Origin of the sequence: Bacteroides sp. AM23-12 (genome assembly GCF_003434395.1) — a bacterium.
Taxonomy (GTDB): Bacteria; Bacteroidota; Bacteroidia; order Bacteroidales; family Bacteroidaceae; genus Bacteroides; species Bacteroides thetaiotaomicron.
In genome coordinates, this window is record NZ_QTLF01000004.1 from 223,923 (window position 1) to 281,593 (window position 57,671).

At 42.6% G+C, this 57,671-nt stretch carries 47 protein-coding genes (2 of these 47 cut by a window edge); 37 read left to right on the forward strand and 10 right to left on the reverse strand.

All coding sequences use genetic code 11. The features are described 5' to 3' along the window. A protein-coding gene (gene asnB, locus DW640_RS06240; protein WP_117577633.1) for an asparagine synthase B crosses the window boundary here: on the forward strand, nt 1–1,236 show its 3' portion. 444 nt of this gene lie to the left of the window's left edge; the window shows 1,236 of its 1,680 coding nt (coding positions 445–1,680); the start codon falls outside the window, past its left edge; it ends in the stop codon at nt 1,234–1,236. A 223-nt stretch (nt 1,237–1,459) separates the two neighbouring features. After that, nucleotides 1,460–2,197: a glycerophosphodiester phosphodiesterase gene (locus tag DW640_RS06245; protein ID WP_008765064.1), complete on the forward strand. Its 738-nt coding sequence runs from the start codon at nt 1,460–1,462 to the stop codon at nt 2,195–2,197. 125 nt (nt 2,198–2,322) lie between these two features. On the opposite strand, the gene DW640_RS06250 is transcribed toward DW640_RS06245, so the two are convergent. Continuing rightward, nucleotides 2,323–2,619, reverse strand: coding sequence for a thioredoxin family protein (locus DW640_RS06250; protein WP_008763130.1), 297 nt, complete (start codon nt 2,617–2,619; stop codon nt 2,323–2,325). 409 nt (nt 2,620–3,028) lie between these two features. On the opposite strand from DW640_RS06250, the gene dapF reads away from it, so the two are divergent. The 6 genes from dapF (at nt 3,029) to DW640_RS06280 (ending at nt 10,213) form a co-directional block, all read left to right on the forward strand. Continuing rightward, nucleotides 3,029–3,832 carry a diaminopimelate epimerase gene (dapF, locus tag DW640_RS06255; RefSeq protein ID WP_048692539.1) on the forward strand — a complete coding sequence of 268 codons (804 nt, stop codon included), beginning with the start codon at nt 3,029–3,031 and terminating at the stop codon, nt 3,830–3,832. Between the two features lie 57 nt (nt 3,833–3,889). Then, complete coding sequence (locus DW640_RS06260) at nt 3,890–5,122, forward strand: LL-diaminopimelate aminotransferase (RefSeq protein WP_117577635.1); 1,233 nt, start codon at nt 3,890–3,892, stop codon at nt 5,120–5,122. 74 nt (nt 5,123–5,196) lie between these two features. Continuing rightward, complete coding sequence (locus DW640_RS06265; RefSeq protein WP_008763127.1) at nt 5,197–5,922, forward strand: hypothetical protein; 726 nt, start codon at nt 5,197–5,199, stop codon at nt 5,920–5,922. Nucleotides 5,923–6,071: 149 nt separating this feature from the next. Further along, nucleotides 6,072–6,428 (forward strand): P-II family nitrogen regulator, encoded by a 357-nt coding sequence (locus DW640_RS06270; protein WP_008763126.1) that lies wholly within the window; start codon nt 6,072–6,074, stop codon nt 6,426–6,428. An 82-nt stretch (nt 6,429–6,510) separates the two neighbouring features. Further along, nucleotides 6,511–7,968 (forward strand): ammonium transporter, encoded by a 1,458-nt coding sequence (locus DW640_RS06275; protein ID WP_055218364.1) that lies wholly within the window; start codon nt 6,511–6,513, stop codon nt 7,966–7,968. Nucleotides 7,969–8,023: 55 nt separating this feature from the next. After that, on the forward strand, nt 8,024–10,213 hold the full coding sequence (locus tag DW640_RS06280) for a glutamine synthetase III (RefSeq protein ID WP_016267308.1): 2,190 nt from the start codon (nt 8,024–8,026) through the stop codon (nt 10,211–10,213). 113 nt (nt 10,214–10,326) lie between these two features. Here the strand turns inward: DW640_RS06280 and DW640_RS06285 are convergent, their stop codons facing one another. Then, entirely contained in the window at nt 10,327–10,905 is a 579-nt protein-coding gene (locus DW640_RS06285) for an HdeD family acid-resistance protein (protein ID WP_117577637.1), read from the reverse strand. 172 nt (nt 10,906–11,077) lie between these two features. Here DW640_RS06285 and DW640_RS06290 point away from each other — a divergent pair, with 172 nt between their 5' ends. After that, nucleotides 11,078–13,195: an RNA degradosome polyphosphate kinase gene (locus DW640_RS06290; protein WP_117577639.1), complete on the forward strand. Its 2,118-nt coding sequence runs from the start codon at nt 11,078–11,080 to the stop codon at nt 13,193–13,195. Then, nucleotides 13,192–14,118 carry an exopolyphosphatase gene (locus DW640_RS06295; protein WP_008763100.1) on the forward strand — a complete coding sequence of 309 codons (927 nt, stop codon included), beginning with the start codon at nt 13,192–13,194 and terminating at the stop codon, nt 14,116–14,118. Before DW640_RS06290 ends, DW640_RS06295 begins: the two co-directional genes overlap by 4 nt. 757 nt (nt 14,119–14,875) lie before the next feature. Here the strand turns inward: DW640_RS06295 and DW640_RS06300 are convergent. Next, entirely contained in the window at nt 14,876–16,735 is a 1,860-nt protein-coding gene (locus tag DW640_RS06300) for an SLC13 family permease (RefSeq protein ID WP_016267304.1), read from the reverse strand. A 345-nt stretch (nt 16,736–17,080) separates the two neighbouring features. On the opposite strand from DW640_RS06300, the gene DW640_RS06310 reads away from it, so the two are divergent. Then, a complete protein-coding gene (locus DW640_RS06310; RefSeq protein ID WP_048692523.1) occupies nt 17,081–18,703 on the forward strand; it encodes an ATP-binding protein in 1,623 nt (540 codons plus the stop codon). Nucleotides 18,704–18,875: 172 nt separating this feature from the next. Here DW640_RS06310 and DW640_RS06315 read toward each other — a convergent pair whose 3' ends face one another. Together DW640_RS06315 and DW640_RS23685 are read right to left on the reverse strand one after the other, a co-directional pair. After that, nucleotides 18,876–20,021, reverse strand: a complete 1,146-nt coding sequence (locus DW640_RS06315; RefSeq protein ID WP_008763097.1) for an iron-containing alcohol dehydrogenase — start codon at nt 20,019–20,021, stop codon at nt 18,876–18,878. Nucleotides 20,022–20,098: 77 nt separating this feature from the next. Then, nucleotides 20,099–20,239, reverse strand: a complete 141-nt coding sequence (locus tag DW640_RS23685) for a hypothetical protein (protein ID WP_008765050.1) — start codon at nt 20,237–20,239, stop codon at nt 20,099–20,101. Nucleotides 20,240–20,597: 358 nt separating this feature from the next. Between DW640_RS23685 and trpB the strand changes: the two genes are divergently transcribed. The 13 genes from trpB (at nt 20,598) to DW640_RS06390 (ending at nt 34,474) form a co-directional block, all read left to right on the forward strand. Next, the gene (gene trpB / locus DW640_RS06330; RefSeq protein WP_022471460.1) at nt 20,598–21,782 is read left to right on the forward strand and encodes a tryptophan synthase subunit beta; all 1,185 of its coding nucleotides are present in this window, start codon (nt 20,598–20,600) and stop codon (nt 21,780–21,782) included. A gap of 44 nt (nt 21,783–21,826) precedes the next feature. Next, on the forward strand, nt 21,827–23,233 hold the full coding sequence (locus DW640_RS06335) for an anthranilate synthase component I family protein (protein WP_008763095.1): 1,407 nt from the start codon (nt 21,827–21,829) through the stop codon (nt 23,231–23,233). 68 nt (nt 23,234–23,301) lie between these two features. Further along, entirely contained in the window at nt 23,302–23,868 is a 567-nt protein-coding gene (locus DW640_RS06340) for an aminodeoxychorismate/anthranilate synthase component II (RefSeq protein ID WP_008763094.1), read from the forward strand. Nucleotides 23,869–23,872: 4 nt separating this feature from the next. Next, nucleotides 23,873–24,871, forward strand: a complete 999-nt coding sequence (gene trpD, locus DW640_RS06345) for an anthranilate phosphoribosyltransferase (RefSeq protein WP_008763093.1) — start codon at nt 23,873–23,875, stop codon at nt 24,869–24,871. Between the two features lie 78 nt (nt 24,872–24,949). Beyond that, entirely contained in the window at nt 24,950–25,732 is a 783-nt protein-coding gene (trpC, locus tag DW640_RS06350) for an indole-3-glycerol phosphate synthase TrpC (RefSeq protein WP_072066302.1), read from the forward strand. 30 nt (nt 25,733–25,762) lie between these two features. Further along, nucleotides 25,763–26,386 carry a phosphoribosylanthranilate isomerase gene (locus DW640_RS06355; RefSeq protein WP_117577641.1) on the forward strand — a complete coding sequence of 208 codons (624 nt, stop codon included), beginning with the start codon at nt 25,763–25,765 and terminating at the stop codon, nt 26,384–26,386. Between the two features lie 18 nt (nt 26,387–26,404). Next, complete coding sequence (trpA, locus tag DW640_RS06360; protein WP_008763090.1) at nt 26,405–27,175, forward strand: tryptophan synthase subunit alpha; 771 nt, start codon at nt 26,405–26,407, stop codon at nt 27,173–27,175. 265 nt (nt 27,176–27,440) lie between these two features. Continuing rightward, a complete protein-coding gene (locus DW640_RS06365; RefSeq protein ID WP_016267298.1) occupies nt 27,441–28,481 on the forward strand; it encodes an asparaginase in 1,041 nt (346 codons plus the stop codon). A gap of 217 nt (nt 28,482–28,698) precedes the next feature. Next, a complete protein-coding gene (locus DW640_RS06370; RefSeq protein ID WP_370448816.1) occupies nt 28,699–31,158 on the forward strand; it encodes an LruC domain-containing protein in 2,460 nt (819 codons plus the stop codon). Between the two features lie 242 nt (nt 31,159–31,400). Next, complete coding sequence (locus DW640_RS06375) at nt 31,401–31,766, forward strand: PleD family two-component system response regulator (RefSeq protein ID WP_008763087.1); 366 nt, start codon at nt 31,401–31,403, stop codon at nt 31,764–31,766. A 12-nt stretch (nt 31,767–31,778) separates the two neighbouring features. After that, nucleotides 31,779–32,939: a sugar transferase gene (locus tag DW640_RS06380; RefSeq protein ID WP_016267296.1), complete on the forward strand. Its 1,161-nt coding sequence runs from the start codon at nt 31,779–31,781 to the stop codon at nt 32,937–32,939. A gap of 15 nt (nt 32,940–32,954) precedes the next feature. Next, nucleotides 32,955–33,869: a glycosyltransferase family 2 protein gene (locus DW640_RS06385; protein ID WP_008763085.1), complete on the forward strand. Its 915-nt coding sequence runs from the start codon at nt 32,955–32,957 to the stop codon at nt 33,867–33,869. Continuing rightward, nucleotides 33,851–34,474 (forward strand): DapH/DapD/GlmU-related protein, encoded by a 624-nt coding sequence (locus tag DW640_RS06390; protein ID WP_008763084.1) that lies wholly within the window; start codon nt 33,851–33,853, stop codon nt 34,472–34,474. The genes DW640_RS06385 and DW640_RS06390 overlap by 19 nt, the downstream gene beginning before the upstream one ends. Nucleotides 34,475–35,057: 583 nt before the next feature. Here the strand turns inward: DW640_RS06390 and DW640_RS06395 are convergent. Both DW640_RS06395 and DW640_RS06400 read right to left on the reverse strand, forming a co-directional pair. After that, nucleotides 35,058–35,669, reverse strand: a complete 612-nt coding sequence (locus DW640_RS06395) for a response regulator transcription factor (RefSeq protein ID WP_048698733.1) — start codon at nt 35,667–35,669, stop codon at nt 35,058–35,060. Beyond that, nucleotides 35,659–36,363, reverse strand: a complete 705-nt coding sequence (locus DW640_RS06400) for a hemerythrin domain-containing protein (protein ID WP_008763082.1) — start codon at nt 36,361–36,363, stop codon at nt 35,659–35,661. The genes DW640_RS06395 and DW640_RS06400 overlap by 11 nt, the downstream gene beginning before the upstream one ends. 203 nt (nt 36,364–36,566) lie before the next feature. Between DW640_RS06400 and DW640_RS06405 the strand changes: the two genes are divergently transcribed. After that, nucleotides 36,567–37,742 carry a phosphoribosylaminoimidazolecarboxamide formyltransferase gene (locus tag DW640_RS06405; protein WP_117577644.1) on the forward strand — a complete coding sequence of 392 codons (1,176 nt, stop codon included), beginning with the start codon at nt 36,567–36,569 and terminating at the stop codon, nt 37,740–37,742. 132 nt (nt 37,743–37,874) lie between these two features. On the opposite strand, the gene DW640_RS06410 is transcribed toward DW640_RS06405, so the two are convergent. Next, nucleotides 37,875–39,917: an LruC domain-containing protein gene (locus DW640_RS06410; protein ID WP_187323686.1), complete on the reverse strand. Its 2,043-nt coding sequence runs from the start codon at nt 39,915–39,917 to the stop codon at nt 37,875–37,877. A 206-nt stretch (nt 39,918–40,123) separates the two neighbouring features. Between DW640_RS06410 and fldA the strand changes: the two genes are divergently transcribed. From fldA to DW640_RS06470, 12 genes are all read left to right on the forward strand, one after another. After that, on the forward strand, nt 40,124–40,630 hold the full coding sequence (gene fldA, locus DW640_RS06415) for a flavodoxin FldA (RefSeq protein WP_048698724.1): 507 nt from the start codon (nt 40,124–40,126) through the stop codon (nt 40,628–40,630). 33 nt (nt 40,631–40,663) lie between these two features. Beyond that, nucleotides 40,664–41,026, forward strand: coding sequence for a DUF2023 family protein (locus DW640_RS06420; protein WP_008763079.1), 363 nt, complete (start codon nt 40,664–40,666; stop codon nt 41,024–41,026). Nucleotides 41,027–41,179: 153 nt separating this feature from the next. Continuing rightward, the gene (locus DW640_RS06425) at nt 41,180–42,205 is read left to right on the forward strand and encodes a TQO small subunit DoxD (protein WP_048698720.1); all 1,026 of its coding nucleotides are present in this window, start codon (nt 41,180–41,182) and stop codon (nt 42,203–42,205) included. 226 nt (nt 42,206–42,431) lie between these two features. Beyond that, nucleotides 42,432–43,760 (forward strand): hypothetical protein, encoded by a 1,329-nt coding sequence (locus DW640_RS06430; protein WP_048698717.1) that lies wholly within the window; start codon nt 42,432–42,434, stop codon nt 43,758–43,760. A gap of 29 nt (nt 43,761–43,789) precedes the next feature. Further along, nucleotides 43,790–44,920 (forward strand): imelysin family protein, encoded by a 1,131-nt coding sequence (locus DW640_RS06435; RefSeq protein WP_048698740.1) that lies wholly within the window; start codon nt 43,790–43,792, stop codon nt 44,918–44,920. Nucleotides 44,921–45,026: 106 nt separating this feature from the next. Continuing rightward, nucleotides 45,027–46,457: a di-heme oxidoredictase family protein gene (locus tag DW640_RS06440; RefSeq protein ID WP_117577648.1), complete on the forward strand. Its 1,431-nt coding sequence runs from the start codon at nt 45,027–45,029 to the stop codon at nt 46,455–46,457. 26 nt (nt 46,458–46,483) lie between these two features. Further along, the gene (locus tag DW640_RS06445) at nt 46,484–47,695 is read left to right on the forward strand and encodes a porin (protein ID WP_048698711.1); all 1,212 of its coding nucleotides are present in this window, start codon (nt 46,484–46,486) and stop codon (nt 47,693–47,695) included. Between the two features lie 23 nt (nt 47,696–47,718). After that, nucleotides 47,719–48,438 carry a hypothetical protein gene (locus DW640_RS06450; protein ID WP_048698707.1) on the forward strand — a complete coding sequence of 240 codons (720 nt, stop codon included), beginning with the start codon at nt 47,719–47,721 and terminating at the stop codon, nt 48,436–48,438. 31 nt (nt 48,439–48,469) lie between these two features. After that, on the forward strand, nt 48,470–49,624 hold the full coding sequence (locus DW640_RS06455) for a Rid family hydrolase (protein WP_055229453.1): 1,155 nt from the start codon (nt 48,470–48,472) through the stop codon (nt 49,622–49,624). Between the two features lie 21 nt (nt 49,625–49,645). Continuing rightward, nucleotides 49,646–51,766, forward strand: coding sequence for a cytochrome c biogenesis protein CcsA (gene ccsA / locus DW640_RS06460; RefSeq protein WP_055229454.1), 2,121 nt, complete (start codon nt 49,646–49,648; stop codon nt 51,764–51,766). 897 nt (nt 51,767–52,663) lie between these two features. Continuing rightward, the gene (locus DW640_RS06465; protein WP_055229456.1) at nt 52,664–53,116 is read left to right on the forward strand and encodes a radical SAM-associated putative lipoprotein; all 453 of its coding nucleotides are present in this window, start codon (nt 52,664–52,666) and stop codon (nt 53,114–53,116) included. Continuing rightward, entirely contained in the window at nt 53,113–54,213 is a 1,101-nt protein-coding gene (locus DW640_RS06470) for a TIGR04133 family radical SAM/SPASM protein (RefSeq protein ID WP_008765031.1), read from the forward strand. Before DW640_RS06465 ends, DW640_RS06470 begins: the two co-directional genes overlap by 4 nt. A 321-nt stretch (nt 54,214–54,534) precedes the next feature. Here DW640_RS06470 and DW640_RS06475 read toward each other — a convergent pair whose 3' ends face one another. Both DW640_RS06475 and DW640_RS06480 read right to left on the reverse strand, forming a co-directional pair. Then, nucleotides 54,535–56,265: an ABC transporter ATP-binding protein gene (locus tag DW640_RS06475; protein ID WP_011107304.1), complete on the reverse strand. Its 1,731-nt coding sequence runs from the start codon at nt 56,263–56,265 to the stop codon at nt 54,535–54,537. Beyond that, nucleotides 56,262–57,671, reverse strand: partial view of an ABC transporter ATP-binding protein gene (locus tag DW640_RS06480; RefSeq protein ID WP_022471466.1) — the 3' portion only. It continues 411 nt past the right edge of the window; the window shows 1,410 of its 1,821 coding nt (coding positions 412–1,821); its start codon lies beyond the right edge, outside the window; the stop codon is at nt 56,262–56,264. The genes DW640_RS06475 and DW640_RS06480 overlap by 4 nt, the downstream gene beginning before the upstream one ends.

A 57,671-nucleotide genomic window follows, 5' to 3' on the forward strand; every position in this document is an offset into this window, starting at 1 on the left:
GGAAAAGACAAGGATGGCAAAATCTACTTCGGCAGTGAACTGAAAGCACTCGAAGGATTCTGTAATGAGTACGAACCATTTCTTCCGGGACATTACTTTTACAGTAAAGAAGGCAAAATGAAGCGTTGGTATACACGCGAATGGACAGACTATGAGTCTGTAAAAGACAATGATGCCAAAGTCAGTGATGTAAAAGAAGCATTGGAAGATGCCGTTCATCGCCAGCTGATGAGTGACGTTCCCTATGGAGTACTTCTTTCAGGTGGTCTGGACAGTTCTGTGATTTCAGCTATCGCCAAAAAATATGCAGCAAAACGTATTGAAACAGACGGAGCAAGTGACGCCTGGTGGCCTCAACTACATTCTTTTGCCATCGGTCTGAAGGGGGCGCCCGATTTGATAAAGGCACGTGAAGTGGCAGAATATATCGGTACGGTTCATCATGAAATCAATTATACGGTTCAGGAAGGGCTGGATGCTATTCGGGATGTTATCTATTTTATCGAGACGTATGATGTGACTACGGTACGTGCCTCCACTCCCATGTATTTACTGGCACGTGTGATCAAATCGATGGGGATCAAAATGGTATTGAGTGGTGAAGGTGCCGATGAAGTTTTCGGCGGTTATCTTTACTTTCACAAAGCTCCCACTCCGAAAGATTTCCATGAGGAAACGGTACGTAAGTTATCAAAACTGCATATGTATGATTGCCTTCGTGCCAATAAGAGTTTATCAGCCTGGGGTGTAGAGGGACGTGTCCCATTTCTGGACAAGGAATTTCTGGATGTAGCGATGGCGTTGAATCCAAAAGCTAAAATGTGCCCCGGAAAGGAGATTGAGAAACGAATTGTACGTGAAGCTTTTGCCGATATGCTACCGGAAAGCGTAGCATGGAGACAAAAAGAGCAGTTCAGTGATGGTGTGGGATATTCGTGGATTGATACCTTAAGAGAGATTACAGCGGCTGCCGTCAGTGATGAACAGATGGAACACGCTGCCGAACGTTTCCCGATTAACACTCCGCTCAACAAGGAAGAATATTACTACCGGAGTATCTTTGAAGAGCATTTTCCGAGTGAAAGCGCAGCCCGCAGCGTACCAAGCGTACCAAGTGTGGCCTGCTCTACAGCAGAAGCGCTGGCATGGGATGTAGCTTTCCGTAACCTGAATGAACCAAGCGGCAGAGCAGTGAGAGGAGTGCATGAAGAAGCCTATGCCGAAGAGGTAAAATAAATTTGTTGAAAAATTTTAGATGTCTGAAATAAACTCATATCTTTGAATATATATTCATCAGTTTGTAAAGTCAGGAATAAAAAGTATAGACTTCTATGCATAAAAAGCTGTCAATTAACGCAGATTAGCATAATAACAGGCTGATCTGTGTTTTATTTTTTATAATTTTGGACTCATAAACTTTTTAAATGTACTATCAATGAAGATAAAAAGAATTATTCTAATGGTTGCCCTTATCATTTCAGTAGCTAGTGTCCAAGCGCAAAAGTCGCAAGTTATCGCCCATCGTGGCTACTGGAAAACAGCAGGTTCTGCGCAAAATAGTATCACAGCACTTCAAAAAGCCGATTCTATCCATTGCTATGGCTCCGAATTTGATGTATGGCTTACCAAAGACAATAAACTGGTTATCAATCATGATCCTGTCTATAAGATGAAATACATGGAGTATTCCAAAGGTGACGCTCTTACAGGATTGAAACTATCGAACGGAGAGAACCTGCCCAGCCTGGAACAGTATCTGGAAGCCGGTAAAAAATGCAATACCAAACTTATATTGGAACTAAAAGCACTTAACAGCAAAAAGCGTGAAACGAAAGCTGTACAGGAAATTCTTGCCTTGGTAACAAAGCTGGGACTGGAAAACCGTATGGAATATATCACTTTCTCACTGCACGCCATGAAAGAGTTTATCCGCCTGGCACCTGCCGGAACTCCGGTATTCTATCTCAACGGCGAGCTATCTCCCAAAGAGCTGAAAGACCTCGGTGCAGCCGGACTCGACTATCACATGGGAGTAATCAAGAAACATCCCGAATGGATCAAAGAAGCCCATGATCTCGGACTGAAAGTCAATGTATGGACTGTAGATAAAGCAGAAGACATGAAGTGGCTCATAGACCAAAAGGTGGATTTCATTACGACCAACGAGCCGACTGTGGCACAGGAAATACTAAAATAGTTACTCTCAGAAAATGTAAAAAGCCGACAGAAACTTTTTGCAAATATTCGATAGATACAAGAAGCACCATTATACATATTTATTTGCTGTATAATGGTGCTTCTTACATAAAATTCAAACAGGACTTATTTAAAATCTTCCAATACCTCTTTCAACTCTCCTATGGTCAACTCTCCTACCTGCCTCCACAATTCATGTCCTTTATGCAACAGAAGGAACGCAGGCACCGTATCTATATTATGAGAATCGGCTACAGTTTTATTTTCCTCGATATTCACGTTAATCAATTCAATGACTCTCCGTTCATAAGTACGGAGCACAGGCCCTATCCATTCATAATGAGGTGACCAGTCGGCATAAAACACAATCAATACCAAATGATCGCTCTGCGCCGCAACTTCCAATTGTTTCTCTATATCCATATTGCTACATTATTATATTTATTAGTGACTAAACAATGCTATAACAAAAAGGTTCTGCAAAACTGCAAACAAGCAATATGATATATAAAAGCGAAAATCACTAGCATACCGACCTATTGTAAAAGCGAAAATTCACATTTTAGATCGAATACAAGGACTGATTTACCCCAAATATTCTTCATATATTATGGAAGGATATGCAAAACAAATCAAGCAAATAACAGTTTATTAATATAAAAGTATGCATAATTTCAATTTATAACAAAACATGGCTTTATTTCCCGCGATTGTAAGATCGCATAAAATAAATAGAGATTAGACATCTTTTCATCAAAAGATAAATCAAAAAGTCATATCTTTGCATTGTAATAAAACAAAAGGATACAACAACCGATTAATAAAAAACAAAATGACAACCAAGATTAAGTTCACAAAAATGCATGGAGCAGGTAATGACTACATATATGTAGATACTACCCGATATCCGATAGCAGACCCTGAAAAGAAAGCAATCGAATGGAGCAAGTTTCATACGGGAATTGGAAGTGACGGACTTATATTGATTGGCAGTTCTGACAAAGCAGATTTCAGTATGCGTATATTTAATGCAGATGGTTCGGAAGCAATGATGTGTGGCAATGGAAGCCGTTGTGTAGGCAAGTATGTATACGAATACGGATTAACTGCCAAAAAGAAAATCACACTTGACACCCGTTCGGGCATTAAGGTTCTGAAATTACATGTAGAAGGAGGAAAGGTGACGGCAGTCACTGTAGATATGGGTAGTCCTCTGGAAACGGAAGCGGTAGATTTCGGCGATCAATTTCCTTTTCAGTCTACCCGGGTATCAATGGGAAACCCGCATCTGGTAACTTTTGTAGAAGATATTACCCAAATCAATCTGCCGGAAATTGGTCCGCAGTTAGAAAATTATCATCTCTTTCCGGACAGGACAAATGTAGAGTTTGCTCAGATCGTAGGTAAAGACACCATTCGGATGAGAGTTTGGGAAAGAGGTTCAGGAATCACCCAGGCCTGCGGAACAGGTGCTTGTGCCACGGCTGTAGCCGCTGTTCTCCATGGATTGGCAGGAAGAAAATGTGATATAATAATGGATGGGGGAACCGTCACCATCGAGTGGGAAGAAGCAACGGGACACATATTAATGACAGGACCGGCAACTAAAGTTTTTGATGGGGAGATGGAGGGATAGGTAATAAGTATTAGGTAATAGGTAACAGGTTTTGCAGAAACTTAAAACAATAACAATATGGCATTAGTAAACGAACATTTTTTGAAATTACCGGGGAACTATTTGTTCTCGGATATAGCGAAGAAGGTAAATACATTCAAAATAACGCATCCGAAGCAGGATATTATCCGGTTAGGTATCGGAGATGTCACTCAGCCGCTTCCCAAAGCATGTATCGAGGCTATGCACAAAGCAGTGGAAGAGCTGGCAAGTAAAGATACATTTCGCGGATATGGTCCTGAGCAGGGGTACGATTTTCTGATTGAAGCTATTATAAAGAATGATTTCGCTCCACGTGGCATTCATTTCTCACCATCAGAAATATTCGTCAACGACGGAGCCAAAAGTGATACCGGAAATATCGGCGATATCCTTCGCCACGACAATAGTGTCGGTGTAACAGACCCTATTTACCCGGTATATATTGACAGTAACGTCATGTGCGGACGTGCCGGAGTGCTAGAAGAAGGAACAGGCAAATGGAGCAATGTGACTTATATGCCTTGTACAAGTGAGAATGACTTCATTCCGGAGATTCCCGACAAACGGATAGACATTGTTTACCTCTGCTACCCGAACAATCCGACAGGGACGACACTGACCAAACCGGAACTAAAAAAGTGGGTAGACTACGCATTGGCAAATGATACACTGATTTTGTTCGATGCCGCATACGAAGCCTATATCCAAGATGCGGATATCCCCCACTCCATATACGAAATCAAAGGAGCCAAGAAATGTGCTATTGAGTTCCGCAGTTTCTCAAAGACAGCCGGTTTCACCGGAGTACGTTGCGGATATACCGTAGTCCCGAAAGAACTGACAGCTGCCACACTGGAAGGCGACCGGATTCCACTCAACAAATTATGGAACCGCCGCCAGTGCACTAAATTCAACGGCACTTCTTACATCACACAACGTGCAGCGGAAGCCGTCTACAGTACAGAAGGCAAAGCACAGATTAAAGAAACGATTAACTATTATATGACCAATGCGAAGATCATGAAGGAAGGACTGGAAGCTACCGGATTGAAAGTATACGGAGGCGTCAATGCTCCATACTTATGGGTGAAAACCCCGAACGGACTCTCTTCCTGGCGATTCTTCGAACAGATGTTGTATGAAGCCAATGTAGTAGGAACCCCCGGTGTAGGTTTCGGCCCCAGCGGTGAGGGATATATCCGACTGACAGCATTCGGCGATCACAACGATTGTATGGAAGCAATGAGAAGAATAAAGAACTGGCTTTGATAGTATTTTGCGCGCTACTATATAACACTGGACCGTACATCCACATTTTTCTAACTATTAAAGGTAAAAAGACGATGAAAACGACGATTAACAAAAAATTGAGGGGCATAGCAGCAGCGTTATTACTGATCGGCCTTGTGCCATCCAATATGATGGCGCAGGATAAAGTAGAAGCCTCCGTAGGAGCAGACTTGGTAAGTGGTTATATCTGGCGTGGTCAGGATTTAGGCGGAGTCAGCATTCAGCCTTCATTAGGAATCTCTTACAAAGGACTTTCACTCGGAGCATGGGGATCGGTAGGGTTTGAGTCATCGGATACTAAAGAGTTCGATTTGACTCTCGGTTATTCAACCGGTGGTTTCAGCATCTCGGTAACGGATTACTGGTTCAACACTCAGGTACCTACCAACAAGTATTTCAAATATGGCGCTCATTCAACCGCTCATGTATTTGAGGCACAGGTAGGATATGATTTTGGTCCGCTGGCAATCAACTGGTACACGAACTTTGCAGGTGCCGACGGAGTTAAAGAAAACGGGAAAAGGGCTTATTCTTCCTACCTCGCACTTAGTGCACCGTTCAGCCTTGGAGGACTTGACTGGACAGTAGATGTAGGAATGGTACCTTGGGAGACGACTTTTTATAATGGATACACAAGTGGGTTCTGCGTTTCCGACATCAGTCTCGGAGCTGTCAAGGAGATCAGGGTTACTGATTCATTCTCGGTTCCGGCATTTGCCAAAGTATCAGTAAATCCACGTACGGAAGGCGCTTACTTCACATTCGGATTAAGTTTTTAAGAGAGAGAGTTTATATAGTCAAAGAGCGTATAGGGAACAGGAAGGTAGTTAGAGTTTAGATTTTATCGGTTTGTTGTATGGTAACCTGCGATGGCTGCCACCTCCCTATACCTCTTCTTTTTACAGGTCAACACTAATATTTAAGGTATATGAAAAAGATTGAAGCTATCATCCGTAAAACCAAATTCGAGGACGTGAAAGACGCTCTGCTCGAAGCGGACATTGAATGGTTCTCTTACTACGATGTAAGAGGGATCGGTAAAGCACGGCAAGGACGTATCTATCGTGGAGTGGTATATGATACCAGCACCATCGAACGTATTCTGGTTTCTATTGTAGTACGCGACAAAAATGCAGAAAAGACCGTACAGGCTATCATCAAAGCCGCACAAACCGGAGAGATCGGTGACGGACGCATTTTCGTCATTCCTATCGAGGACGCCATCCGCATCCGCACCGCCGAACGTGGCGACATCGCTCTCTATAACGCCGAACAGGAACGATAACCGGCAACCGGCAAGGTGCCGGGGCCAGATTTCCTTTCGGATGATAATATTATAAAAACAGGTATTAAATAAGATAATCATTATGGATAAAACATATAAGAGACACAGCTTCACAAAGCTGTGGATAGCCACTGCTATGTTCATTTTCTGCTGTTTCGCAACCAGTGCTTTTGCACAGGAAGCAGTTGATGCAGATACTTTTATGACAACTACGGAGACAATTACTGAAGTCAAAACTACACCTGAAATTGCTGAAACCGCCACTGCTTCTGCCGAAATAACTCCCGATACAATCGGGGAACTGGCATTAGGATTGAATACAGTCTGGATGCTGCTTGCGGCAATGCTCGTATTTTTTATGCAGCCGGGGTTTGCATTGGTTGAGGCGGGTTTTACCAGAGTCAAGAATACCGCCAACATTTTGATGAAGAACTTTGTGGATTTCATGTTTGGTTCCTTGCTCTACTGGTTCATCGGTTTCGGTCTGATGTTTGGTGCGGGAGGTTTCATCGGAATGCCACACTTCTTTGATCTGTCATTCCTCGACAGTGATTTACCCAGAGAAGGATTTCTGGTTTTTCAGACAGTATTTTGCGCAACGGCAGCCACGATTGTATCGGGAGCGATGGCGGAACGCACCAAGTTCTCCATGTATCTGGTCTATACTATCTTTATCAGTGTACTGATTTACCCAATTTCCGGTCACTGGACATGGGGTGGCGGCTGGCTGATGAACGGAGAAGAAGGTTCGTTCATGATGAATCTTTTCGGAACGACGTTCCATGACTTTGCAGGTTCAACGATTGTCCACTCCGTTGGTGGTTGGATTGCTTTGGTAGGCGCTGCTATTCTTGGTCCCCGTATCGGTAAATATGGCAAAGACGGTAAGTCAAGAGCTATTCCGGGACACAACCTGACGGTTGCCGCACTGGGTGTATTTATCCTTTGGTTCGGATGGTTCGGATTCAACCCCGGATCACAGTTGGCAGCAAGTACCGAAGCGGATGCAATGGCCATCTCACATGTATTTCTGACAACAAATCTGGCGGCTTGTGCCGGTGGTTTCTTTGCACTGGCGATGAGCTGGATGAAATATGGCAAACCGTCTTTATCACTGACACTGAATGGTGTTTTGGCAGGTTTGGTAGGTATCACAGCCGGATGTGATGCTGTAGCTCCCTCAGGAGCGGTATTAATCGGTGCCATTTGTGGTGTAGTCATGATATTTGCAGTCGACTTTATTGACAAGGTATTGAAGATTGACGATCCTGTCGGTGCTTCTTCCGTACACGGGGTTTGTGGTTTCTTGGGAACAGTGCTCACAGGATTGTTTTCTACCAGTGAAGGGTTGTTCTACGGACATGGAGCCGGCTTTTTGGGTGCCCAGCTTTTCGGTGCGGTTGTTGTCGGAGTCTGGGCGGCAGGTATGGGATTCATTATCTTCAAAGTACTCGACAAGATTCACGGACTTCGCGTTCCGGCACGTGTCGAAGAAGAAGGTCTCGACATCTACGAACACGGAGAATCTGCTTATAACTAAGCTAAAAAAGGAATTTTTACTCTAACATATTTAACAACAAATCAAATTAGGTATTATGTCAAAACTAAGATTCAGAGTCGTAGAGACAGCTTTCAAGAAGAAAGCGGTTGAAGTAGCAACACCTGCCGAACGCCCTTCGGAATACTTCGGTAAGTATGTGTTCAACAAGGAAAAAATGTTCAAGTACCTTCCAAGCAAGGTATACAACGCACTGATTGACGCTATTGACAATGGTGCCCCGCTAGACCGCAGCATCGCTGATGAAGTAGCTGCCGGAATGAAAAAATGGGCTGTCGAAATGGGTGTCACTCATTATACTCACTGGTTTGCACCGCTCACCGAAGGTACGGCAGAAAAGCATGACGCTTTCGTCGAACATGACGGCAAAGGAGGCATGATGGAAGAGTTCACAGGCAAACTGCTGGTACAGCAGGAGCCGGATGCTTCTTCTTTCCCGAACGGTGGTATCCGTAATACTTTCGAAGCACGCGGATATAGCGCATGGGACCCATCATCACCCGCATTTATCGTAGATGATACGCTTTGCATCCCGACTGTATTTATCGCATATACAGGTGAAGCCCTTGATTATAAAGCACCGTTACTGAAAGCTCTGCGTGCCGTAGATAAAGCCGCAACCGCCGTCTGCCACTATTTCAATCCTGAGGTAAAGAAGGTCGTTGCCTATCTGGGATGGGAACAGGAATACTTTCTGGTAGATGAAGGTTTGTATGCCGCACGTCCGGACTTACTTATGACAGGACGCACATTGATGGGACATGACAGTGCCAAGAACCAGCAGTTGGAAGACCACTATTTCGGTGCCATCCCTACCCGTGTGGCCGCATTTATGAAAGACCTTGAAATTGAAGCGTTGAAACTGGGTATTCCTGTAAAGACCCGTCATAACGAGGTAGCTCCGAATCAATTCGAATTAGCTCCTATCTTCGAAGAATGCAACCTGGCAAATGACCATAACCTACTGATCATGTCGTTGATGCGTAAAGTCAGCCGCCGTCACGGTTTCCGTGTATTGCTTCATGAAAAGCCGTTCAAGGGTGTCAACGGTTCCGGCAAGCACAATAACTGGTCACTGGGAACGGATACAGGTATCCTGTTGATGGGACCGGGCAAGACGCCGGAAGATAACCTGCGCTTTGTCACATTCGTAGTGAATACGCTGATGGCAGTTTACCGTCACAACGGATTACTGAAAGCTTCTATTTCCAGCGCTACCAACGCTCATCGCCTGGGAGCCAATGAAGCACCTCCCGCTATCATCTCTTCTTTCCTCGGCAAACAGTTGTCACAGGTATTGGATCATATCGAGAACAGCACCAAAGACGATCTGATCAACCTTAGCGGAAAACAGGGAATGAAGCTGGATATTCCCCAAATCCCCGAATTGCTGATTGATAATACAGACCGCAACCGCACCTCTCCTTTCGCTTTCACCGGGAACCGGTTTGAGTTCCGTGCCGTAGGCTCTGAGGCTAACTGTGCAAGTGCCATGATTGCATTGAACTCTGCCGTAGCAGAACAACTGATGAAATTCAAAAAGGATGTAGACGCTCTGATCGAAAAGGGAGAACCGAAAGTTTCCGCTATCCTTGAAGTAATTCGCGGATATATCAAAGAATGTAAGGCTATCCACTTCGACGGCAACGGATACAGCGACGAATGGAAAGTAGAAGCCGCCCGTCGAGGTCTGGACTGTGAAACAAGTGTTCCCGTTATTTTCGACAACTATCTGAAACCGGAGACAATTGCTATGTTCGAAGCAATCGGTGTGATGACGAAAAAGGAACTGGAAGCCCGCAACGAAGTAAAATGGGAAACTTACACGAAAAAGATTCAGATTGAAGCCCGCGTATTAGGTGACCTGGCAATGAACCACATTATTCCGGTCGCTACTCAATATCAGACGGATCTGATTAATAATGTCTATAAAATGCAGTCCTTATTTCCGGCAGATAAAGCAGCCAGACTATCTGCCAAGAATCTGGAACTGATCGAAGAAATCGCCGACCGCACGGCCTTCATCAAAGAACACGTAGATGCAATGATTGAAGCCCGAAAAGTGGCAAACAAGATCGAAAGCGAACGAGAAAAAGCGATCGCTTACCACGATACAATCGTTCCGGCACTGGAAGAGATTCGTTACCACATTGACAAGCTGGAACTGATCGTAGACAACCAGATGTGGACACTGCCGAAATACAGAGAACTGTTGTTTGTAAGATAAAAAAGAAATGAAGGTGTGTACACACCTACATTAAGATAGAAATTATCTATTTCTTTTGTTGGTTGTTTTAAGTTTGCAGGGGAGGGGTACCGTGACGGTAGTCCTCTTCTTTTTTATTCTATAATCTTAGCATCCTCAATATCCTCATCGTGAGGCGTAACCGGAGTCTTAGGATGACGGCGTGCAAACTTAAACCAGTTGATCAGTTCGGACAGAGAATAAACCAAGCTACTGATACCGATAATAATGAAAGCAGTATTACGTACTCCCGTCGGATTGAACAGCGCAATAACACCTGCGATAAGAATCAATGAAGGCACCAGATAGAAAATCCCCGGAACAGGTGTCCAACGACGGGCCATCGACAAAGAGGCAATCTGCTGCACACCTCCCATGATCAGGATAAAGCCCAAAAGGAACATCAGAACGTCTGCAAAAAACTCAGGCATCACAATCAGCCAAAGTCCGAATAACAAACTGCCGATTCCCTCAATAGGAAAACGGGGAGCCGGTTCATGTTCCGATCTTTTCCGTCCGAAAAAGCTAAAAAGACTGATGACACCGGGAATCAAAAAAGCCACTCCTATCGTAATGACAATATAACTAGCTGCTGTATTCGGCCAAAGTACCAACACCAGACCTATGACAAGCGCAAACAAAATGCGAATCAGAGAGTAATTCATTGTTTTCATATATTCTATATTTTTTAACGAAGTCTATTTCAATACTTTTGCGAATATAAGTGTTTCTATTCACATATAAAAATAACAAACGTAGATTGTAATAAGTTCGTAACAAAATCGTTATAGCCATTACACCTCACTTAGATAATTTTGCAGAAAATTAATAAACAGGTTTTTCATCATGAAATCAAGCGAAACAAAAAAGAAGTGCCCTTATGTAGAACGTGACATCAGCTGGATGTACTTCAATCAGCGTATCCTGCTCGAAGCTGCCCGTCCGGAAGTACCTCTTCTGGAACGCCTGACTTTTCTTGGCATCTATTCCAATAATCTGGATGAGTTTTTCCGTGTCCGCGTAGCCACGCTGAACCGGATCATCGAATATGCAGATAAAAACATACAGAAAGAACAAGAAACGGCTACACGCACGCTAAAGCAGATAAGCAAACTACACAACCGCTTCTACGAACAATTTGAAGAAACTTTCGCTTCCATCATGGAAGAACTGAAGAAGGAGAATATCTGCGTCATCAAAGACACCGAAATGACGGATGACCAAAAGACATTTATCACCTCCTTCTATCGCAATAAACTGAATGGCTCCACCACCCCTCTTTTCCTCAACGGAGCCCGACCGCTGGACGACCAGACTGACGAAGATATTTATCTCGCCATCCGCCTGCTTCGTAAAGACGAAACAGGAAAAATAAAAGAGAAAGATTATGCAGTGATCGAATTGCCCACCGAAGAATACGGTCGTTTTATCCAATTGCCGGACTCGGAGGGGAAAACATACCTGATGTTTCTCGATGATGTGATCCGCTATTGTCTGCCGTTGATTTTTGTCGGCATGAAATATACGGATTACGAGGCATATACCTTTAAATTCACCAAAGACGCGGAAATGGAAATAGACAGTGACCTGCGGACAGGCGTACTTCAGAAGATTTCAAAAGGAGTGAAAAGCCGGAAGAGAGGAGAACCGATTCGATTCGTTTATGACGAACAGATTCCCAAAGATTTACTGAAAAGATTAGTTGACCGGCTGAATGTAGACAAAAACGATACCCGTGTGGCAGGAGGACGCTACCATAACTTCAAAGACTTGATGAAATTTCCGATATGCGGTCGCTATGACTTAAAGTATCCCGTCTGGGAACCGGTTTTCAAGCCCGAACTAAACGGCAAAGAAAGCCTGCTGACATTGATTCGTCAGAAAGACCGTTCCCTGCATTATCCATTCCATAGCTTCGATACTTTCATCCGCGTACTTCGTGAAGCAGCCATCAGCAAAGAAGTAAAAAGCATCAAGATGACACTTTACCGGCTCGCTAAAGAATCAAAAGTGATCAAAGCACTGATCTGCGCAGCCAAAAACGGGAAGAAAGTAACGGTGGTCATCGAACTACTGGCACGTTTCGACGAAGCATCCAACATCAACTGGAGCAAAAGAATGCAGGACGCAGGCATCCACGTTATCTTCGGAGTGGAGGGACTGAAGATTCATTCCAAACTGGTACATATCGGTACCCGTCACGGAGACATTGCCTGCATCAGCACAGGAAACTTTCATGAAGGAAACGCACGTATGTATACCGATTATACCATCATGACCGCCCATCGTCCGCTGGTACGGGAAGTGAATGCCGTTTTCGACTTTATTGAGATACCATACACTCCCGTCAATTTCAAAGAATTACTGGTTTCACCCAACGATATGCGCAAACGTCTGATTGCTCTCATCAACAAGGAAATAAAGAACAAGGAACAAGGGAAAGAAGCCTATATTCTGGCAAAGGTAAACCATATTACCGACCGTGCGCTCATAGAAAAGCTCTACGAAGCCTCGACAGCCGGAGTTCAGGTAGAACTGGTAGTGCGTGGCAACTGTTCGCTGGTGACAGGCATCGCAGGTATCAGTGAAAATATCCATATCAACGGTATTATCGACCGATATCTTGAGCACTCCCGTATCTTTATCTTTGCCAATGGCGGAGAAGAAAAATATTATATCGGTTCTGCCGACTGGATGCCCCGCAATCTTGATAACCGGATCGAAGTACTGACTCCGGTGTACGACAAAGAAATACAGGCAGACTTAAAACGAATTGTCTGCTACGGATATCGGGATACAGCCAAAGGGCGTATCGTAGACGGTACCGGAGAAAACCGACCTTGGGAAAACAGGCCTTCCACACTCTGCAAAGATTTCGCTCCTGCCCTTGCCGAAGCTGAGACAGCCACTGTCGTATTCCGTTCGCAAGAAGAATTATATAGAAAATACAAGAATACATTATGATAAGTATGAAGAAAGTTAATTATGCAGCTATCGACATAGGTTCGAATGCCGTGCGGCTATTGATAAAATGCGTAAACGAAGAAAACGCTCCCGAATTAATGAGCAAGGTACAACTCATCCGCATTCCCTTACGACTGGGAGAAGATGCTTTTACCATGGGAGTTATTTCTGCTGAAAAAGAAAAGAAACTGATCCGGCTGATGAAAGCCTACAAACAGTTGATGAAGATATATGACGTAGTAGATTACCGTGCCTGTGCTACGTCCGCCATGCGTGACGCACGCAACGGAAAGGACATCACCCGACAAATAGCCAGGAAAACAGGTATCCGCGTAGATATCATCGACGGTCAAGAAGAAGCACACATTGTATATGACAACCATATCGAGCAACTTTTTGCTTCCGGACAAAACTACCTGTATGTAGATGTCGGCGGTGGCAGCACCGAGATTAATCTGATCAGTAACGGAGAACTGAAAAATTCCCGTTCATACAATATCGGAACGGTTCGCATGCTCAGCGGCATGGTGAAAGAAGAAGAAAAAGAGGCTTTACGCACCGACCTCATAGGGCTTGCCGCGGAATACGCGCCTATCAGCATCATCGGTTCGGGAGGAAACATCAATAAGCTTTTCCGTCTGGCAGACAAGAAAGACAAAAAGGCTTCTCTCCTACCCGTCGAATCGCTACGTGAAATTTACGAAGCATTGCAAGCTCTTCCTGCCGAGCAACGTATCAAACAGTATAAGCTAAAACCTGATCGGGCTGATGTCATCGTTCCGGCTGCGGAGATATTTCTGGAAGTAGCTATGAATGTGAAAGCTACCGGAATCATTGTACCTACCATCGGACTGTCCGACGGAATTATCGACAGCCTGTACACTCAGAAGATGAATACGCCTGTCGCACCAAAGGTTCAATAAATAGATAAAAGGCTCCTGATATCCGAATGATAAGTCATTTGCATCAGGAGCCTTTTTCTATAAATTCCATCTTTCTTCATGTATAAAATGACATTCTGAAAGATAAGTATGTTTTTGACAGTTTGTAATTCGTAATGCATCAAGAAGGGCTTCTTTAGCCGGTCATACTACTATTGATATTTTTTCGCGATTGTTGGGCAACTAGCATATATCAAAAAATCAGCATTTACATCCAATTCAGCACTTATTAATATATTATACTCTACTTATATATCTACATGATTATATTTTCATCAGTTCTGTTTATTTTCAACATTAGCCATCTGAACTTTCCAAAGAGCGAAATAGAAAACAGAGAAGGTCAAAAGTATTAAATAAAGACAGTTTTATCGGTATAATGACACTATAGCAATGGTTTACTTACATCATACCTACCTTTTAGTGACACCATCTGCATCTTTTGGTTACTTCATCCGCATCTTTTTCACAAACAATACGGTGTTTTTCACCGAATCATACGGTCATTTCATGCAAATCAACCGTATATTTGCGATAATTCAACCACCTTTCCAAGCTAACAGAAGATTATTAAAAAACAGGCAGGAAAGCAAATCGGATCTTTCTACAAACAAATGACAGAAGAAAGACTTATCACCGAACATTATGATAAAAGCAATCATCTATTGATATAATAACAACTGCCCTGTAATCTGATATCAGACTACAAGGCAGTTGCTAAAACGTTATACTAAATCTGTCAGAATGGGAAAATCAGAGGCAGCACCAATATCATCACAATTCCCATGATAATCTGCAACGGTAATCCCACTTTTATATAATCCATAAAAGTATATTGTCCGGCAGGCATCACCAGCGCATTAGGCGGTGTAGAGAACGGAGAAGCGAAACACATACTTGCACCCACCGTCACGGCAAACAGGAAAGGAACCGGACTAACTCCGATCTGCATAGCACTTTGCAAAGCAATCGGTGCAAGCAAGACAGCAGTAGCGGTATTACTGATAAACATAGTCATCAATGATGTCGTAAAATAAATACCAGCCATCAATGCTATCGGTCCGTAAGATCCAAGCCCACTTACCAAAGTATTGGAGATGTACTCCGAAGCGCCTGTTTTCTCTAATGCCAAAGACATAGGAAGCATAGCCGCAATCAATACAATACTTTCCCAGTTGATTGTTTTGTAAGCTGCTTCCACATTACGGAAACATCCCGTCAAAACCATCAGGATACCTGCTATCATAACGGCCGTAACAGGTGCAACCGGAATAAAATCGAATACCATCATTGCTACCATCAATACCATGATAGCAGCAGCAACAGGTGCTTTATAGTCCAAAGTTACTTTAGCCGCTTCTGCCAAAGGCTGTCCCAACACCACCCAATCCGAATCTTCCTTACTAAGCCGGGCAATATTACTCCAAGTTCCCTGCACTAAAAGCACATCACCACTATGAATCCGCTCATTTCCCAAATCCTGCAACAGATATTCCTTTTTACGACGGATACCTAATACATTCACATTAAACTTATCACGGAATCCGGACTCTTTAATAGTCTGATTGACCAGATTGGAAGCAGGCATCAATACTATTTCGGCAATACCGATATCATAAAAATCAAGCGAATTAGTAGTGCTTTTCGTCTCTTCCGTAGCATGATCATCCAATATATCCAGCAGATAATCTTCGGCAAATTGCTGCACTTTATCAAATTCTCCCGTCACATACAGAATATCTTCCGCTTCCAGCATAGTATCCGGTTCGGCAAGTTTCTGAGTAATAGTCTTCAGAAAACGGTGCTGCGAAGCATCTCCACGACGGACTTCCATAATATTAAGTCCATATTTACGACGAATATCCAGATCGAGGATGGTCTTTCCCAAAAGGCGGGAGTCTTTAATCACCTGCATACGGAACAGATTACTGGAAAGACCATATTCATTCACCAACTGTTTCAGTGACTTACCCGAACGGCTGTTATCATCTTTCTGCCCTTTCTTAGAAAGAAACCACTTACTAAGCGGCATCAGCACCAGCGTACCGACAGCCACACTCACCAAACCTACAGGCAGGAAAGTAAAGAAAGAAAGCGGTTCGAAGCCTGCGGAAGTCAATGTGTTTTGTATGACAAGGTTGGGCGGTGTACCAATCAGCGTCATCATACCTCCCATACTACTGGCAAAGGCCAACGGCATCAGCAACCGACTCGGATTCATTTTGGCGCTCATCGCCAGACTGACCACAATGGGAAGCATCAGTGCCACCGTTCCGGTATTACTGACAAACGCACCGATAGCGGAAGTGACCAACATAACAAGCAAGAACAGGCGAATTTCACTGTTTCCAGCAAGTTTAAGGATACGCGAACTTATCATTTTTGCCAGTCCTGTCTGAAAAATAGCTCCGCCCACGACAAACAATCCGATCATCATAATGACTACCGAATTGGAGAAACCGGAAAGGGCTTCGTCGGGTGTTAATATCTGAAAGATAAGCAAAGCTACTAACGCACATAGTGCCACAAGATCCGAACGTATCTTACCGTTTACAAAAAAGATAGCCGAAAGAACGAGAATGATAATGGTTATCAACATAAGCTAAAAATAAAATGATTGTTTTATCCTGAATGTATCAAAGATTTATTTTGGAGGAGCAAAATTAAAAAATACTTTGCCGTTATAAAAACAAATTAGAATTGTTTTTGGTTCATGGGACATCATTTAATATTTTAATACATTCTTACTCTTTACGAAAATACGTTCCATCAAAAACATTTTAAAACCGAACCGGAAATAGAAGGCACCAAAGTTCTACTAATCAGTAAAGGTATTCTTTTCAGAAGAGTTTTATAAGGCTGATAAACAATATATTTCAGAAATTTCCTTTGTGAATTACAAAAAATGCATATATTTACCACAGATTTAGTACAAACATAAATTATGGCAAACAATATACTATCCGTTATATGGATTACAGACCAGCATTGGAGTTATTATTATTTACTAATAGGCTTTTTACTCCTGATCATCTGCTTTTTATTATACAGACTACGACAACTTAAAAAGAATATAGGAAAAGAACAGGATTACTATCATTCTTTATTCGATATACTCGATAACCTCCCTTTCCCTATTATGGTAAAAGATATCCAGAATAGTTTCCGATACTATTACTGGAACAAAGAATCCGAACTGCAATCCGGCATTAAGCGGGAAGAAGCAATAGGATGCACAGACTACGAAATCTATGGAGAAGAACGGGGCAGAAAATACCGTGATGTGGATGAATCACTTGTGCAGGCAGACAAGATATACCGGGCAGAAGAAAGCTACAGCACAGTGGACGGAGCAGTACATGATACAATTGCCGTAAAATCGATTATCAAATGGAAGGAAAAGAAAAAATGGCTGTTAGTGACCCGATGGGACATCACCCGGCTAAAGACTTACGAACGAGAACTGATTGCCGCCAAAGAAGAACTGGAAAAAGCGCTGAACAAACAAAAGCTAGCTTTGAAGAGCGTCAACTTCGGGCTCATTTATATCGACAAAAACTATCTGGTACAATGGGAAGAAACGACGCAAATTGCCAGCCTCGTGAAAGGAAGGCATTATACACCGGGACAAATCTGCTACAAAACAAGTGCACTCCGGGATACTCCATGCGAACAATGCGCCTTTCAGAAAGCGATTGAACAAGGAAAAATCATACGCCATACTATCCAGATAGATCAGGTAGACTTTGAAGTGACAGCTACTCCGGTTTATGATAATGAAGGAATAGAAATCATCGGCGGTCTGTTGCGCTTCGAAGACATCACCGAAAAGGTGAAAATGGACAAGATGCTACAGGAAGCAAAAGAAAAAGCAGAAGAATCAAACCGTCTGAAATCAGCTTTCCTTGCCAACATGAGTCACGAGATACGTACTCCGTTGAATGCGATTATTGGATTCTCTGACATGATTTGCCAAACGGGTGAAGAGGAAGAGAAACAGGAATACATGAAGATAGTGTCCAGTAACAATGAGTTGTTACTGCAATTGATAGATGATATTCTCGATCTTTCCAAAATCGAAGCCGGAACGATGGAATTTAGCCTCGCCCCTACCGATATCAATGATCTGATGGAAGGTATTTGCAGGCAAATGCAAGAGAAAAACACTTCTCCCGACGTGGCGATCACCTTCACGGAGAAAGCGGAAGAATGTATTCTCAACACAGACCGCGTACGTCTTTCGCAAGTAATCATCAACTTCACAAACAATGCGATGAAGTTCACTCCGAAAGGTTCCATCCAAATGGGATATCGGATTGACGAAGCAAAAGATGAAATCTACTTCTATGTAAAAGACACGGGCATTGGGATTCCGGAGGATAAAATAAACGAGGTATTCGAACGTTTCGTCAAGCTGAATACATTCGCAAAAGGTACGGGACTCGGTCTGGCTATCTGCCGGGTGATCGTAGAGCGCTTAGGCGGCACTATCGGAGCAGATTCTAAAGAAGGAGAAGGTTCGTGCTTTTGGTTCAGACTTCCGATAACCCAAAAATCAAATAATTAACTGTAAATGGCTGTACACACCAATTCATACTTGTACAGTTTTACTCCTTTCTGTTTAGGAATGAACTAAACAGTAGTACACAATAGTAACTCCATTCTCCTCCTTCGGGAAGGAGGAGAATGGAAGATAGAACCGACTATTATTTAGTTCAAAACAGTGTCAAAAGAAGCGATCAGAGGGCAGCCTCCAATATTTTACGGGCAACGGCTCCTGTCACATTCTCATTTTCTCCATACTTGGCACCACGTTCATTAAACCGGCGTTCAATTTCCAAAACGGTTTCTTCACCGATATTTTCTTCATGCAGACGAGTAGTCAAGCCCAATGAACGGAAAAACTCTTCAGTACGATCAATTGCTTCATCAATGCGTTCTTCTTTCGTTCCGGAAGTAATTCCCCATACTCTTTCACCGTATTGCACCAACTTGTCTCCTTTCGCTTCCCGAAGGACACGTAAAGTTGCCGGGAGAATAATCACCAGCGTATGCCCATGTGTCAGTCCATGCAATGCAGTGATTTCATGACCGATCATGTGAGTCGCCCAGTCCTGAGACACTCCCATTGCAATGAAGCCATTCAATGCCATTGTTGCAGAAAGCATGAAATCTGCCATAAGCTGATAATCATGCTGGTTCTCACGAATCTTTGGAGCTATTTCTACCAGAGTTTGCAGGATACCTTCCGCCCAACGGTCCATCACACGGCTTTGTCCGGCAACTGTCATGTATTGTTCCATCACATGAACGAATGTATCCGCCAATCCGCACGCCACCTGATGAGGAGGTAGAGTAAAGGTTACTTCCGGATCAAGAATAGAGAACAATGGGAAATTGGAATAAAAAGGATATTTTTCCTTAGTTTCGTGACGAGAGATGACAGCTCCGTTATTCATTTCCGAACCTGTGGCAGGAAGTGTCAATACGGTAGAAAGCGGAACAGTCTTGGTAACCGGACGTCCGGCAAGTACCAAATCCCATGCATCACCGTCGTACAACAAACCTGCGGAAATCAATTTCGTACCATCAATCACAGAACCACCGCCTACAGCCAATAGATAATCGACTTTCTGCTCCTTGCCCAAAGCAATCGCCTTGCGAAGCGTTTCGATGGCCGGATTAGGCTCGATGCCCCAAAACTCTATTGTAAAATGGTCTTTAAGCGCTTCTTTTACCTGATCATACACACCATTCTTTTTCACGCTGCCTCCGCCAAAAGTTATCATGATACGTTTGTCGGATGGTATTTCTTTGCTCAACCGGGCAATCATTCCATGCCCCATAATCAACTTTACGGGATTCTGAAAGATAAAATTTTCCATATCTGTCTATTGTTATTATTTTGGTTATTAGTTACTAACCTTGCAAATATACGCCAATTATCTGAAACCTGTCGGGATCAGGCAATGAATTGTTGCAAGGCTGAAGGAACCATAGCGGACAGCCAAGGTTTCATATCTTCAGCTACCAATAACCAATAAAGCAATAATATAATAAAAATGGCAATAGCGATACCTACTAAGACTTTTCTCTGTTTCATAATTGTTTTTCGTTTAAATATTCAATATTTATAAGAACAGATCAGGCAGAAAATTGTTCTATATCAGAAAAATGAAGGGGAAAAAGAAAAAAAGTAAGATTTTGTTTGTTGTTTCAAACAAAGTGTCTATATTTGTCCCCGATAAATAACAAAAGACAATGAGAACAATGTTAGTAAATACATATTGGTGGTGGCGCCCGTTACAACTCCGACAGTCGTAAGGGAGCAGTGCTCGTATGTATATACCTCATTAAAGATATAACAAATTTGAAAGAGCCCTGTCGCAACCTGCGACAGGGCTCTTTTTATTTGCCCGTTTTTGAAAATCGAATAAATAATAATAAATAAAAATAGGATTATGAAAAGTTTTTTAGTTGATCAGGATGGTTACTACGGAGAGTTCGGCGGCGCTTATGTTCCGGAAATTCTCCACAAATGTGTAGAGGAACTGAAGAATACGTACCTCGGAGTGCTCGAAAGCGAAGATTTCAAAAAGGAGTTTGACCAGTTGCTGCGTGACTACGTAGGCCGCCCTTCCCCACTCTATCTCGCCCGCAGACTTTCAGAAAAGTATGGTTGCAAAATGTATCTGAAACGGGAAGACCTGAACCATACAGGTGCCCACAAAATCAATAATACTATCGGACAGATTTTGCTGGCACGCCGCATGGGAAAGAAACGTATTATCGCTGAAACCGGAGCCGGACAACACGGCGTTGCAACGGCTACCGTATGTGCTTTGATGGATATGGAATGTATTGTCTATATGGGTAAAACGGACGTTGAGCGCCAGCACATCAATGTCGAAAAAATGAAGATGCTGGGAGCTACCGTAATCCCAGTCACTTCCGGCAACATGACACTGAAAGATGCGACCAACGAAGCAATCCGCGACTGGTGCTGTCATCCTGCCGACACTTATTATATCATCGGCTCAACAGTAGGTCCCCATCCTTATCCCGACATGGTGGCACGCCTGCAATCCGTAATCAGCGAAGAAATCAAAAAACAACTTCTGGAGAAAGAAGGACGTGATCACCCTGATTATCTGATAGCCTGCGTAGGTGGAGGAAGCAATGCCGCCGGAACGATTTATCATTATATCAATGACGAACGGGTAGGCATCATTCTGGCAGAAGCAGGAGGAAAAGGAATAGAAACCGGAATGACCGCCGCCACTATACAGCTTGGGAAAATGGGCATTATTCATGGAGCACGTACTTACGTTATCCAGAACGAAGACGGACAGATCGAAGAACCCTACTCCATCTCCGCCGGACTGGACTATCCGGGAATCGGACCGATACACGCCAATCTTGCCGCTCAAAGACGGGCTACCGTACTAGCTGTCAATGATGACGAAGCAATCCATGCCGCTTATGAACTGACCAAACTTGAAGGAATCATTCCCGCACTGGAATCTGCCCACGCACTGGGTGCGCTGAAAAAATTGAAGTTCAAACCGGAAGATGTGGTTGTACTGACCGTATCGGGACGAGGCGACAAGGACATTGAAACTTATTTGTCTTTCAATGAAAAGTGATTATCAACATCTAGTTTTGTAGTTTGATTTTAGAAATTATAAAAATGAAAACATTCAGTTATACAGCCCATAGCAAACAGGTACTCGGAGATATGCACACTCCTGTCAGTATCTATCTGAAAGTACGTGATATGTACCCGCAATCTGCATTGATGGAGAGTTCCGATTATCATGCAGGAGAAAACTCCCTCTCATTCATCGCTCTTTGTCCGCTAGCAAGTATCGGTGTCAATAGCGGAATAGTCACTGCCAGTTATCCCGACAACAGCCGGAAGGAAGAGCCACTCACCCAATCATTCACGGTAGAAAAAGCAATGAATCAATTCATCAGTCAGTTTCAAGTGACCGGAGAAAACAAGAATGTATGCGGACTTTACGGATACACCACATTCAACGCAGTGAAATACTTCGAACATATCCCGGTGAAAGAAAGTCATGATGAGCAGAATGATGCTCCGGACTTGCTATACATATTATATAAGTATATCATCGTTTTCAATCATTTCAAGAATGAATTGACACTGGTAGAAATGCTGGGCGAAGGTGAAGAAAGCGGTTTGCCGGAACTGGAGGCCGCTATCGAAAATAGAAATTATGCTTCTTATAATTTCTCGGTGACAGGTCCTGTCAGCAGCCCGATCTCCGATGAGGAACATAAAGCGAACGTTCGCAAAGGTATTGCCCATTGTATGCGTGGTGATGTTTTTCAGATTGTCCTTTCCAGAAGATTCGTCCAGCCTTATGCCGGAGATGATTTCAAAGTTTATCGTGCTCTTCGCAGCATCAACCCTTCTCCTTATCTTTTCTATTTCGATTTCGGAGGATACCGCATTTTCGGTTCTTCTCCGGAGACTCACTGTAAAATTGAAGACGGACGTGCCTACATCGACCCGATTGCCGGAACAACCCGCCGTACCGGAGATACGGTAAAAGACCGCGAATTGGCGGAAGCACTGCTTGCCGATCCGAAAGAGAACGCGGAGCATGTGATGCTGGTTGATCTGGCAAGAAATGATCTTTCACGTAATTGCCATGATGTACGGGTATTGTTTTATAAGGAACCACAGTATTACAGTCATGTGATTCATCTGGTCAGCCGCGTGAGCGGTCAGCTGAATGAAGGGGCGGATAAGATTAAAACTTTCATCGATACTTTCCCTGCGGGAACGTTGAGCGGAGCACCGAAAGTACGCGCCATGCAGCTGATCAGTGAAATCGAACCTCATAACCGCGGTGCTTATGGCGGCTGTATCGGCTTTATCGGACTTAACGGAGAACTGAACCAGGCAATCACCATCCGTACTTTTGTCAGCCGTAATAACGAGTTATGGTTCCAGGCCGGAGGCGGTATCGTTGCACGCAGTCAGGATGAATACGAGCTGCAAGAGGTAAACAATAAATTAGGAGCTCTTAAAAAGGCTATCGATTTAGCTGTTAATTTAAAAAACTAACTGTTCAGAGCGATCTGCCTGATAAGTCAGAAACAGTATTTGAACAACAATTTTACAATAACAATAAAATGAAAATATTACTTTTAGATAACTATGATTCTTTCACCTACAATTTGCTGCATGCAGTGAAAGAACTGGGAGCTACAGACGTCGAAGTAGTCCGCAACGACCAGATAAACCTTGATGAAGTGGAACGATTTGATAAGATCATACTTTCACCGGGGCCGGGAATACCCGAAGAAGCAGGCTTGCTATTGCCCATTATCAAACGATATGCACCGACAAAGAGTATTTTAGGCGTTTGTCTGGGACATCAGGCCATCGGCGAGGCTTTTGGTGCACGACTGGAAAACCTGAAAGAAGTATATCACGGTGTACAGACACCGATCAGCATCTTGCAGAAAGACGTACTTTTTGAAGGGCTGGGCAAAGAGATACCTGTCGGACGTTATCATTCCTGGGTAGTCAGCCGGGAAGGTTTTCCCGAGTGCCTGGAGATAACTGCTGAAAGTCAGGAAGGACAAATCATGGCATTACGTCACAAAACCTATGATGTACATGGCATCCAGTTCCATCCCGAATCCGTACTGACTCCGCAAGGAAAAGAAATCATCAAAAACTTCTTAAACGAATAAACTTATGAAACAGATTCTATATAAACTTTTCGAACACCAATATTTGGGACGCGATGAAGCACGTACTATCCTGCAAAACATCGCACAAGGGAAATATAATGACGTACAGGTAGCATCACTGATTACTGTCTTTCTGATGCGTAATATTTCTGTCGAAGAATTATGCGGATTCCGTGATGCATTATTGGAAATGCGGGTTCCGGTTGATTTGAGCGAGTTTGCTCCGATCGATATTGTCGGTACGGGAGGAGATGGAAAAAATACGTTCAACATTTCTACGGCGGCCTGCTTTACAGTAGCCGGAGCAGGTATTCCGGTAGTAAAACATGGCAATTATGGAGCTACTTCAGTCAGCGGTGCCAGCAATGTGATGGAGCAGCATGGGGTTAAATTCACAAGTGATGTTGATCAGATGCGGCGCAGCATGGAACAATGTAATATTGCTTATCTGCACGCTCCTTTGTTCAATCCGGCACTGAAGGCAGTTGCCCCGATCCGTAAAGGATTGGCGGTACGTACATTCTTTAATATGCTCGGTCCGTTGGTCAATCCTGTATTGCCGACTTATCAGCTTTTAGGTGTGTATAATCTTCCACTTTTGCGCCTTTATACCTATACTTATCAGGAGAGTAAGACTAAATTTGCCGTTGTACATAGCCTGGACGGATATGATGAGATTTCTCTGACGAACGAGTTTAAGGTAGCTACCTGTGGCAATGAGAAGATTTATACTCCGGAAGGTCTCGGATTTGCACGTTATCAGGATACTGATCTGGATGGTGGACAGACACCGGAAGATGCTGCTAAAATCTTTGATAACATCATGAACAATACAGCTACGGAAGCACAGAAAAACGTGGTTGTTATCAATGCAGCTTTCGCTATTCAAGTAGTTCGTCCGGAAAAAACGATTGAAGAGTGCATCGCCCTCGCTAAAGAATCACTGGAAAGTGGCCGGGCATTGGCTACACTGAAGAAATTCATTGAATTGAATAATAAGTAATAGGTAATAAGTTATAAATGATAAGTGGCAAAGGATGAATATGCGATATCCTTTGCCTTGATTCAAAATTTAAGATTAATGAAAGATATATTATCCGAAATTATAGCTAACAAACGGTTTGAAGTCGATTTGCAAAAGCAGGCTATTTCCATCGAACAGTTGCAGGAAGGTATCAATGAAGTTCCGGCTGCCCGTTCTATGAAACAGGCATTGGCTTCTTCCGATTCCGGTATTATAGCCGAATTTAAGCGTCGGTCACCATCCAAAGGGTGGATCAAACAGGAAGCACGTCCCGAAGAGATTGTTCCGTCTTATGTGGCGGCAGGTGCTTCCGCCCTCTCTATTCTCACTGATGAGAAATTTTTTGGAGGAAGTCTGAAAGATATCCGTACAGCACGTCCTTTGGTCGATGTTCCCATTATAAGAAAAGACTTTATCATTGATGAGTATCAGTTATATCAGGCAAAAATTGTCGGTGCGGATGCCGTACTTCTTATCGCCGCCGCACTGAAACAGGAAAAATGTCAGGACCTGGCAGAGCAGGCACATGAACTGGGACTGGAAGTATTACTTGAAATCCATAGTGCGGAAGAGTTACCTTATATTAATAGTAAAATTGATATGATTGGGATTAATAATCGCAATCTGGGTACTTTCTTCACAGATGTAGAAAACTCTTTCCGACTGGCAGGACAACTTCCACAAGATGCGGTATTAGTATCGGAGAGTGGCATTTCCGATCCGGAAGTGGTAAAACGTCTTCGGACAGCCGGATTCCGGGGATTCCTCATCGGAGAGACATTTATGAAAACTCCGCAACCGGGAGAAACGCTGCAGAACTTTCTGAAAGCCATTCAATAAATACATGAACTTCCAAAAACGGACAGCCCTATGATCAACGGAAAAATCATCAAAGTATGCGGTATGCGTGAAGCCCCCAATATACGGGATGTGGAGTCACTACAAAAAGTGGATATGATAGGATTTATCTTCTATCCCAAATCTCCCCGTTATATCTACGAACTTCCCGCTTACCTACCCGTTCGTGCCCGCCGTGTCGGAGTTTTTGTGAATGAAGACAAAGATGTAATCACGATGTACGCCGACCGTTTCGGGCTGGAATATATCCAGCTCCACGGCAAAGAATCACCGGAATACTGTCAGTCATTGCGCACCTCCGGCCTGAAAATCATCAAAGCTTTTTCTGTGGCTCACCCAAAAGACTTGAATCACGTAAGTGAGTATGAAAAAGCTTGCAATCTTTTCCTGTTTGATACGAAATGTGAGCAGTATGGTGGCTCAGGAAACCAATTCGACTGGAACATTCTGCATACCTACAACGGACAAGTTCCATTCCTATTGAGTGGCGGTATCAACTCACACAGTGCCAATGCATTGAAAGCATTCAACCATCCCCGTCTGGCAGGGTACGACCTGAACAGCCGTTTCGAACTGAAGCCCGGGAAAAAGGACCCGGAACGAATCCGGATGTTTCTAAATGAACTAAAGTCATAAATTTAAATTCTCAAAATCATGAACAGAATTAATCAACTCTTTAATAGCAACAAGAAAGATATTCTTTCTATTTATTTTTGTGCAGGTGATCCTGCCCTTGATGGAACAGTCAATGTCATCCGTACTCTCGAAAAACATGGCGTCAGCATGATCGAAATCGGAATCCCATTCAGTGATCCAATGGCGGACGGTATTGTCATCCAAAACGCTGCCACTCAGGCATTACGAAACGGCATGTCACTGAAACTCCTTTTCGAACAATTACGAAACATTCGTCAGGAAGTAAGCATTCCATTGGTATTTATGGGATACTTAAACCCTATTATGCAGTTCGGATTTGAAAACTTCTGCCGCAAATGCGTGGAATGCGGAATAGACGGCGTTATCATCCCCGACTTACCTTTCAGAGATTATCAGGATCACTACCGTATCATTGCCGAACGTTATGGAATCAAAGTAATCATGCTCATCACCCCGGAGACCAGTGAAGAGCGGGTACGTGAAATCGATGCACATACAGACGGATTCATCTATATGGTTTCATCCGCAGCTACTACAGGCGCACAACAGGACTTCAACGAACAGAAACGTGCCTATTTCAAAAAGATCGAAGACATGAATCTACGCAACCCGCTAATGGTAGGTTTCGGTATCTCCAACAAAGCTACTTTTCAAGCAGCTTGCGAACATGCTTCCGGAGCTATCATCGGTAGCCGCTTTGTCACTCTGCTTGAAGAAGAAAAAGATCCGGAAAAAGCCATTCTGAAACTGAAAAATGCACTTAAATAGACATAGGAAATAGTCAGACAAATAGTAGCTAAAATAGCCGGACAGCATCGTTTTGCTTTGCATAACCATTCTTTCCGAACAATTTTAGCTACTTGACTATTTTTACGACTCACTTCATTTTTTCTTTTAATCCATCGTATAATTCCGCATAAATATTCATATTTATAACATTTCACTGCAAACTACGAACAAATTCATCATTTACTATTCATAATTCGCAATTAATCTATATCTTTGTCAGCGTTTTAACAGAAATTCATCAATTATGAGAGTAGAGACCCCTTCTGTTTTGTTGATTTACACGGGTGGAACTATCGGAATGATAGAAAATCCGGAAACAGGTGCCTTAGAAAACTTTAATTTCGACCATTTGCTCAAGCACGTTCCTGAGCTGAAAAGATTCAACTATCGCATTTCCTCCTATCAATTCGAACCTCCTCTCGACTCCTCGGATATGGAGCCTGCTTACTGGGCAAAACTTGTAAAGATCATCAACTATAATTACGACCATTTTGATGGTTTTGTTATTCTGCATGGAACGGATACAATGGCCTATACTGCTTCCGCCCTAAGTTTTATGCTCGAAAATCTGAGTAAGCCTGTTATTCTGACCGGTTCTCAATTGCCAATCGGAACGCTGCGTACGGACGGAAAAGAAAATCTGATCACTGCAATCGAGATTGCTGCTGCCAAGAATCCAGACGGTACAGCTATTGTCCCCGAAGTATGTATTTTCTTTGAAAATCACCTGATGCGAGGTAATCGTACCACAAAAATCAATGCTGAGAACTTTAATGCCTTCCGGTCTTTCAATTACCCGCCATTGGCACGCGTAGGCATCCATATTAAATACGAGCCCAACCTTATTCGCAAACCGACCCCGGACAAACCACTAAAGCCACACTATCTGTTTGATACAAATGTGGTAATATTAACTCTTTTTCCCGGCATCCAGGAGGAGATCATCCATTCACTACTCCATGTCCCCGGATTGAAAGCTGTCGTGATGAAAACATTCGGATCAGGAAATGCACCGCAAAAAGAATGGTTCATCCGGGAATTAAAAGAGGCTACTGATCGTGGAATTATCATTGTTAACATCACACAATGTGCTTCCGGAGCAGTAGAAATGGGACGTTACGAGACCGGAATGCATCTGCTCGAAGCAGGTGTTATCAGTGGATATGACAGTACTCCCGAATGTGCTGTAACTAAACTGATGTTTTTGCTGGGACACGGACTATCTAATAAAGACATCCGATACAAAATGAACTCTTGTTTAATAGGGGAAATAACCAAACCCTAAAAAAGAAAATCTCTATAGTAATCTCCTGATTTTCATCCTATAATATTTCTGCAAAAGAAAAAATCAGGAGATTACTCTTTCGTTTTTCATATAAAGCGAACCAAAACGGAAATATCGTTGCTTTTTACACAAGAAATATCAATAAATACATCTTTAATCCAAAATATACAACTATCTTTGCAACAAACAAAAAAACAATCAAACAATAGACATTATGATGAAAAAAACAATTCTGCTTACATCTATAATTGCGATAGCAATAGTAAGGATGTTATCCAGTTGCGTAGATTCCGAGAAGGATCTATATGATCCGTCTTATCAGACAGCCAATCCAATGGGGGACGGTTTTGCTGCACCGGATGGATTTGACTGGAATATGACTACAACTAGTATTCTAAGCATAGAAATTGATGATGAACTATACAACCAAATAGAAATATTGGACGCAAATCCATTTTCAACGTCTGATTACCATATACTTGCCAAAGGAGTTTCCAAAAAAGGTCAAGCTTTTTCACAAGAAATAAATTATACAGAAGGAACTAATTACCTATATATTCGTAAGACAGACTCTAGAAGCAGAGTGTCTATTAGTACATGGGATGTATCTAAAAATAAAGAAATTGTAGGTTCAAGGACTACAAGAGTGGCAAAAGCGACCACCGGAAGCTATAATATTCCAGAAAAATATCCCGAAGAAACTTATGATACCACAGGAGCCATTGAACTTAGAGGTAATACTAATTGGAATCAATCAAATCATCATTTGGAAGCAGGCAAAAGCTATATCATAAAAGACAAATTTAATGGTGAAATCAACCATACCAGTGGATATTTGAATGGCGGAAGATTTACCATATTTGTAGAAGGTGAATGGACACCCTCGCAAAACCAAATACAAAGTGCAGATATTATTATTTTGAAGGGTGGAAAAATCAACACAGATTCATTCACGAGTTTTCTTATTGCTGACAACTCAATATTAACGATTCAATCAGGCGGAAGTCTTATTGGCAATAACATCAATCTTGCTGCCATAGGAGTACTACTGAAAAATTTTGGAACAATTAATGTCAATAGTATGAAGGACTTGAATACGACGTCTATTTTATACAATGCTCCTAAAGCCACAATTAATGTTACAGGAAAATCTGTTGCTTCTTGGGAACAGTCCATATTTACCAAAGGAGCTATTTATAACTTTGGAGAATTGACTATTCAAGAAGGTGCATTAAAGTTTAACTCTCAAGATGCAACATGCTATTTTTATAATGGAACTGAAGCAACAATTAATACTCCAACTTTCATTATAGGTGGAATTGGTGTAAATGATGGAACTGTTAATGCTCAAAAAATAAGTAATGATAATGGCGGTAACCCTACTTTTACTAATAATTGCAGTCTTTATGCCAAAAACTCTTTCGAATTCGGAGGAACAAACGGAACTATCATAATGAATAAAGGTATATTGGCTGGTGGCATAGAAAATGGTACTTTTATAGCTATTCCATCTTTTAAATGCGGTAATAGCGGAAGCACTTTTGAACTGAATAATGGTTCTATGATAAAAGCAGAGATAATGGATATTCCTAATGTCACTTTTAAAGCTGCCGGAACCCGTTCATTATTAAAATCTACAAAAAGCATATCTACTGGTTGGACAACTAAGTTCAATGGTAATTTAGATATTGAATGCCCGGAAGGGGAATTCGCCAAAGGGGTACCTGCCAATAACCCTAATTACATTATGGAAAATTCAGTAGAATTATATATCCCTAATGGTTCCAAAACAATCATTACTTCATGTGGTGAAATTTCAGAAATACCTGACCCTACCCCTGACCCGGAAGATCCTGAATTCCCTATTGAAGTGGAAGACAACAAGGATTATACCTACCTCTTTGAAGACCAATGGCCACTATATGGAGATTATGATATGAATGACATCGTTCTGACCATTCAGAAAAGGAAAATATATACTAATAAAGAGAATAAAGTAACAAAATTCGAGTTGAGTATTGACTTATCCGCAGCCGGAGCAACAAAAAGCATCGGAGCAGCTATTATGCTGGACAATGTACCCGCCAATGCCATTACACAGCCAGTTGAATTCAGTGACAATACTCTTGCCAAGAATTTCAATCTAAATAATAACAATATCGAAAATGGTCAGGATTATACTGTGATTCCTCTGTTTGATGATGCTCATAAAGTATTGGGAAGAGATCGGTATGAGCAGATTAATACTGTTTCAGACTATGCAGGCAATACCAAACCTAAAAATATCAGTTTCTCCATTACATTCAATAATCCGACAATATCAGCAGATGCCTTTAATGTCAACAAATTGAATGTCTTTATCATCGTAGACGGCAACAGAAACCCACGTAAGGAAATACATGTTGCAGGCTACCAACCAACCAAACTCGCAAATACCGATCTGTTTGGCGGAAACAACGATAACAGCCAGCATGCCAGCAAAAAATATTATATCAGTAAAGAGAATCTGGCATGGGGCATCATGGTTCCTTCCAATTTCAAATGGCCTTTGGAGTATGTAAATATCAAAACTGCTTATTCACAATTCAGTGACTGGGTAACGAGCGGTGGTACAGAAAATGAAAAATGGTGGAATGATTTTGATGTAAACAAGGTATTCCAAACAAATAAAAACTAATCTCCCTTATCAACACGGGTTTCATAAAAATAATGAAATCCGTGTTTTTTTTCCTCACTAAACGTATCAGATATATTCTATTAATAAACAAAAATAATAATCTTCATGAATTTTACTTCTGCTAATTGGAAGTTTATTCTAAAATTATATATATATTTGCACGAAGTGAAACAAAGGCAAGAGATTCAATTTAATCTATATAAATCAAGTAGCAAAGCAAGCGATAGAAAGGTTCTATTTGTATGAAAAAAAAGATACTATTAGTTGACGATAAAGCGACTATTGGAAAAGTTGCAAGTATATATTTAGGCAAGGATTACGACGTTATGTATTTGGAGAATCCTATTAAAGCAATAGATTGGCTTAATGAAGGTAATGTACCCGATCTCATTATTTCCGATATTCGTATGCCGTTAATGAGAGGAGATGAATTCCTCAGATATATGAAAGCCAATGAGTTATTCAAGTCAATTCCTATCGTTATGCTGTCCAGCGAAGAAAGTACCACGGAAAGAATCAAATTACTGGAAGAAGGGGCAGAAGACTATATTCTGAAGCCATTCAATCCTTTGGAACTAAAAATCCGAATCAAAAAGATTATCGACTAATACAGCCTTTAAATGCAATATTTTGTTTACATAGGCAGACACAACAAAACAATAGAACTGTTTTCGAAATTAAGTACCGGAGTATTCTATGCAGCACCAAACTGCTATAAGGCAACTAAAGTGCTAGACAAGATACGAGAAAAATACGACGCAGCTTTATTTATTGAGCAGGTAGAATTATCAAAAGATATCGCTGATATTCGCTCTATACGAAAAATGTATCCAGGGCTTTATATGGTACTGGTTATAGATTCCATTACTAAGGAAGAAGCTACAGAATACTTGAAGGCAGGAGTTAATAACACGATTAAGTACGAAACCAACAGTGAAGTACTGAAAGATCTGTCAACTTTTCTCACACGTAGAAAAGAACAAAAAATAGAAGCACTGCAACTCCAAACACAGAATTTAAAAGCCTTTCGCCTGCCTTCATGGAAAAGAATCTTCGATATATTCTTTTCCGGAATAGCACTACTTTTCCTTTCTCCTCTTTTAATAGCTACTGCTATAGCCATTCGCTTGGAGAGCAAAGGACCGATTATCTATAAATCCAAACGTGTAGGAAGCAATTATCAGATATTTGATTTTCTCAAATTCCGTTCGATGTATACCGACGCTGATAAACATCTGAAGGATTTCAATGCTCTCAACCAATACCAACAGGAAGAAGAAGAGGAAGAAGATATATGGGGAGAAGAATCCTGTGTCTCTGAAGAAGCAGACGAAGAAGAAATTCTCCTGATATCCGACGATTTTGTAATTTCGGAAGAAGACTATATCCACAAGAAATCAAAAGAGAAAAGTAATGCTTTCGTAAAACTGGAGAATGACCCCAGAATCACAAAGATAGGACGTTTTATCCGTAAATACAGCATTGATGAATTACCACAGCTTATCAATATCCTCAAAGGAGATATGTCTATAGTGGGCAATCGTCCCCTCCCACTCTATGAGGCAGAGTTACTGACTAGTGATGAACACATTGATCGTTTTATGGGACCAGCCGGACTTACCGGGCTGTGGCAGGTTGAAAAAAGAGGTGAAGCGGGTAAACTCTCCGCAGAAGAACGCAAGCAACTGGATATCCAATATGCAAAAAACTTCTCTTTCGGACTGGACATAAAAATCATTCTGAAAACAGTTACTGCATTCGTTCAAAAAGAGAACGTATAACTCCTTCACTACAGGATGGACTACTTTATCTACATAGCAGACGATTTCTTCTTTTTGTGTATAGGGCTTTTGCTCCTATACCTTTTCATATTGGCTGTTGCCTCACATTTCAAACATTCCAATTATCCCAAAGCCAGAAAACAATATCAGTGTGCCATATTAGTTCAGGACGGAAGCCTCCTTCCTTTCATGTATCAACAGGAAGCATATGAATTCATCACATATAAAGATTTGCTGGAAGCAATTAATTCATTAGATAAAGAACGATACGAATTAGTCATCCTTCTTTCTGATAAAGCCAGTGCTTTATCACCCCATTTTCTGGAAAAGATTTATAATGCCTACGATGCCGGAATACAGGCAATGCAGTTGCACACGATCATTAATAATCGTAAGGGAGTACGGAAACGTTTCCATGCTCTATCCGAAGAAATCAATAACAGTCTTTTCAGATCGGGGAATACTCAGATCGGCTTTTCTTCAAGTCTTTTCGGAACCAATATGGCTTTCGACTTAGAATGGCTACAGAAGAATCAAAGAACTGCCAAAACAAATCTCGAACGAAAGTTATTCAAACAGAATATATATATTGAATATCTGCCGGATGTGATTGTACACTGTGACTCCGCCCCTGTTTATCCCTATCGCAGGCGCATACGGAAGACCCTCTCTTATCTATTGCCGTCTTTATTAGAAGGCAACTGGAATTTCTGCAACCGTATAGCCCAGCAGCTGATACCTTCTCCGATGAAATTATGCACCTTCGTCAGTATCTGGACTTTATTGATAACAGGATACCACTGGACCTCGTCACTCAAGTGGTGGATATTGCTTTTAGGATTGGCAATCACATACAGTCTGGCAATACCGGATTATTTAGTAGAAGATAAAAAGAAACAAAAACATTCAATATGGAAAAAAGGACACTGAAACTGCGAATCAAACAAAATCCGGCTTTGAAACAAGCCGTACATCGTTTTATTATGCATCCTGTAAAGACACGCCCCAACTGGTGGATACGCCTTTTCTATTTTGTATATCTGAAACGTGGAAAAGGTTCCGTGATTTATCGCAGTGTCCGCAAAGACCTTCCTCCTTTTAATCAGTTCTCGCTAGGGCGCTATTCGGTAGTAGAAGACTTTTCCTGCCTTAATAATGCGGTAGGAGATTTAATCATTGGAGATTATACCCGCATCGGATTAGGAAATACCATTATCGGTCCGGTTCTTATAGGAAATCATGTGAATCTTGCACAGCATGTAACAGTCACAGGACTTAATCATAATTATCAAGATGCGGAGAAATCAATCGACGAACAGGGAGTAAGTACACAGCCTGTCACTATTGAGGATGATGTATGGGTAGGTGCAAACTCAGTCATACTGCCAGGAGTAACTTTAGGGAAACATTGTGTAGTGGCTGCCGGAAGCGTTGTCAGCCGTTCCATCCCAGCATACTCTATTTGTGCCGGTTGCCCTGCCAAAGTGATCAAATCATATGATTTCGCAACGAAAGAGTGGAAAAAAGTAAAATGATATCCACCACTAATTATTAATAGTGAGAGCAACTACGCAATATACCTTATAAAGGGGATTGTGACAGATACAGAAACGCACTATCTTTGCAGTATCAGAATTGAATTAATTAGTCATAATTTTATTACGTAGCCACATTTAAGTAAAAATGAAATAGGGTCCCGCCGAAGCGATTTCGTCGGGATTTTATTTTATACACTCCTGGCATTAGCAATCCCGGTATTTATATACCTTTCGGCTCCCCTGCGTCTATAAACAAAAAACGAGTCAATTCCTAGAAGGGAACCACTCGCCACAGCATCAGAAAAGCCAGAAAGGCTTTTCTTTTATTACCTCAATTCCTGAAAACTAATCTTCTTTTTACCTTTTAAACTTCTTACCTATTGTTATCCTTTTTACCTTTTACCAAAAAATGTCCTATTGAATACTAAAAAATTTAATACCTTAATTATTTAAATCTAATACCTTGAATAATCTTTTCTTTTACCTTTTAAACTAATAGCAATTTCCCAATTGCACTGCAAAGGTACGAAAAGATTCCGTGTTCGCAAACGGATTCAGATTTTATAACATTCTTTTAAGGTTATAAATCTTTCACATCATTTAGCGTAACAAGCTTATTTACAATAGCATAAATAGTCAGGCCAGCCGCACTGTGTATCTGTAGCTTTTTGCTGATATTTCTCCGGTGAGTAATGACAGTGTGAATAGACAAGAAAAGATTCTCTGCAATCTCTTTATTCGTCATACCTTTCACCACACAGATCACTATCTCTTTCTCCCGTTGGCTAAGCGTTTCCTGATTGTCAAGCTCCTCCTCTCCCGAAGCCAGATTTAGCAGACCATGAATCTTTTTAGAAAGAATATCCAGATCATCAAAGATAGAAATCGACTCATCATATTTAGTCAGCAAAGAGGCATCTACAAAAGAGCTAACCAAAGCAATCAAACGTATTTTCTTACCGGCAGTTTCTTCCCGGAACTTATTTACATCAAAGTAGTCACCAAAAGTAGGATTTACAATCAGCATTTCCGGATATTGCGTACGCAGGCAATCACTCAGAGCCTCTACTGAAAGTAATTCTATAGGTTGCACCTTCACATTAGGAAGACGCTTCAATGCAGCGGTCAGCCCACCCCGGATAATCACTGAGGTTTCGGCGATCGCAATTCGAATGGCTTCGTTATTTTTCATTTTCCCTAATCCTCCTTTCCAACTTCAGAATGGCAGGAACAAAAATATAGTCTTCAACCTTGCAGTGAGATTCCAAACCGGCCTCACAGGCGTATATATCGAAAAGAGCCGCATTCAACAGATTCTCATTGGCTTTGGCAGGACAATATTTAATGATGATATTTTTCAGTTCTGTCAGCTTCTCTCCCACCTGGTCATGATGCTTGGAGAATGTGCTAATCTGATAATTCCGGGGAGCATTGCCATTTATCAGCGCATCCACATATTTGAATACCGTTTTCTCCTCATAATCCATGTGTTTACGTACCTCTCGTGTATATTCATCAAAGAACTTAAGAATCAGAAAAGCTACATCATCCTGCGAACAGTCAATCGCTTCAATCAGTTTACGGCGAATGGCAGGAAGAGAAAAGTCCAGAAAGTAAATATGGGCTTGCCGCAGATAATCGATTAGTGCAGGTATAGAAATATCCTCACTGCTTCCATCCATCCGCGAAAAGCCTTCAGACATAAAGTTGACTACAATCAGAAAAGTCCTGCAATCTACTCCATTAAGCTCGCAAACTTCTTTCACTGTTTTGTCACCAAATCCCAACGAAAGGCCGAAACGGCTCATCACTTGCAACAAGGAATAGTTATCACTGATGAGATCAATCATCTTATCAGTTGGTTTGTATTTTTGCAAATTATCCATTTACACCTATTTATATTAGAGACTGCAAAGTAACGGAATATTTCGAGGATATGCAATCACCACAAATAGGTATTTTCGCTACCCACAGTTTCCCCAATACTAATTACTTGTTACTAATTTATAACAGGAGGCTAGGCTGGCTATTCTTTTTTTAGTAATTTTGTCGCTATCAATTTGTAATCAGTAATTCATAATTAAATAATATGGCAAACGAACTCGAACTGAAATACGGCTGCAACCCAAATCAAAAGCCTGCCCGTATCTTCATGAAAGAAGGCGAACTACCCATTGAGGTATTGAACGGACATCCCGGTTACATCAATCTGCTGGATGCATTCAACAGTTGGCAGTTAGTAAAAGAACTGAAAGAAGCTACCGGACTTCCGGCTGCCGCATCATTCAAACACGTCAGCCCGGCAGGTGCTGCTGTTGCTGTAGAAATGAGTGACACACTGAAGAAAATCTATTTTGTGGATGATGCAAAACTGTCTCCACTGGCAACAGCCTATGCACGCGCACGCGGTGCCGACCGTATGTCTTCTTACGGAGACTTCATCGCATTGTCCGATACTTGTGATGAAGAGACTGCACGCATTATCAACCGTGAAGTATCCGATGGTGTGATTGCACCGGATTACACTCCCGAAGCTTTGGAAATCCTGAAAAATAAAAGAAAAGGAACTTACAATGTGATCAAGATAGATCCGGCTTACCGCCCGGCTCCTATCGAACACAAAGATGTTTTCGGAGTGACTTTTGAGCAAGGCAGAAACGAACTGAAAATAGACGAAAGTCTTTTGAAAGAGTTACCTACACAAAACAAGGAAATTCCGGCTGAAGCCAAACGTGACCTAATCATTTCTTTAATCACCTTAAAATATACACAATCCAATTCCGTATGTTATGCAAAGGACGGACAGGCGATTGGTATCGGTGCAGGACAGCAGTCACGTATTCACTGCACGCGCCTTGCAGGAAATAAAGCAGATATCTGGTATCTCCGCCAACATCCGAAAGTAATGAATCTGCCCTGGATTGAAAAAATCCGCCGTGCAGATCGTGATAATACTATCGACGTTTATATTTCAGAAGATCATGATGACGTATTGGCAGACGGCGTTTGGCAACAGTTTTTTACAGAAAAGCCGGAAGTACTGACCCGCGAAGAGAAACGTGCATGGCTGGATACAATGACTGGCGTAGCTTTGGGCTCTGACGCATTCTTCCCCTTCGGAGACAATATCGAACGTGCACACAAAAGCGGTGTAAGCTATATCGCACAACCGGGAGGTTCAGTACGAGATGATCATGTTATCGGTACATGCGACAAGTACAATATGGCAATGGCATTCACAGGCATTCGCTTGTTCCATCATTAAAACATATCAATCCCCTTTATAATAGAAACTAATCCGTTTCTCCATTATAAAGGGGATTCTTATGTTTTAAGACCTGCTCAGAAAAATAAGGGTATCTTTTAAAGCATCAACTCCACAACCAACAAAAATATTTTAGTATAATTCATCCTCATCTACATTCTCTGAAATAGTGGAATCAAACCAAGACAAGTCCGTCTTATTTATTACCCACTTGCTATAATTCTTATAAGCCTTCACTACTGACGATTTTTCTTTCGGATATCTCCATGCCGGGTCGCTTGCTGAAGTACGAGGAAAATCTAATGCCCAACAAGACATATCTTCCATCCGATAATAAATATTTCGTGATGCATCAGAACAGTCATCCGCAGTTTGAAGCAAGTTTGTATCCATCTTCGAAGTCGGAGCAAAGTCTGTTAAATGAATTTCATGAGAACGGTTGTTCACAAATATAAATGGATTGAATTTCATCATTGAAACATTGTCAACCGGAATAGTCAGCGGAATAGTGATTTCAACTTCCGCTGCTGAAACAAAACTCGTCCCCTTTTCTGTATTTACAAAACCATTTATATTAGGAAAGAGTCTGCTTACATCTTCCCAAATCACAAAAGTCGCCTTTGAATTACCACTTTCGAAAGTCGCTCCCATCACCTTTGCAGCATCAATATAACTTTCTGCCAATGGAAGTTCAATGCCAAAACCGATCTTTGTATAAGCGGCAGCCCCTTTGGCTATTGGTTTAAAACGCAATTTAATGCTTGTAATCTTGTTTTCCGTATTCTTTCCCAAACCGTATGTATAATTTACTACAAAGTCATTCAGGTCATAATCACCGGCATTAGGCCACTGGTCTTCGAAAGCCAATGTACCATGAATAGATTCAGTTACAACTACTTCTTCTTCAACCGGAATATCCTCTCCCGGTTCAATTGCTTTTTCAGGAGTAGCAGTCACTTTCAACATTACATCATTAAAATCATAATCTGATTGATTATCGCCAAAAGGACGGATATCAAATCCGGTCACACAACAATTATAACCATCTAACTGACGAGTTACAGCCTGAGATTTTCCCCATTTATTCAATACCGGAGTAGAGTAATACATTCCAGAGACGTCACCATTAACAACAGGATTCGTTTTATTTTTAAAAGAATACGCATTCTTCGTTGTTACATCCGTACCATCCTTCTTATAACCGGCACGTGCTACAACAAAACCTATCCGTGTCCCTTTTGGGAAAATCTCAGTATACTCCTTTCCATTCCAATAAAGTAACTGAACTTTCAAACCCGACGGACACTGCAGCTGGTTAGTATTAGGCAACAACATAGTCATCCGAAGATGATCAATGTCATTTGGACTATTCAGTTCTTCCTCTTTATAATTATAATACATCAATGAATTATAAACAGTCTGATTAGCGACATAGAAACCACCATCACCGACATAAGTCACCCAAACTCTGGCTCCATTTTCATCAACGACCCGTAAATCCGAGTTTTTATCCAAATCTGCTTTCTGAACATTCTGCCTCTCTGGGTACCAACTATCAATCTGATTAATCAAAGCAGGAGATAGTTGCTCTTTAGAGACCAAAGAACACCCACCCTGCAGCGGAATACCATCCCTACTTATTTCAACATTCTTATAAGGGATATACAATTGATACAGACCACTGATCGGTCCGGAAAATGAAGGAATCTCAATCGAAAAAGCACGCGAGACAGCCATATGAGGAAAACTGACTCCTTGAAAATCCAATGAAACAAAATCCTGAACATCCGCTTCCTTCACCTGACCATAACCAGCAGTGAGAGGAGCCACATAAATTTTGGAAACATTATTTCCTATCACCACTTCAGCTTTCAACTTACCTGAAGCATCCGTATATCCGACAAAGACCGGATCAATAGAAATAACTCCTTCGCCCGTGTAAGGCTGACTCATAAACACACCGAATTTCACACCGGCCTGTGATTTTCCATCACCATCGACAGCAGTAATAAATATACTCCTTTGCGTTTTCAACAAGAAATCCGTAGATAAACCGAGTTGAGCATCCTCAGGCGTTCCTTCATCCGGATTATACAAATTTTTCTCTTCTACACATGAAGCAAGAACCATGCCGATAACTCCAAAAGAAAAATACTTTAAGCTTCTCATATTCATATAGTATATGTGTCTGTTTTGATCTCTGCAAAGATAATACATTATTTAAAAACAACTTTAATAAAAGTTGCATTTCTTGTAGAAAAAAAGCGAGAGAACATCCCCATTTATAATGAGAATAAAGCAATTATTCCACTATAAATGGGGATTTCCTATTTCTCCGAGACCCTCTATCTTTGCACCATCACATTAAAATAGAATCAAAGATGAATAAAATTGGAGTATTTTACGGTTCCACTACCGGAACAACAGAAGACCTTGCCCGTCGGATTGCAGAGAAACTAGATGTTCCTTCCGCACATATTTATGATGTATCCAAACTCACTGAAGCTTTGGTCGGTGAATATGATGTACTGGTACTAGGCAGTTCCACATGGGGAGCCGGTGAATTACAGGATGACTGGTACGACGGAATTAAAATTTTAAAGAAATGCGATCTGTCTCACAAATATGTAGCCTTGTTCGGTTGTGGTGATTCCGATTCTTACAGCGATACGTTCTGTGATGCTATCGGTATTCTTTATGAAGAACTGAAAGATACGCGCTGCAAATTCTGTGGAGCGGTGGACACAGCCGGTTATACATTCGATTCTTCTATCGCTGTCGTTAATGGCAAGTTCGTAGGTCTTCCACTCGACGAAGTCAATGAAGACGGTCAGACAGATGAACGTATCAGCGCATGGGTTGAACAAGTAAAACAAGAAATCAGCTAATCTTTATCTCCATATAAAATAACAGTTTACATCATGGCTACCGAAAGAATCATTCCCGGAGAAATCCGGATTTTCCTCAACCACATTTATGAGTTCAAGAAAGGCGTACGCAACATGGTACTCTATACGATGAGCAGAGAGCACGAAGAGTTTGCCATCCGCCGGCTGAAGAATCAGAAGATCAGTTATATGATACAAGAAGTAGGTACTAACAAGATTAATCTGTTTTTCGGCAAACCCGAATGTATGGAAGCCATGCGGCATATCATCATTCGCCCCTTGAATCAACTGTCTGCCGAAGAGGACTTCATCTTGGGAGCCATGCTGGGATACGACCTTTGCCAACAATGCAAACGGTATTGTAATAAAAAAGAAGGTATAAAGATAGCCGTTTAAAGAATAACTTTTGCATTGTTAGCTTTGTTTTGTATGTAGTTTATCTTGAGTAGAATCGTTTCAAAAAAAACAGGTTTTCACAAAAACATTTTCCACTGGAAACTTGTTCTAATAAGAAACGATTCTCTCAATAACAAACTAACAACAAACAGTATGCTGACACAACAACAAGAACCATCCAAAGCCTACGTACTTGCGGGCATTTTCACTCTCTCCTTACGACTGATCGTCGGCTGGACTTATTTCTCAGCTTTTTGGCGCAGACTCGTCCTTGAAAACAAACTCATTCCGGATGGAACCGGATACATTGGAGAAAAGTTCAATCATTTCCTTCCCAATTCCATTGGTATCAAACCGATTATTGAATACTTGGTCAGCACACCGGATTTACTTTGGTGGGCAATGGTAATTTTCACATTAGTAGAAGGCATCGTCGGGTTACTCTATATGCTCGGTTTCTTCACACGATTAATGAGTATCGGCGTATTCAGTCTGGCATTCGGCATTCTTTTAGGCTCCGGCTGGCTGGGTACTACCTGCCTCGACGAATGGCAAATCGGCATCTTGGGAGTGTCAGCCGGATTCACTATTTTCCTGTCCGGCGGCGGAAAATATTCTTTGGATTATCTGTTATTGCCTAAACTTTCCAAGAACAAATGGCTTGTATGGCTTACTTCCGGTGAACTTCCACTATCTATCAAGCAATTCAGTAAAGTCGCAATAAGCGGTGCAGTACTGCTTTTCATACTGACCTTATATACTAACCAAGTCTTCCATAACGGTGTTTGGGGACCTTTGCACAACAAATCGGTCAAACCGGAACTGGAAATATCCAACGCAAAGATTCAAGAGGATATCCTCACGTTCAAAGTATACCGGATAGAAGGAGCCGACGTGTACGGTTCCTTCCTGATCGGCATAACACTAAAAGACGAGAATGGAAAAACAATACTTCAAAAGAATGGAGAAGAGCTAGCCCGCTTCCCACTTACCCGAATAAAAAATGACTATGTAGCCAAAGTAGCTCCGGGAAAGCACAGCCTCATCATTCCTTTGGGAAGTAAAGCAACCCTTACAATCAGAAGTGATGTTTTTGTGGACTTGCCCAAAGGTGACTACGAACTAATTCTGACAGATATAAGTGGTATAACCTGGAAAGAGAATATTACTGTCAAATAAAGCAAGTCAGAAAAATCTAAAAACAAAAGAAGGTGTATATCAGCAAAAAAGCAAAAATGCTGATATGCACCTTTTACTCATTTACCCTTTTAAATTTCCTTACTTCCCATTCTTAGCTAAAAATTACCTACATATACTGAATTTAAGAAATAACTATGCCTACTTTTAGGTATTGCCAGCCTTTTTAACCTCATATAACTTTGCAGTCGATAAAATTATTAAAAAGATGAGAAAATTAACTGCAATCGTTGTTCTTTGCTTCCTGTCCTCTTTCTACACACTTTCGGCTCAGGAAACGAAAGATAATTCTAAAAACGACAAGCCTTCTACAGAGGAGTATTCAAAGTTCCGTTTTGGCGGATACGGAGAGATGGTCGCTAACTTCAAGGACTATGGTATAAACCGCTTCTATGGAGGAAATGACGGTAACCCTAACAAAAAAAGGAATACCATATCCATCCCCCGTTTCGTACTTGCTTTCGATTATAAATTTACATCGAAATGGATACTCGGAGCAGAAATAGAGTTTGAATCCGGCGGTACAGGCACAGCTTTTGAGCTGGAGAACTCCGAAAACGGTGAATATGAAACAGAGGTGGAAAAAGGTGGCGAAGTCGCTATTGAACAGTTCCACATCACACGCCTGATCCATCGGTCTTTCAATGTACGTGCCGGACATATCATTGTCCCTGTGGGATTAACCAATTCACATCATGAGCCGGTCAACTTCTTCGGAACATCCCGTCCGGAAGGTGAAACAACAATCCTTCCTTCCACTTGGCATGAGAACGGTCTGGAATTCTTCGGTTCCTTCGGAAAAGGGTATGCCAGTTTCGATTATCAGGCCATGATTGTGGCAGGTTTGAATCCGAATGGTTTTGACCGCAACACATGGGTAGCCGGTGGCAAACAAGGTATATTTGAAGAAGACAACTTCTCGTCTCCGGCTTATGTAGCACGCCTGGATTACAAAGGCGTTCCCGGTTTGCGTGTAGGTGCGTCATTCTACTATTGTGCCGATGCGGGCTCCAATTCAGACAAACTTGATAGTTATTCAAGTAAAGTCCCGTTGAGAATATTCACGGCAGATGCACAATACCGCAATAAATATGTAATTGCACGTGGTAATATCGTTTATGGAAATCTGGGCAATTCTACCGGAGTCAGTAAAGTGAATATCGGACAATCGAATAAATCTCCTTACAGCCGGCTAATTCCTGTTGCAAAAAATGCTGTAAGCTATGCAGCCGAAGCAGGTTTCAACATCAGTTCTCTTTTCAAAAACAATAAAGTTCCTGTGATCTATCCGTTTGCCCGATACGAATACTACAATCCGCAGGAAAAAGGAGAAAAAGGACAGACAATGGAAAAGCGTTGTCAGGTCAGTATGTGGACAGCCGGATTGAACTGGTATGCTCTCCCTAATCTGGTAGTAAAAGCTGACTACTCGACACGGCAGATCGGAACAAGCAAAGTATTCGGAACCGGAAAATACAACAGCGAAAACGAATTCTCTATCGGCATTGCTTATGTCGGATGGTTTATCAAGAAATAAGAAACAATCTATTAATTAATTTTTATACGATGAAAAAAAGTTTTTTCTATGTTGCAGCCCTTATGTTAGGACTGGCATTTACAGCTACTTCCTGTAGTAATGATGATGATAATGAAGTATCTGCTGCTGATATCGACTACAACTCAGAGAATGCAACAAGCTGGCACAACTATATGAAAAATGTAGGCCGCCTTCTGCAAACAGATGCAACAAACCTTCAGGCAGCCTGGACAACAGGCGGATATGGAGACGCTTTTATCAACCATAACGGTGAATTCACAACTGCCAAGACCTGTGTACAGCAAATCATCGAAGGTTGTATTGATATTGCCGGTGAAGTAGGTTCACAGAAAATAGGCGACCCGGTGAGCAAATATAAAGCCGGAAATATTCAGGAAGCAATTTATGCCGTAGAATCATGGTATAGCTGGCACTCCCGCGAAGACTATAGAAATAACATCTATTCTATCCGCAATGCTTATTACGGAACACTTGATGGAACCGTTGCCGATAATTCTATCTCAAAAATTATCGAAGGCAGCAATTCAACATTGAACAACAATGTAAAACAAGCCATCAATAAGGCAGCGACTGCCATCTGGGGTATTCCACAACCTTTCCGCAACAACATCAACAGTTCGGAAGCAGAAGAAGCCATGGAAGCCTGTTCAGATTTGGAAACTGTACTGAAAGAGTTGAACTCTTATATCGGAAGTACAGCAAGCATTAACTCTGATGCCATACTTCAGCCGGTGGTAAAAACTTACGTTGAAGTAGTCGTATTGCCGACTTACGCATCACTGAAAAGTAAAGTAGATGCGTTATATGATGCAGTGATAGCTCTTTCCAATTCTCCATCCAATACAGCTTTTGAAACAGCGTGTGACGCTTGGTTACAGGCACGCCAGCCATGGGAAGTCAGTGAAGCCTTCTTGTTTGGTCCGGTTGCCAGCCTGGGTCTTGACCCGAATATGGACAGCTGGCCACTAGACCAGAACGCTATCGTACAGCTTCTGAATTCAGGAGACTGGGACCAGCTGAACTGGAGCGGTGACTATGATGAAGACAACGAAGGTATCGCAGCCGCTCAGAATGTACGCGGTTTCCACACACTGGAATTCCTGCTCTTCAAAGACGGACAGGCTCGTAAAGTGAAATAAGGGATTACCCCATAAAAGCATATAGAAGTAAAGGCGAGATTGACTAAATCTCCTTTTACTTCTTTGGTATGTTTGAGCATATTATTTTAAATAAAGTCAATTAAAGATGAATTGCATACTAAAATATTCATTCTCTCTCCTTTCTATATTGGCGTGCAGCGCTTGCGATAATGACGGAATTGACATCTTGGATATAGAGATACCGGATGGATACGCTCTGTCGGCAGGTACAGCTACCAATTTTCTGAACTCATCATTAGCCTACGACACTCCGGCAGACTGGGTGTCGGGTGTCTATGAAAACCGTTTCAATCAAGGAGACAGACTCTACGATGATGTACGGACAAGCGGTAATGGTCATGGCGGCGGACTCGGTCCTGTTTATGCCGGTTACTCCTGTGGTAGCTGTCATCGGAATGCCGGTCGTACCAAACCGACATTATGGAGCGAAGGTGGTTCCGGCAGCTATGGTTTCTCTTCCATGCTGGTTTATATCAGCCGCAAGAATGGTGCATTTTTTCAAGACTACGGCCGGGTGCTGCACGACCAGGCAATCTACGGCGTAAAACCGGAGGGAAAATTATCTGTAGAATATACCTATGAAAGTTTCTCCTTCCCGGACGGTGAGAAATACGAACTCTGCAAACCGACTTACACCATATCCGAATGGTATGCCGAAGAAATCAAACCGGAAGATTTGTTTTGTACCGTCCGCATCCCCTTGCGCCATGTAGGTATGGGACAAATGATGGCATTGGACCCTACCGAAATAGAAGCACTTGCAGCGAAAAGCAACTATCCGGAATATGGAATCAGCGGACGTTGCAACTACATCACCGAACGGGGAGTAAGATCTCTGGGATTGTCCGGCAATAAAGCGCAGCATGCCGACCTTACTGTAGAACTCGGTTTCTCCAGTGACATGGGTGTTACCAACAGCCGTTATCCCGAAGAGATTTGCGAAGGACAAATACAAGTCAACCAAGGAAGCATGATGGGACTCTCCTATGATCAGCTGGATATTACCACCGAGGAGATGGAAGACGTAGACCTCTATATGCAGTGCCTCAGTGTTCCGGCCCGTCGCAATGTTAATGATCCGCAGGTGGTCAAAGGAGAACAAAACTTCTACCAAGCAAAATGTCACCTCTGCCATACAACTACCCTGCACACCAAATCCCGTGGCACCGTTCTGCTGAACAACACCCAGCTTCCGTGGCTGGGCAGACAAACCATCCACCCTTATTCAGATTTCCTGTTGCACGATATGGGATCCGAAATCATGGGAGTCGGTTTGAACGACAATTATGTCAGCGGTCTGGCACGTGGAAACGAATGGCGTACCACCCCTCTTTGGGGAATTGGTCTGCAAGAGAAGGTGAACGGACACACTTACTTCTTGCACGACGGTCGTGCCCGCAACTTGACTGAAGCCATCATGTGGCATGGCGGAGAAGGCGAAGCATCAAAAAACTTATTCAAAAAGATGAGTAAAGAAGACCGCGACGCATTGATTGCATTTATAAATTCACTTTAATAAAAAAGCAGTATATATCAGTTATTATGAAAAAATATATATTCATTGCCATGCTGTCGGCTTTGCCTTTCGTCGCTATGGCACAACATGAAGAAGATACGGAAAACGGCGTAGTTTCATTGGCAGGAAGAGAAGGATTCACCATTGAGACCAAAAAAGGAGACTTTGTATTCAAACCCTATTTGCTTGTACAGACCAGTGGCAATTTCAACTGGTATGACGAGGAAGGACTGGACAAAGCCTACAATCAGGATAATGTAGCCAACTCCGGTTTTTCTATCCCTTACGCCGTACTCGGTTTCACGGGGAAAGCTTTTGGAAAAGTATCGTTCAATCTTTCCATGAATGCCGCAGCCAGTGGCGGAGCCTTGTTACAGCAAGCGTGGTTCGACGTACAGCTGAAACAACAATTTGCGATCCGTGTCGGCAAGTTCAAGACCCCGTTCTCACACGCCTATCTGACGACATTGGGTGAAACACTCTTGCCATCACTGCCTGTATCGCTTACTGCCCCTGTTATTCTCCCCCATTCACTGAATGCGGTGACGCCCAATATCGGTACCGGCTTCGATCTGGGAGTAGAGATTCACGGTTTGGTTGCCGACAAGTTTGGCTATGAAATCGGTTTGTTCAACGGCACAGGCGCTTCGGTCAATACGGCTACAAAGACGCTGAGTGATGATTGGCACATCCCTTCCCTGCTCTATGCCGGGCGATTTACTTATATGCCCAAAGGCGTGATGCCCGCCACTCAGGGAAATCCGAACCGTCTGCATGAAGATAAAATCATGTTCGGAGTATCCGCTTCGATGAATGTAGAAAGCGAAAATGAAAGTACCAATGACTTCCGTGCCGGACTTGAATTTGCAATGCTGAAAAACAAACTCTATCTGAGTGCTGAAATGTATTATATGAACATAGGATTCACCAACCGACAAAAGATTTCTGACTCCTACAATTACTTAGGAGGATACGTACAAGGTGGGTACTTCGTTGCCCCGCGCCTGCAGGCAGCACTGCGCTATGATTTCTTCAACCGGAATGGAACAGATACAAATGGCTTTCTGAATATGCCTGCCGTAGGAGTAAACTATTTCTTTAAGAACTGTAATCTCAAGTTACAGGCGATGTATCAGTACATTGGTCGTACAGGTCATGACACACAGCTCGATCGTGACAATGATGACTTAGGAATAGCCGTACACTCAGCCAGTATCTTACTTCAATATACATTCTAACTAATGCGAGAAAGGATCTGTTTATGAAGAAATACATTCTTTTCTTTGCTTTTTCCCTGCTTGTCACGGGATTGACTTCTTGTGACGACGGCAGGATTTATGAAAATACAGGTTTCGTACCGAGAGAAGGACGGGTACTGAAACTGTCCGGCAAATTCAGTGGTATCAACAAATGGTCCGAAGGATACAGCATAGTGGTGGCAGGTTTCGATGATGAGAGCGAGTATGCCATTGTTTCCAAAGTTATTCCTACTCCGGAGACCGACGGCGGTGAAGTGGAAGTGATACTGTCTGGTATCAGTGAGGAAGTGACCGAGATAGAACTATGTGTCATCAACAGACTGCGAAAACGTGTCGTCAGTTTCCAGACCATCGAAGATTTCACGGCAACTGCCGACACTACCTTCATGGAAGTAGGCACGATTGATGTCAGTATGTATCATACCATCCAGCAACAGGTTTTCGATAAAACCTGTACAGCCTGTCACGGAGGAAGTGCCAAGCCCGCAGCCGAACTGAATTTGCTGACCGGAGAAAGCTATGAAGACTTAGTCAACCAACCTTCGACCATCGTAAACGATGTGTTACGGGTGAAACCCCGCAATGCCAAAGAAAGCATTTTACACCAGATATTGAATACGAATATCAGTTCAAGCTGGGGGATAGACCATTCACAGATGGTCACTTCATCCAACATCCTGACACTGATTGACAACTGGATTGACGACGGTGCGCAAGAGTAAAATAGAACTATTAGTCATTGAAAAATTGCATATGAACAACAAAGAACAACAGAACATCCAGTCTGAAAAGACTCTAACTGAGATTTTTAAATATAATGCAGAGGCAGGAGCTTCGGAGTATCACGTAATGATACATTCCACGAAACCGGAAGATACATACGAAGAACAGCTGAATGCAGTTTTGAATACTTATGATAATTTACTTGCCAAAGAACTCAAAGGTGGGGTTGCCGTATTCAAGCGCTATTTCCTGAGCGATGCTGCCAATCAGGCAGATACGCTGCTGGCTTTGACCACCGAAGGTTCCGACTGCGCACTTTCCATTGTGGAGCAGCCACCATTGGACGGAACAAAGATTGCCCTGTGGGTTTATCTGCAAACCGACATACAGACGCAAGTACTGCACAACGGCCTTTTCGAAGTGAAGCACGGTGCGTACCGCCATCTTTGGGCCGGCAGCGCTTTCAACCGTGCAGCCAACTCAGAGTATCAGACCCGCCTGCTGCTGAATGATTACGTGATGCAACTTATGGAACAAGGATGCAGACTGGCAGATCATTGTATTCGTACCTGGTTCTTCGTGCAGAACGTAGACGTAAACTATGCCGGAGTCGTGAAAGCACGCAATGAGGTCTTTGTGACACAGAACCTGACAGAAAAGACACATTACATCTCCAGCACAGGAATTGGCGGACGCCATGCCGACCCGAAAGTACTGGTACAAATGGATACGTATGCCATAGCCGGCGTGAAACCGGAGCAGATTCACTTTCTTTATGCGCCCACACATCTGAACCCGACTTACGAATACGGAGTGAGCTTTGAACGTGGCACGTATGTAGACTATGGAGATCGCCGCCAAGTATTCATTTCCGGCACGGCAAGCATCAATAACAAAGGTGAAGTAGTGCACCCCGGTGATATCCGCAAGCAGACCGAACGAATGTGGGAGAATGTAGAGGTGCTACTGCAAGAAGCCGACTGCACATTTGATGATCTGGGACAGATGATCGTATATTTGCGTGACATCACAGACTATACTGTCGTTAAAGGTATGTACGACAAACGCTTTCCGCACACGCCTAAAGTATTTGTTCATGCCCCCGTATGTCGTCCGGGATGGTTGATAGAGATGGAATGTATGGGAGTGAAAGCCTGTAAAAACAAGGATTATGCTTCCTTTTAATATCACCAAAAGATTGTACTGTTGAAAAGGCTACTTGTTATTTTATATGTCTGTCTGGTGGGATTGCTTGCTGTGACTACCTTCGTAGAGCAAGCGTATGGGACGGACTTTGTGGAAAGAAATATATATCATACGATCTGGTTTTGTTGTTTATGGGGAGCGATAGCCGTAATAACACTTGCCGCTCTCATCCGGCGTGCCTTATGGCGGCGGCTTCCCATATTGTTGTTGCATGGCTCCTTCCTCGTTATCCTGGTGGGGGCCATGATTACGTTTATCGGCAGCAAGAAGGGATATATACATCTGCGCCCCGGCGTAGCAATGAATAGTTTCGAGGAACCGGAAAGCGGAAAGAATATAAAACTGCCGTTTATCATGCGGCTGGACAGTTTCCGGGTAGTATATTATCCGGGAACGGAAGCGCCTGCCGATTACGTCAGTTATATCAGTCATTCCCTTCCCGTCTCACTATCTGACTCTCTCTCCGGACAAAAAGACACTTTCTTTCATGAACAAATTTCAATGAACCGCATATTTACTTCGCAAGGCTTCCGCTTCTATCAGTCGTCTTTCGACGATGACGGGCAGGGAAGTTGGCTGACGGTGAATTATGATCCATGGGGTACGAGGGTTACTTATGCAGGATATATTCTGCTGGGCATCTCCATGATCTGGCTTCTGTTCTCTCAAAACGGTGAGTTCCGTCGCTTGTTGAATCATCCGTTACTGAAAAAAGGAGGAGTGTTCATCTTATTCCTTTTCTGCCTTGCCGGAACAGCGCAGGCGCAAAAGAGATCACTCCCTGCCCTCAAACGGATACAAGCAGATAGCCTGGCACGCGAACAAGTGATTTACCACGACCGGGTAGTACCTTTCAATACATTAGCCCGCGACTTTGTTCAGAAGCTGACAGGCAAATCGTCCTACAAAGGACTGACTCCCGAACAAGTAATCGGAGGCTGGTTACTCTATCCCGAAGTGTGGAGAAATGAATCGCTGATATACATAAAAAGTGCAGAACTACAACAGTTGCTCGGCCTGAAAACACCTTACGCACGCCTCACTGATTTATTCGACGGATCAGTTTACCGCTTACGGGAACATTGGCAACGGGAACAGGGACAAAGCAAACTGGCAAAAGCCATCCAAGAGACAGATGAGAAAGTAGGACTCATTCTCATGCTGGAGCAAGGGACATTCATTCAGCCATTACCTGCCGATGGCAGTGTGAAACCTCTCTCCGAGATACAAGTGAAAGCTGAATTGCTCTACAACAGTATTCCATTCAGCAAGATTCTCTTTATGGTTAATCTGGCTTTTGGACTGTTGTCTTTCCTGCTTCTGCTTCACAACTGCCTGCGGAGCACAGCTCTTCCACCAAAAGTCAAAACAGTTTCACATATAGCAGGAGTCTCTTTTTCCGTGGTGCTTTATGCGGCTTTTCTATTTCATTTGGCTGGATATTGCCTCCGTTGGTATATCGGCGGACGCATTCCCCTAAGTAATGGTTATGAAACGATGCAATTCATGGCATTATGTATACTCCTGGTGGCCTGCCTGCTCCATCGTCGCTTCCCTTTCACACTTCCCTTCGGGTTCTTGCTTTCCGGCTTTGCCCTGTTAGTTTCTTATTTGGGACAAATGAATCCACAGATCACTCCTTTAATGCCGGTGCTCGTTTCTCCATGGCTTAGCATTCATGTTTCACTGATTATGATGTCTTATGCTCTATTGGCTTTCATCATGCTGAATGGAATACTGGCACTATGTCTGCGGAAAAAAGAAACAGAAAACCATATTACCGGGGGGGATGAAAGACAGGATAATCGGGTAGAACAATTGACACTGCTTAGCCGCCTGTTGCTTTATCCTGCCACATTCTTTCTGGGAGCAGGCATCTTTCTTGGTGCAGTCTGGGCAAATGTTTCATGGGGACGCTATTGGGCATGGGACCCGAAAGAAGTCTGGGCATTGATTACTTTCCTTGTATATGGTGTGGCATTCCATTCACAGAGTCTGCAGATTTTCCGCAAGCCTTTGTTCTTCCACATTTATATGATACTAGCATTCCTCACTGTTCTGATGACATATTTCGGAGTGAATTATGTTTTGGGTGGAATACATAGCTATGCAAATAGTTAACGTTCATTCCAAGAAACAAAATACAAATTGTCAAAAGTGACAATTTGTATTTTGTAATGCTCAGAGTTTCGCTAATTCCGCCCCTTCTCTACCCTCGGAATTTTTATCGGATTCTAGGCAATCAGCGATTTATCAATATCGAAGTTTTATAGCAATTATGATATCACTCTGCACCTTCATCTTTCTCGTTCCGGTTCTCTAAGCGAACAATTTAGCCAATAGTCTTCCCTTCTGCTCTAACTATTTCGTTCAAGTCTATGAACGAAATAGAAAGGGAAAAGACAAAAAACAGTCTATTTCCACCTTCTTTTCAGGATACTGACGCTATTTGCAGGGTATAGTTACGCTATTCGCAGGCTATAGTTACACTATACGCACCGTATACTTACACTATATGCACCGTATACTTACTCTATATCTTGTCTAACCTTACTCTTCACGCTAATAAGCCCCGTGCTGAAGCACTCTGAGAGCCGGGCCGGGAGTAGAAGAACTCCTTTCAGAGAGCAGGGAATCGCTATTTGAGGTTATTCTACAACATACAACGACAGGAAATTACCTTAAATCAAATCAAAAAGAAAGAATATCACAGAAAGTATTGCACTTTTTGCTATTACACATACCTTTTCCCAATATATGCGAAAAGGGGAGAATATCAATTCGCACATCCTGTGGATAAATACCTGTCCCCATTTAATACGGTTTTGTTTAATTACCCACAAAAGAATCAAGATGTTTTCTCCTTTATCCCATAAGATTGTATTTCCTGATACCCCATTATACAATCATCCCCAATCTCTAAAATCATCTCATTCAAAAAATAAAACGAACAATAGAGAACAACCGATTCAAAGATTAATTATCTTTGTCCCAACAAGAACTAAACACGTTAATAACATGAGAAACAAATATCTACTAAGTCTGCTCGCCGCTTTAGGCTTTTCCGGATGTGGCAATAATAACGAAATCTGGGACGAACCTTGTTATTATGGTCCCGGTCCCGACTGGACTCCTGACATTATAATAAGCAGTCAAGTACAAAATGAAGAAAAAGAAAATATTAATGGTATTCGCGTAGTATCCAGTTATATGAATCAAGAAGATTCATTAATTACAGATACTGCCTATACCGAGTCACGTGAAATAGAGCATTATACGGTAGGCGGTATAGCAATCAATACATTTAAATTCGAAGAGTATCCTCCAAAAAAATCTGAAATGTACCTTGAGTATACAGATGTAGACGGCGAAAAGAATGGCGCATACCAGACAAAAAAGATTAGAATACAAGACCTTGGAAAAGAGGGAAAAGTCACTTTACTTAAAGAGGAGAAAAAAGAAGAAGAATGAAACGTATCATCCCCCTTACTCCCCGCCGATGGCTGGCTTTAGAAATATTTCGCCGGATGAAACACGAAAGAGTGGAAGAACATCCGCTCAGACAGCTTTTTTGGGAATGCACCTTACGATGTAATGTACGTTGCCGCCATTGTGGCAGTGACTGCAAGTCCTCTCCCGCTACTCCGGATATGCCTCTGCAGGATTTTCTAAAAGTACTGGACAGCATAGCAACACATACCAATCCGCACGATGTATTCGTCATTATCTCCGGTGGAGAGCCAACCGTACGTGAAGATTTGGAAACTTGCGGCAAAGAAATATCCCGACGGGGATACCCGTGGGGCATGGTATGCAACGGCCTGTGTCTCACACGCGAACGGCTTCACAACCTGATCCGCAGCGGTATGCGTAGTATATCCATCAGCCTTGACGGACTGAAGGATGTACACAACTGGATGCGACGACATCCCGAAAGTTTCGATTGTGCCGTAAATGCCATACGGGAAATCACAGCTATCCCTGAACTGACATTCGACGTCATTACCTGTGTCACCCGCCGTAGCCTGCCACAGTTGCCGGCTATGAAAGAGTTACTTATCAGTCTCGGAGTCAAACGATGGAGAGTATCTACCATCTTTCCGGTAGGACGAGCCGCCGAAGAACCGGAATTCCGTATGAACGGAGAAGAACTGAAACAAGTACTCGACTTCATCCGTGACACCCGAAAGGAAGGAATTATCCGTGCGAGTTACGGCTGCGAAGGTTTCCTGGGTAACTATGAAGGTGAAGTACGGAATACTCCTTTCTTCTGTAGTGCCGGAATATCAGTCGGCTCCGTTTTGATTGACGGTTCTATCAGTGCCTGTAGCAGCATCCGCTCCAACTACCATCAAGGAAATATCTATCAGGATGATTTTTGGGAAATATGGCAAACGAAATTCCAGCCTTATCGCGACCGTTCATGGATGAAAAAAGACGAGTGCGCCCGATGCAAATACTTCCGTTATTGTCAAGGCAATGGTATGCATTTGAGAGATAATGAAGGAAAACTACTGGTATGTCATCTGAACAGGTTGACAGGAAACTCTGCAAATGTTCCGGAATAAAAGATTCAGACCCACTATATATTGCTAGTAACCCGCCCAAGAATACCCATTTCAGGTGATTGCAGGAAATCGTCAAAGCCCCTATCTTTGCAATATCAGAATTGAATTAATTAGTCATAATTAAAAATTACGTAGCCACATTGAAAACATTGGAATCGGCCGAAGTGATTCTCCCGCATTCTCACATTTGGTTGTTAGTTTAAAAAAACCATATAATGTATTCAATATTACAGAATAAGTGTAAATAGCATAAATTCTAGTAAACAAAAGGCCCGGCTTGTGAAAGCCGGACCTTTTCGTTTTATCTCTGATGAGCCGTTTTTATAGTTTCCATCCCGATGTCTGTTCCTGTATATTCCAAAGTTTGGCGTACAGCCCCGGCCGGCTCAAAAGTTCATCATGAGTGCCTTGTTCCGCAATTCGTCCTTCTTCCAGCACAATAATCCGGTCGGCATTTCGGATCGTTTTGAGGCGGTGAGCGATAACGATTACCGTCCGTCCCGCAATCAAGGTATTGATAGCCTGCTGCACTTCTACTTCATTCTCCGGATCGAGAGAGGCAGTAGCCTCATCCAGCAGCACGACCGGAGCTTCTTTCAGCATGGCACGGGCAATGGAGATCCGTTGTTTTTCTCCTCCCGAAAGAGTGCAGCCACCTTCTCCTACCATCGTATCGTATCCTTTGGGCAGACGCATGATGAATTCGTGACAACAAGCCTTTTTCGCTGCCGCTACGATCTCTTCATCCGTAGCATCTGTCCTGCCGAAACGGATATTATTCTTCAGCGTATCCTGAAACAGATAGACATCCTGAAAAACCATGGAACAATGTTTCATTAATGACTCCGGCTCCAGTTCTTTCATATCCATTCCGTTAAAACGAACCGAGCCTTTACGCGGATCATAGAAGCGTGCGCAAAGTTTCAGCATCGTACTCTTTCCGCTTCCGGAAGGACCGACCAAAGCAGTGAGCGTCCCTTTTCTAAGAGTCACGGAAATATCATGCAGTATTTCCTTTTCCTGATAACCGAAAGATACATGATCAAAAGTAATATCTCCGCTTTCGGGCACATCACGATCTCCCTTCATTTCCGGTTCGTTCATCAACGTAAGGATACGTCCTCCTGCGATGGAGAAGTAGCGAAACTCGGCAAAGTTAGTCAAGGCAGATGTCAGCGGATCGAAAACACGGGAACCGACCACCAGAAACATGACAAACGTGAGCAGTGAAAGTTCGCCTCCTATCAACAGGTACGTACCGCAAAGTATCATGAATGTCAATCCGGCACGAATCAATGTGACCGAGAATAAGATAAATGGACCGAGAAGCGCCTCCTGCCGGATACAGGCACGACGGAGATCACTAAAAGCCATTTTCAGGCGTTCGAACTTGCCTCCCAGCAAATTATATGCTTTCATCACCCGTATGCCTTGCAGATATTCTTCCAAGCGGTTTCCGGCATTAATCTTGGCTTCAATCTGTCGCACACTCAGCTTACGCTGGGCGATATTGCTAAGCAACAGGACAGCAACCGCAAGCGGTAAAGCTACGAACATGGCCACCGCCATGCGCCAGTCAATCCAAAGCAAGCCAAGGAAGGCAAAAACCGGCATTACCAACGCTCCCATCAATTGGGGCAAGTGATGGGATATTCCCGTTTCCGCCATGGTAAAGTCAGTGATCAGCATGGAAGAAAGATCCCCCGGATCTCTGCGGGACAGGAATCCCAAGGATAATTTACGCAGATGCTCGGCTAAATTAATACGCCCTTCGGCACTCATCTCATAAGCACCGCGAAAGTTGGCACGATAGGCGGCGCGTTCGGCAAAAGCCATCACCACCATATACACGACCAATATAGCAAAAATCATCCAAAGACGATTCGTATCCAGCGGTGTACCACTACCGTCAAACGTACGGAAAATCACATTTATGGCTTCGATAGAAAGACAGAACGGAACGATATTCACCAGATTGGCAAGCATCGTGTAACCGACAGGTTTACGCAGACGTTCGGTATGTCCTACCGTAATATTCTTGATTGCATTCATTTTGTTTCCTCCTTTTTGATAGTTAATTGCCAACGGAATGCGCTGGTATAGGCATCCCACATTCTTTTATATACACCGTCCGTTTTGCTCAGCACTTCGTGACGTCCGCTTTGTACGAGCTTGCCTTCTTTCAGGACAAGTATCTGTTCGGCTGAAATGATGGACGAAAGTCTGTGAGCAATAATGATGACCGTTTTATTTTTGATAAGTTGCTGAATGGCTTGCTGCATCTTATATTCGTTCTCCGGATCGGCAAAAGCAGTCGCCTCGTCAAGCACCAGAATCGGAGCATTTTTAAGAATGGCTCTTGCCACACAAACCCGTTGGGACTCACCGCCGGACAAATACACTCCTTTGTCACCGATCCGCGTATGATAGCCGTCCGGCAGACTCTCTATAAAATCGTGACATTGAGCCGCACGGGCAGCTTCGATCACCTGTTCACGGGTAGCAGACGTATTACCGACCCGAATATTCTCATAGAGCGTATCAAAGAAGAGAAAGCTGTCCTGAAAAACAAAGGAAACGAGATTCATCAAATCCTCGGTCGCTATCTCTTTTATATTAATTCCGCCAATGCAGATCTCCCCTTCACTGACATCCCAAAAGCGCGGAATCAGGTTGGCTACCGTAGACTTTCCGGAACCTGACGGACCGACCAGCGCAGTAATCGCTCCCTGTGGCGCAGTAAAAGAGATGTCTTTCAGCGCTTCGGTACGGGTAGTCTCCGCCTTGTTTTCGTAGGCAAACGATACGTGACGAAACTCGATATCATAGGAAGCGGGCAAATGCGAAACCGCAGTTTCGGGAAGTACCTGTTCATCAAATATGCGGTCGATTCGTTTCACTCCCTCGTCAATCTCGTTCGTACTTGAACCGAGATACATCAGTTTATAGATAGGAGAAACCACGCCGGGCCCCATAATAATAAAGAAGAGATAAACTGCCGCCAGACCAATATTCTGCGTCTCTCTGCTCAGAAGCAACAGACCTACGGGCAAAATGAAGGTTATCAGCGAATTCAGCAATACAGTAAAAGCAATCATACCGGGCTGGTAGGTGTCGCAGACTCTTAAAGCATAACTCTTATAGGCCTCTATCTCACTATTAAACTGGCGGAACGAGCGCACACTCTGACCAAATATCTTCACCACGGGCATTCCTCTCACATACTGGACAGCTGAAGCACTCATACGCTCCTGCGTATCATAATAGATTTTCGTAAACTCTTTGGCTTTTTTCCCAAAGAAGTTCATAAACTGCAAACCGATACTACAAACGATGCAGACCACACAAATAGCCGCCATCCACCCGTTCAGGGAGAAGAAGATGATAAACATCAGCACAATGGTTGCCAGCACATTGACCAGATCGGGAATGGTATGCGCCACAAAATTCTCTATCTT

Excerpts from the sequence above, each read along its gene's own strand:
- DW640_RS06280 (WP_016267308.1), top strand. The coding sequence starts at position 8,024 with ATGTCAAAACTAAGATTCAGAGTCGTAGAGACAGCTTTCAAGAAGAAA.
- DW640_RS06475 (WP_011107304.1), bottom strand. The coding sequence starts at position 56,265 with ATGAATGCAATCAAGAATATTACGGTAGGACATACCGAACGTCTGCGT.
- DW640_RS06445 (WP_048698711.1), top strand. The coding sequence starts at position 46,484 with ATGAAAAAATATATATTCATTGCCATGCTGTCGGCTTTGCCTTTCGTC.
- DW640_RS06275 (WP_055218364.1), top strand. The coding sequence starts at position 6,511 with ATGGATAAAACATATAAGAGACACAGCTTCACAAAGCTGTGGATAGCC.
- DW640_RS06265 (WP_008763127.1), top strand. The coding sequence starts at position 5,197 with ATGAAAACGACGATTAACAAAAAATTGAGGGGCATAGCAGCAGCGTTA.
- DW640_RS06390 (WP_008763084.1), top strand. The coding sequence starts at position 33,851 with ATGGAAAAAAGGACACTGAAACTGCGAATCAAACAAAATCCGGCTTTG.
- DW640_RS06425 (WP_048698720.1), top strand. The coding sequence starts at position 41,180 with ATGCTGACACAACAACAAGAACCATCCAAAGCCTACGTACTTGCGGGC.
- DW640_RS06470 (WP_008765031.1), top strand. The coding sequence starts at position 53,113 with ATGAAACGTATCATCCCCCTTACTCCCCGCCGATGGCTGGCTTTAGAA.
- DW640_RS06335 (WP_008763095.1), top strand. The coding sequence starts at position 21,827 with ATGAAAACATTCAGTTATACAGCCCATAGCAAACAGGTACTCGGAGAT.
- DW640_RS06400 (WP_008763082.1), bottom strand. The coding sequence starts at position 36,363 with ATGGATAATTTGCAAAAATACAAACCAACTGATAAGATGATTGATCTC.
- DW640_RS06430 (WP_048698717.1), top strand. The coding sequence starts at position 42,432 with ATGAGAAAATTAACTGCAATCGTTGTTCTTTGCTTCCTGTCCTCTTTC.
- DW640_RS06285 (WP_117577637.1), bottom strand. The coding sequence starts at position 10,905 with ATGAAAACAATGAATTACTCTCTGATTCGCATTTTGTTTGCGCTTGTC.
- DW640_RS06290 (WP_117577639.1), top strand. The coding sequence starts at position 11,078 with ATGAAATCAAGCGAAACAAAAAAGAAGTGCCCTTATGTAGAACGTGAC.
- trpA (WP_008763090.1), top strand. The coding sequence starts at position 26,405 with ATGAACAGAATTAATCAACTCTTTAATAGCAACAAGAAAGATATTCTT.
- trpC (WP_072066302.1), top strand. The coding sequence starts at position 24,950 with ATGAAAGATATATTATCCGAAATTATAGCTAACAAACGGTTTGAAGTC.
- DW640_RS06300 (WP_016267304.1), bottom strand. The coding sequence starts at position 16,735 with ATGTTGATAACCATTATCATTCTCGTTCTTTCGGCTATCTTTTTTGTA.
- dapF (WP_048692539.1), top strand. The coding sequence starts at position 3,029 with ATGACAACCAAGATTAAGTTCACAAAAATGCATGGAGCAGGTAATGAC.
- DW640_RS23685 (WP_008765050.1), bottom strand. The coding sequence starts at position 20,239 with ATGAAACAGAGAAAAGTCTTAGTAGGTATCGCTATTGCCATTTTTATT.
- DW640_RS06315 (WP_008763097.1), bottom strand. The coding sequence starts at position 20,021 with ATGGAAAATTTTATCTTTCAGAATCCCGTAAAGTTGATTATGGGGCAT.
- DW640_RS06380 (WP_016267296.1), top strand. The coding sequence starts at position 31,779 with ATGCAATATTTTGTTTACATAGGCAGACACAACAAAACAATAGAACTG.
- DW640_RS06245 (WP_008765064.1), top strand. The coding sequence starts at position 1,460 with ATGGTTGCCCTTATCATTTCAGTAGCTAGTGTCCAAGCGCAAAAGTCG.
- DW640_RS06375 (WP_008763087.1), top strand. The coding sequence starts at position 31,401 with ATGAAAAAAAAGATACTATTAGTTGACGATAAAGCGACTATTGGAAAA.
- DW640_RS06260 (WP_117577635.1), top strand. The coding sequence starts at position 3,890 with ATGGCATTAGTAAACGAACATTTTTTGAAATTACCGGGGAACTATTTG.
- DW640_RS06270 (WP_008763126.1), top strand. The coding sequence starts at position 6,072 with ATGAAAAAGATTGAAGCTATCATCCGTAAAACCAAATTCGAGGACGTG.
- DW640_RS06385 (WP_008763085.1), top strand. The coding sequence starts at position 32,955 with ATGGACTACTTTATCTACATAGCAGACGATTTCTTCTTTTTGTGTATA.
- DW640_RS06440 (WP_117577648.1), top strand. The coding sequence starts at position 45,027 with ATGAATTGCATACTAAAATATTCATTCTCTCTCCTTTCTATATTGGCG.
- DW640_RS06395 (WP_048698733.1), bottom strand. The coding sequence starts at position 35,669 with ATGAAAAATAACGAAGCCATTCGAATTGCGATCGCCGAAACCTCAGTG.
- DW640_RS06355 (WP_117577641.1), top strand. The coding sequence starts at position 25,763 with ATGATCAACGGAAAAATCATCAAAGTATGCGGTATGCGTGAAGCCCCC.
- DW640_RS06295 (WP_008763100.1), top strand. The coding sequence starts at position 13,192 with ATGATAAGTATGAAGAAAGTTAATTATGCAGCTATCGACATAGGTTCG.
- DW640_RS06435 (WP_048698740.1), top strand. The coding sequence starts at position 43,790 with ATGAAAAAAAGTTTTTTCTATGTTGCAGCCCTTATGTTAGGACTGGCA.
- trpB (WP_022471460.1), top strand. The coding sequence starts at position 20,598 with ATGAAAAGTTTTTTAGTTGATCAGGATGGTTACTACGGAGAGTTCGGC.
- DW640_RS06455 (WP_055229453.1), top strand. The coding sequence starts at position 48,470 with ATGAACAACAAAGAACAACAGAACATCCAGTCTGAAAAGACTCTAACT.
- DW640_RS06465 (WP_055229456.1), top strand. The coding sequence starts at position 52,664 with ATGAGAAACAAATATCTACTAAGTCTGCTCGCCGCTTTAGGCTTTTCC.
- DW640_RS06340 (WP_008763094.1), top strand. The coding sequence starts at position 23,302 with ATGAAAATATTACTTTTAGATAACTATGATTCTTTCACCTACAATTTG.
- DW640_RS06450 (WP_048698707.1), top strand. The coding sequence starts at position 47,719 with ATGAAGAAATACATTCTTTTCTTTGCTTTTTCCCTGCTTGTCACGGGA.
- DW640_RS06410 (WP_187323686.1), bottom strand. The coding sequence starts at position 39,917 with ATGAATATGAGAAGCTTAAAGTATTTTTCTTTTGGAGTTATCGGCATG.
- trpD (WP_008763093.1), top strand. The coding sequence starts at position 23,873 with ATGAAACAGATTCTATATAAACTTTTCGAACACCAATATTTGGGACGC.
- DW640_RS06370 (WP_370448816.1), top strand. The coding sequence starts at position 28,699 with ATGAAAAAAACAATTCTGCTTACATCTATAATTGCGATAGCAATAGTA.
- DW640_RS06365 (WP_016267298.1), top strand. The coding sequence starts at position 27,441 with ATGAGAGTAGAGACCCCTTCTGTTTTGTTGATTTACACGGGTGGAACT.
- fldA (WP_048698724.1), top strand. The coding sequence starts at position 40,124 with ATGAATAAAATTGGAGTATTTTACGGTTCCACTACCGGAACAACAGAA.
- DW640_RS06310 (WP_048692523.1), top strand. The coding sequence starts at position 17,081 with ATGGCAAACAATATACTATCCGTTATATGGATTACAGACCAGCATTGG.
- DW640_RS06420 (WP_008763079.1), top strand. The coding sequence starts at position 40,664 with ATGGCTACCGAAAGAATCATTCCCGGAGAAATCCGGATTTTCCTCAAC.
- DW640_RS06405 (WP_117577644.1), top strand. The coding sequence starts at position 36,567 with ATGGCAAACGAACTCGAACTGAAATACGGCTGCAACCCAAATCAAAAG.
- DW640_RS06250 (WP_008763130.1), bottom strand. The coding sequence starts at position 2,619 with ATGGATATAGAGAAACAATTGGAAGTTGCGGCGCAGAGCGATCATTTG.